Here is a 41,226-nt window from a genome sequence, read left to right as displayed (position 1 = left end):
AAATAAGCCGTAACACCATCGCGCAGGGAAAGCCGGAGTCGCTTCGGTTGAACCTGTGGTCCTACCCCCGTGCTTTTTGTTGCACGGGACCCACGGGTGCAACCAGCACCCGGCTTTCCCTGCGCCCTCTGTTATCGAGGAGGGTAACAATCATGCAAATCTCGGGCACTCCGTGCCGCGAGAATGCGGACTCACATCCCCTCCGCTGTTTGAAATTTGAATCCCAACCTTCCCCACGTCCCGGGCTTGCATCCGAAATGGTGGACCGGTGCTGTCCCCGGTGAAACGTTGAAGGGCCCGCGCCGATCGCCTATCTCTGCTAAAGTTACCGATTTCGAGGATCCAGCATGACCGCATCCCAACGCAACCTTTCCGCCGCAATCGATCCCGAAAAGCTCGACCGCCTCGCCGAAGTCGCCATCAAGGTCGGGCTCGGATTACAGCCGGGACAGGACCTGCTCCTGACCGCGCCGTCGTCGGCGCTGCCGCTGGTGCGGCGGCTGGCGGTCCATGCCTACAAGGCCGGCGCCGGCCTGGTCACGCCGATCCTGTCGGATGAAGAGGTCACGCTGGCGCGTTATCGCCATGGCCATCATGAAGGCTTCGATCGCGCGGCGAACTGGCTCTATGAGGGCATGGCAAAGGCATTCTCCGCCAATACCGCGCGGCTCGCGGTGGTCGGCGACAACCCGATGCTGCTGTCGGGCGAGGATCCGACCAAGGTCGCGCGCGCCAGCAAGGCCAATTCGGTCGCCTATCAGCCGGCGCTGGAGAAGATCGTCAATTTCGAGGTCAACTGGAACATCATCGCCTATCCCAGCGCCTCCTGGGCCAAGCAGGTTTTTCCGGACGATCCGCTGGAGACTGCGGTGGCAAAGCTCGCGGATGCGATCTTTGCGGCGTCCCGTGTCGACCAGGACGGCGCGGTCGCTGCCTGGGAGAAGCATAACGCGGTATTGCGCGAGCGGACCCAATGGCTGAACGGCCAGCGTTTCCACGCACTGCACTATACGGGTCCCGGCACCGATCTCACGATCGGGCTCGCCGACGGCCATGAATGGGAAGGCGGCGCCTCGGTTGCCAAGAACGGCATCACCTGCAACGCCAATATCCCGACGGAAGAGGTTTTCACCACCCCGCATTGCCGCCGCGTCAGCGGTCACGTCGTGAGCTCGAAGCCGCTGTCCTACCAGGGCACCTTGATCGACAATATCCAGGTCAAGTTCGAGGAAGGTCGGATCGTCGACGCCAAGGCCTCGCGCGGCGAGGAAGTCTTGAAGAAGGTGCTCGATACCGACGAGGGCGCGCGCCGCCTCGGCGAGGTCGCCCTCGTGCCGCACTCCTCACCGATCTCCAAGAGCGGATTGCTGTTCTTCAACACGCTGTTCGACGAGAACGCCGCCTCCCATATCGCGCTCGGCCAGTGCTATTCGAAATGCTTCATCGACGGCGACAAGCTGACGCCGCAGCAGATCGCAGCCCAGGGCGGCAACCAGAGCCTGATCCATATCGACTGGATGATCGGCTCCGGCCAGACCGATATCGACGGCGTCAGGACCGACGGCAGCCGCGTGCCAGTCTTCCGCAAGGGCGAGTGGGCGTAAGCAAGGATCCTCCCTCTCCCCGCCCTTTGCGGGGAGAGGGCCGGGGTGAGGGGCTCTCTCCGCAAATACAATGACAGCGATCTTCGCGGAGAGTCCCCCTCACCCGAAATTCAAGCGGAGCTTGAATTTCGACCTCTCCCCGCAAGCGGGGCGAGGTGAATTCCGACTACACCCCATCGAGGATGATCACCGTCGGCGTCGATGGCAGCGTGTCGCGCGAAATCCTCAGCGTCCGCTCGCTGCGCTGGTCGATCTCGAACTGCTGGCCGATCATGCGCATGAACTCGTCGAGCGGGGTGGCGAAGCGGTGCATCGGCAAGACCACGGCAGCGCGCAATCGCTTGGTGATTTCGGAGACGCCGGCAAGCGACATGGTGTAGGTGCCGTCGATCGGCACCATCACGATGTCGAGCCGGCCGATCGCGACGAAATGGCTCTCGTCGAGCTTGTGGTGCAAATGGCCGAGATGGCCGATGCAGAGGCCGGCGACCTCGAAGATGAAGATCGAGTTGCCGTCCTTGATCATGTCGCCACCGGAATCGTCGCCATAGGTGCGGCGGATGTCGGTGGTGACGTTGCGGATGAAGACGTCGCCGATCCGCATCGCGTAATGGGCAGGCTGTCCGTTCTCGCCCCAGCCTTGCAGCACATGCGGGATCTTCGGGTCGGGAAACAGCGTGTAATGCGTGCTGTGCGCCCGGTTCATGGTGACGACATCAGGCAGGCGGCCGGTGCGGTAGGCGCCATTGTAATCGGTCGCGATCCGGATGCCGCCGGGGGTATCGATGTAATAGGTGGAGTGCCCGGCATAGGTGATCGCGACCTCGTCGGCCTTGGCGACGCGGCGCAGGCTGACGGGCGTGGCGCGCGGCGGCGCATTGGCCATCGCCAGGCATTCGCTGCGCTGGGCATCCTGCCCATGGGCCGCGATGCTGAGGAAGCCGAGCAGGGCAAAGGCGGCGAGGATCGGTCGCAACATGGGCAGGGTCCGTCGGCGGTGACGTCGCGCCACTCTATCGCCGAATTCCGCAGCCGTCATCGGGCTTGCCGGCGCAGCCTATGTCCGTCATTGCGAGCGGAGCGAAGCAATCCATGCCTCCACGCGCGGGCGCGACGGATTGCTTCGCTTCGCTCGCAATGACGTTAGTAGATCACTCCTGCCGCGGGCTGATCTTCCAGGTCGTGGCGAGCACCATCAGTGTCATGGCGCCAGTGATGACGGCCGCGATCGGCATTGCCAGCGCGAGCGCCGATGTGGCCGCCCAGCCGATCGAGCAGAAGGCTTCCGCGAAGGTGGCGACGCGCGAGGAGGTCTGGCGGCGGCGGAACTGGCTGCGCTTGGCCTGCACGCGGAACCAGAGCTGGATCGCGGCCGCCGAGATCGTGGCGATGGTCACGCCGAGCACTGTGACGACAGCCTGGAGCGCCGAGGCGAACGCCAGCGCGATGACGAACGGCGCGACCACGAGCGCGATCGAAAGCAGCACCACTTCGATCTTGGCGCGGATCACCTGGGCCGGCGAAAGCGGCGCGGTCGCGACCAGGTCGGCAGCGTCTTCGCCCGATATCGTCAGCCAGGCGAGGCCGCCAGCGAGCTGGCCCGCCGCCATCACGATGACAGGCGTGATCAGCATCAGGCCGGCGGAGCCATCGGAAAAGCTCCGCCACAACATCAGCGCCGGCGGCACGAGGTAGAGCAGTTGCATCAGGCTTTGCGATAGCAGCCAGGGATCGCGCCGCAGCAGCACGAACTCTTTCCAGCGCAGCGCCTGCTGGCGCGAGCCGCGCTGGAATGTCCGCACCTTGGCCGTTCGGCTGGCCATCGCCGGGTTCGCCGAGATCCTGATGATGGTGTCGGCAAAGCGCGGCGAGAAGATTGCTACCACCACGCCGAGCAGAGCGAGGCTGAAGGCGAGCAGGAGCGAGAGCGCCTCGCCGTCGCCGAGCACGGCGCGGGCCGGCCACCACAGCATGCTGCCGGCGTCTGGCGCGAAGCCTGCCACGGTATCGGAGGTGAGCACGGCGAAACGGGACAGGGTGCCGTAAGAAAGGATCGCGGCGATCTGCAGCGCGATGACGAAGCCGGCGCCGATGATCGCGGCCAGCACTTGCGCCACCAGCCGGGTGCGGCGCGGGCCGATCAGGCGGAACAGCGCCACCGTGAGGGCGGTGGCGACCGCCGCGGCCGAAAGGCCGATCGCGATGACGACGCCAAAGGCGGCAAGCCAACGCGGTCCGCCGCCGATCACCAGCACGTCGACGAAGGGCGTCGAGAACAACAGCGCCATGCCGGTGACCTGCAGCGCTATCGCGGCGATGCGGACCGAGAAGATGTTTGTCAGTCTGACCGGCGACGACATGATCAAATCGAGGTCGGCGCGGGCGTAAAACACCCGCGTCACGGATTCGACCGCCTGCGAGAGCATGAGCGCCCAGGCGAGGAAGATCGTCGACGACATTACGATCAGCGCGGACTTGTCGAGCGGCAGCGTCAGGTTGGCAAAGCGGCCGACCACCGCATAGGCCGGCAAATGCAGGATGGCGGCGAAAATGACGAGGCCGATCACCGCGCGTTTGCGGCGGCGCTGTCCGCCCGTCGTCATCGCCAGCCATTCGCGCCAGGCGAGCCGGATCTCGTGCCGGGCGAACCAGGTGAGGTCGGTGGCCGAACTCATGCGGCAGCCGCCTCGGTCTCGACCAGGGCGATGAAGGCGTCTTCGAGGCTGATGTCGTTGCGGCCATTGCGCTGGCGCAGTTCCGCGAGCGTGCCTTCGGCCACGAGCCTGCCCTTCGCGATGACGCCGATGCGGTCGGCCATGCGTTCGGCGACTTCAAGGATGTGCGTGGTCATGATCACGGTCGAGCCGGCGCGCACGCGCTCCTGCAACAGGCCCTTGACGTGGCGGGCGGAGAGCGCGTCGAGGCCAGTCAACGGCTCGTCGAGGATGATCAGGCTGGGGTCGTGGACCAGTGCGCCCGCGAGCGCCACCTTCTGGCGCATGCCTTTGGAAAACCCCTCGCAGCGCTCGTGCAGATGCGGCTCGAGCCCGAGCGAGACCAGGAGGTCCTGGGCTGAGCGTTCGGAAAGGCGGGGATCGATGCCCCAGAGGCCGGCGACGAATTCGAGATATTCGAGGGGGGTGAGCTTGTCGTAGATCATCGGCTCATCCGAGACCCAGGCCATGATCTGCTTGGCGCCGATCGGATCGGACAGGGCGTCGATGCCGAAGATCGAGACCGAGCCGGCATCGGGCTTGAGCAGGCCGGCGACCATCCGCAGCGTCGTGGTCTTGCCGGCGCCGTTCGGCCCGAGCAGCGCGTAGAATTCGCCGGCCCGCACGGTCAGATCGAGCGCGTCGACCGCCGGCCGGTCGAAACGCTTGGTTAACCCTCGCACTCCGAGTGCTGGCGGATCGGATGGCATGATGTGGGGACGGTCCAGGTTGATGTCTGGTTGCGGACCATGGGCCGAAAAGCGTTTCGGCGCGGTGAATCGCAGGCCGCAAATCGCGGGCAATGCCGGAGAACTACGGGCTGCGGCATTTCTGCGCTATTATGCCAGGTGGCGGGCGCAGCGCTTTGTTGACAGCGCTTCCCGCTTTGCGCTCAAATCGCCGCCGGACACATGCAGCTTCCAGCACTCCCGAAAAGAGGAGGGCGGAAGCGGGATGCAACGAGCAATTATCAAGAATTGCCGTGCATCGGGGAGGGAAAACGATGCTGGACTTTGTTCAGCAGCTCGTGAGCGGCATTGCGCTTGGCTGCGTCTACGGCCTGATCGCGCTCGGCTTCGTGCTCGTCTACAAGGCAACCGAGGTCGTCAATTTCGCCCAGGGCGATTTGATGATGCTGGGCGGCTTTTTCGCCTTCACCTTCATCGGCATGCTCGGCCTCAATTACTGGATTGGCTTTGCCGGCGCGGTGGCGGCGATGGCGCTGTTCGGCATGCTGGCGGAGCGGCTGGTGGTGCGGCCGATCCTCGGATATCCGCAATTCTCCATCATCATGGCGACCATCGGCCTCGGCTACTTCCTGCGCTCGGTCGCCGGCATCATCTGGGGCACCGACGACTTCAAGATCGAGACGCCGTTCAGCCAGGGCGTCCTGCGCATCGGCAGCCTGGTGCTGGCCTACGACAAGCTGTCGGTGATCGCGGCGACCATCATCCTGTGCGCGCTGCTCTATCTGTTCTTCAACCGCACCACGCTCGGCACCGCGATGCGGGCGAGCTCGGAGAACATGTTGGCCGCCTATTACATGGGCATCCCGGTCAAGCGCGTGGTCTCGATCGTGTGGGCGATCTCGGCGGCGGTCGCCACCTGCGCCGGCGTGCTGCTGGCGCCGATCACCTTCATCCATTCCAATGTCGGCCTGGTGCTGGGATTGAAGGCGTTTCCGGCCGCCGTCCTCGGCGGCTTCGGATCGATCCCCGGCGCGGTCGTCGGCGGCGTGCTGATCGGGGTAATCGAGAGCATGGCGGGCTTCTACCTGCCGCAAGGATGGAAGGATGTCGCGCCCTACATCGTGCTGCTCGCGGTGCTGCTGCTGAAGCCCGAAGGCCTGTTCGGTCTTCACGTGCGCAAGAAGGTTTGAGCAGCATGCGGTTCCTGTTCAAGACCGACTACGAAGACGACATCAAGCTGTTCCCGCATTCGGGTTACATCTTCTCCTATGGCCTGTTGCTGGCGTTGCTCCTGATCGCGCCCTACGTGCTCTCGAGCTATCTGATGAGCCAGGTCGTCTTCGTCTGCATCTATGCGACCGTCGGCGTGGGACTTTTGATCCTCACCGGCTTCACGGGTCAGGCGTCACTGGGGCACGCGGCCTTTCTCGCGATCGGCGCCTACACCGCCGCCTATCTGCAGCAGTTCAATGTGCCCTTTCCGGTCTATTTCCTGGCCGCGGGGCTGTTGACCGGCGTGGTCGGCGCGCTCGTCGGATTCCCGGCACTCCGGCTGCAGGGCATTTATCTCGTCATCGCCACCATATCCTTTGCCTTCATCGTCGAGGAAATCCTGGCGCGCTGGGAGAGCGTGACCCATGGCAATGAGGGCATGCGGGTCAAGACGCTCTATTTCCTCGGCGCCGCGGTGCCCCGCGACGGGCCGACCTTCTACTATCTCTGCCTGGCCGTGCTGGTGCTGACCATCGTCGGCTCGCTCAACCTGCTGCGCTCGCCGACCGGCCGCGCCTTCGTCGCGATCCGCGAAAGCGAGACAGCGGCCCGCAGCATGGGCATCAACGTTTCGCTCTACAAGGTGAAGTCGTTTGCGATCAGCGCCGCCATCACCGGCTTTGCCGGCGTGCTGTTCGCGCACAAACTCTCCTTCATCAGCCCGGAGATGTTCACGCTCCAGCTCTCGATCGAGTTCATCATCGTGATCCTGATCGGCGGCACCTTCAGCCTGCACGGCGCGGTGCTGGGGGCGATCTTCCTGGTGATGATCGATCCGTTCCTGACCTATTTGAAAGACGATATGCCCGGCGTGATCGCAGGCCTCGCCGCGACGCTTGGCGCCGGCCAGGAGCGCGCCGCGCATATCCAGGACGCGGTCGCGGCCTTTGCCTCCGCCAACGGCCTGAAGGGCGCGATCTACGGCATCATCATCGTGCTGTTCGTGCTGTTCGAGCCGCTCGGCCTTTACGGCCGCTGGCTCAAGATAAAGCTCTTCTTCGAGCTGTTCCCGCTCTACAAGCACGCCACCTTCAAGCGGCAGAAGATCTATGTGAAGTCGGAGCGAAACCGATGAGCTATTTCCGCGCCGAGAATCTTTCGCTTCACTTCGGCGGCCTCAAGGCGGTCGATGCCGTCAGCTTCGCGGTCGAGAAGGGCGAGATCCTCTCGATCATCGGGCCGAACGGCGCAGGAAAAAGCTCGATCTTCAACCTGATCTCGCGCATCTACCCAACGACTTCGGGAAAGATCTTCTTCGAGGATCAGGACATCACCGAGCAGCCAGCCTATGACATCGCCAAGCTCGGCATTGCCCGCACCTTCCAGAACATCGAATTGTTCGAGAATGCGACGGTGCTTTCCAATCTGTTGGTCGGCCGTCATCGCCACTCCACTACGCAGCTCTGGCAAGAACTATTGTTCCTGCCGAGCGTTCGAGCGGCCGAGAAGGTGCATCGCCGCCGCGTCGAACAGGTGATCGAGTTCCTCGATCTCGAACCCTATCGCGACAAGCTGATCTCCGGACTTCCTTACGGCGTGCGCAAGGTGATCGAGCTGGCCCGCGCGCTGTGCTCGGAGCCGAAGCTGATCCTTCTGGATGAGCCATCGTCGGGACTGAACGTGGAAGAGACCGACGACATGTCGTTCTGGATCCGCGACATGAAATCCGAGCTCGGCATCACCGTTTTGATGGTCGAGCACGACATGACCTTGGTGAACCGCGTCTCCGATCGCGTCATCGCGCTGAATTACGGCCGGGTGCTGGCGATGGGTTCGCCTGCGGAAGTGCAGCAGCATCCCGACGTCGTCGCGGCCTATCTCGGAGCTTGAGGCCATGATCGCCCCCGTCGCGCCCGAGATCATCCTGAAGCTCAGCAATATCGAGAGCTACTACGGGCCGATCATGGCCATCAGAGGCATCAGCCTGGAAGTACCGCGCGGCAGGATCGTCACGCTGTTAGGGGCCAACGGCGCCGGCAAAACCACCGTGCTGAAGACGATTTCCGGCATCCTCGATCCGCAGAAGGGCTCGATCGAATTCCTCGGCAAACCGATCCAGCGCATGGAAGCCGACAAGATCGTGCGGCTGGGCTTGAGCCACGTGCCGGAAGGGCGGGAGGTGTTTCCGTTCCTGTCGGTGCGCGAGAACCTGATGATGGGCGCCTATCCGCGAAAGGACCGCGACAGCGTCGCCGAGGACTTGAACCGCGTCTACGGCTATTTCCCGCGGCTGAAGGAGCGGATCGACCAGCCGGCCGGCCAGCTCTCCGGCGGCGAGCAGCAGATGCTTGCGATCGGCCGCGCCCTGATGAACCGGCCGACGCTGCTGCTGCTCGACGAACCATCGCTCGGGCTGTCGCCGATCCTGGTGAAGGAGATTTTCACCATCGTCCGCCGGGTCAATGAAGAACAGGGCATGTCGATCCTCCTGGTCGAGCAGAACGCCAAGGTCGCGCTGGAGACGGCGCATTACGGCTATGTGCTGGAGATCGGCCGCATCGTGATGAACGACACCTGCGAGCGGTTGATGCATTCCAAGGATATCCAGGAGTTCTATCTCGGCGCCAAGGAGGCAGGTGCGCGGGGGGAGCGACGCTGGAAAAAGAAGAAAACATGGCGTTGAGAGGAACTTGACGGTAGATTGAAGCCCTGTCGCGAAAGATCGGCGCAAAAGCCGGCGGTCGCGACGGGCGAGGAGAGGAGGGAACGGGCATGGCCGGACCGGCGGTGCTGACGGTCGCCGACACGATCGCGAGGAGTTTTCTGCTGGCGGTGGAGACGCGTGGCGACAAGCCCGCGATCCGCGAGAAGAAATTCGGCATCTGGCAGCCGACGAGCTGGCGCGAGTGGCTGCAGATCTCCAAGGACATCGCCTACGGCCTGCATGCCATCGGCTTCCGCCCCGATGATGTCGCCTCCATCATCGCGAACGCGGTGCCGGAATGGGTCTATGCCGATATGGGCATCCTCTGCGCCGGCGGCGTCTCCTCGGGCATCTATCCGACAGACTCGCCGGTCCAGGTCGAGTATCTCATCAATGATTCCAGCACCCGCGTGGTCTTCGCGGAAGACGAGGAGCAGCTTGACAAGCTGCTCGCCTGCCGCTCGCGCTGCCCGACGCTGGAGCGGATCGTGGTCTTCGACATGGAGGGCCTGAGCGGCTTCTCCGATCCCATGGTGATGTCGCTTGCCGAGTTCACCGCGCTGGGCCGCAATCATGCGCAGGACAATGAGGCGCTGTGGGACGAGATGATCGGAAGCAGGACTAGCGGCGATCTCGCGATCCTCGTCTATACCTCGGGCACCACAGGTCCGCCGAAGGGTGCGATGCATGCCAACCGCAGCGTGACGCATCAGATGCGCCACGCCAACGACCTCTTCCCGTCGACCGACCACGAGGAGCGGCTGGTGTTCCTGCCGCTCTGCCATGTCGCCGAGCGCGTCGGCGGCTATTACATCTCGGTCGCGCTGGGATCGGTGATGAATTTCGCCGAGAGCCCCGAGACCGTGCCGGACAATCTGCGCGAAGTGCAGCCGACCGCCTTCCTCGCCGTGCCCAGGGTGTGGGAGAAATTCTACTCCGGCATCACGATCGCGCTGAAGGATGCGACCCCGTTCCAGAATTGGGTCTACCGCCGCGCGATGGCGATTGGCTATCGTATGACCGACTATCGGCTGCAGGGCGAGCAACCGCCGCTGTCGCTACGCTTTGCCAACCGACTGGCCTACTGGCTGGTGTTCCGCAACATCCGCCGCATGCTCGGGCTCGACCGTTGCCGGATCGCGCTCACCGGCGCCGCGCCGATCGCGCCCGATCTGATCCGCTGGTATCTCGCGCTCGGAATCGACATGCGCGAGGTCTATGGCCAGACCGAGAATTGCGGGGTCGCCACCATCATGCCGACCGAACGCATCAAGCTCGGCTCGGTCGGCAAGGCCGCGCCCTGGGGCGAGGTGATGATCTGCCCGAAGGGCGAGATCCTGATCCGCGGCGACTTCCTGTTCATGGGTTATCTCAACCAACCCGAGAAGACCGTCGAGACCATCGATGCCAGGGGCTGGCTGCATACCGGCGATGTCGGCACGATCGACAACGAGGGCTACGTCAAGATCACCGACCGGATGAAGGACATCATCATCACCTCCGGCGGCAAGAACATCACGCCCTCGGAAATCGAGAATCAGCTCAAATTCTCGCCCTATGTTTCGGACGCGGTGGTGATCGGCGACAAGCGGCCGTACCTCACCTGCCTTGTGATGATCGACCAGGAGAATGTCGAGAAATACGCCCAGGACCACGACATCCCCTTCACCAATTATGCGAGCCTGTGCCGTGCGCCGGAGATCCAGGGTCTGATCCACCGCGAGATCGAGGCCGTGAATGCCAATTTCGCGCGCGTCGAGACCATCAGGAAATTCTATCTGATCGAACGCCAGCTCACGCCCGAGGACGAGGAACTGACGCCGACCATGAAGCTGAAGCGCAGCTTCGTGAACAAGCGTTACGCCGCCGAGATCGAGGCGATGTACAGCGAGCGCGCGGTTGCTTAGGGACGACTTATTGCTCCCTCTCCCCGTTCTTACGGGGCCGAGACGAGCAGAGCTCGCTCTGAGAGGGTTGGGGTGAGGGGCTTTCTCCGCGAACACGGTGACAAACGGACTCGCGAAAGCTCCCCCTCACCCGAAATTCAAGCTGCGCTTGAATTTTGACCTCTCCCCGCAAGCGGGGCGAGGTCAAGAGAAAGGCGAGGGAGCCCAAACAGGCCCGGTCCTTCGCTCGATATGGGCCATGGAGAGGAGGATCATTATGTCGAAAGCGTTCAAGGCATTTTGCCTTGCGGTGGGCGCGCTGGCGCTGACCCACCTGCCGGCGTCAGCGCAAACCAAGGTCACCAATGAAGGCATCTCGGCGAACGAGATCGTCATCGGCACCCATCAGGACCTGTCCGGCCCGATCAAGGTCTGGGGCGTGCCGGTCTCCAACGGCATGAAGTTGGCGGTGGAGGAGATCAACGCGAGCGGCGGCATCAACGGCCGCAAGATCAAAATGATCCTTGAGGACAATGGCTACGATCCGAAGAAGGCGGTGCTGGCCTCGCAGAAGATGGTCGAGCGCGACAAGATCTTCGCGATGATCGGCCCGATGGGCTCGCCGACCGTCTTGGCCGCGCAGGACGTGCTGTTCGATGCCGGCGTGCTCCAGCTCTTCCCGCTGACGGCGGCCGAATTCACCTTCAAGTTCGATCCGAGCAAGCCGCAGGAGCGGCTGAAGTTCAACAACCTGCTGCCTTATGTCGAGAGCACGCGCGCCGCGCTCAAATACATGGTGGAGCAGAAGAACCCGAAGAAGCCCTGCATCATGCATCAGGATGACGAGTACGGCAAAAACGTGCTCGACGGCTTCACCCAGCAGCTCGCAGCGATGAAGCTGCAGCCGGCCTCGATCACCAGCTACAAGCGCGGCGCCTCCGACTTCAGCGCGCAGGTCGCCAAGATGAAGGCCGACGGCTGCGACCTTGTCGTGCTCGGCACCGTGATCCGCGAGACCATCGGCGCGATGAACGAGGCGAAGAAGCTCGGCTGGGACGTGACCTTCCTCGGCGCGACGCCGACCAACGTGCTCGAAGTGCCGGCGCTCGGCAAGGAAGCGGTGGAGGGTCTCTATGCGGCGTCCGGCTTCGAGATCCCCTATGAGGACACCGCCAAGGGCAGGGTGAAGGATTGGCTCGCCAACTACAAAAAGATGTTCGGCACCGACGCCAACACGCAGGCGATCATCGGCTACAACGCGGTGATGACGTTCGCCTTCTATGCGCAGAAGGCGGGTAAGGATCTGACCGGCCAGAAGATGCTGGATTCGCTTGAATCGGGCGAAAAGTTCCTCGACATCTTCAATTCGCCGCCGACCAAGTTCTCCAGGAACGACCACCTCGCCAACACCATCACGCAGGTGCAGCAGATCAAGAACGGCCGCTGGGTGCTGACGAAGGATAGTCTGTCGTTCTGAGTATCGCCGTCATTGCGAGCGAAGCGAAGCAATCCATGCTGCCACGTTCGGAGAGATGGATTGCTTCGTCGCTTCGCTCCTCGCAATGACGGAATCCCTTAGTCCGCCGGTTAGTGCAGCGCCGCTTCGGCCACCAGCGGCATGTCGGCATAGCGTCGGACGCCGAGCTCATCGACCACGAAAGTCGGCCGATAGTTCCTGACGTCGGTATCGGCCACCATCATCATGCGGCGGTTGTCCAGCGTCAGCCACTGTCCCTCGAGCCGGACTGCGGCCACCGCATGATCCTCGCCGCGGAGCGTGTCACGCATGATGACGATCCGCAGGTCTTCCGGCGCCATGCCGGCCAGCCGCAGTGCCACGAATTTGGCGATGGCGTAGTCCTCGCAATCGCCGGCGCCGCTCGCAAAGGTCATCAGCGGCGAAGCCCAGACGTCGGTCGCGCCATATTGCACGAGGTCATCCGCGGGCCTGATCGCGAGATTGACGGCGCGGTTGACTTCACCGAGCCGGGCGCGGCCGTCTCTGGCCTTCGCGTCGTCGACGACGGCGAGGAATTTCAGCGCGGCCGGCGAGACACAGCCCTCGCGGTCGCCCTCGCACAGCGCAAGCTGCACCAGATCATCGGCGAGCCGGTGCTGCAGCCCGAGCCATTTGTCGCGCAATCCGCCCTCCGAGAGGATGGCTGTCACGCGCCCGAACGGCTCGATCGATTTCTTGATCAGGACCGCGCCCCCCGGGGACAGCAGCGTCCCCGCGCTGACCTGTGCCACCGGTGCAAGCCAAAGCAGAGCAAAGGCCAACATGAGCGCACGCAGCGCGCCCGCATAACCGAACATTCCCATCTGACACCCCCTGTCCGGATATCGGCGGCGTTCGCCAGCGCGTGACCGGATCGTTTCGTGGGAAGAGGATCGTGCGAGAGCGCTTGCGATCTGTTTAAGGAGGTGCGGACGGGCGGGAGAAATGCGGAAGACGCTGAAGCCGGTCTCGCCAAACCGTCGAAAACTTTATCGATCTTGCCAACCCCCCGCGGTCGAACCTTTTCGGGGGTAACGATGTCTTATCCTTGATGTTGGCTTAATAGGCGCGCGTCCGCAGGCGGGCTGGCGCAACAGCATCGGAAGTCGTCGGACGCATCAGGCGGCCGGTCTTTCTGAACATATGACTAACGGGGCAGCTTTTCCATTGATCCGTAATCTACATCACATTGGGCGCCCCAACGCTGGTGTAGGTTGGTGCGGTTGGGCGGACGGCCAGCAGTCGGAAATATCCTTCCTTCGTAAGAAGTAATTGAATTCACTTCAATTTTCTGCAAATTAAATGGGGCTCCATGCGCTCTTCGGGCAACAACGCGCGCCGGATCAAATCTGCTTCGTGCCAGGCTGAAAGAAGACTTCCCGACCGCGCTGCCAATGGGCCTCGCACTCGGTGTGAGTGCTTTCGCGTGGTTTCTCCTAATGATATGTGTAGGTTTGGCTAAGGAAATTTACATTTTTATTAACTATTTCTGGTGGGGGCATTGAAGTACGCCGACAACGTTGCGTCGAGTGGGCTGGGGTCTGTTTCCAACGCGCATGTCGATCTTGATTCGTTTTCGTTCCGCGATGGCCACGCGGACAGCTTTACTGTTCCTGATGCGCATCTTCTGTTCTCCGGCAACTTCCACAAATCCGGCAACGATCTCGTCATCTCCGACGAGCTGCATCGCGTGGTGGTGCCGAACTACTTCCATGGCGACAAGCACCCGATACTGGTTTCCCCCGAGGGCGCGTCGCTCGATCCGAAGGTCGTTGATGCGCTGACCGGGCACACTGTTTACGCGCAGGCGGGAACGCCGCCGGCGGCAGATCTGGTCGGCCATATCGCCAAGATGACTGGCAGTGCCAGCGTGGTGCGCAGCGGCGTTACCGTCGAACTGCATAATGGCGAAGCGGTCTATCAGAGCGACGTGGTGCAGACCGGCAGCGATTCTACGCTCGGCCTCGTCCTGAACGACGGCACCACGTTCAACCTCAACGCCAATGCGCGGTTGATGCTGAACGAGCTCACCTATGACGCCAGCAGCAATTCGAACTCCTCGCTGATCACGCTGGTGCAGGGCGCCGCCAGCTTCGTCGCCGGCCAGGTCGCCAGGACCGGCGACATGAAAGTCGCCACCCCGATCGCGACCATGGGTATCCGCGGCACCGCTGTTATCCTCGACATCTCGTCGGTCGACGGCACGGTGAAGATCTCCGTCGTCGATCAGCAGGACAACCAGGTCCATGCTGTCCAGGTCTTCAACACGCGCGGCGTTCTGATCGGCACGGTGACCAGCAATGGCAGCATCCTGACGCTGACGCCGACTGCGGCTTTCGAACTGATCGCGCGGGAAAGCGCCAAGACGCTGGCGGAGATCGCGCAGGAATTCGCGACCTTCCAGGCGGTGCTCAATACCTACGAGATCCAGAAGGCGATCGACCCGAACCTGCCGCAGCACACCGAGAACAACGCCAACCCGCGGATGAAATTTGCGAACATCGGCAGTTCGACCTCGCCCAATTCGCCGGGAACCGAATTCCGCTCGGCGCTCAACACCACTATCAACAGCAGCAACACCGGCTCCGCCAAGACCTTTTCCGTCCTGATGGATACGGGCAACGGAACCGGCGCGGGCGGTATATCAAATAAGGCATTGCTTGATCGGGGCCTCCCCGGGCAGCAAAACAACCAGCCCACCGGGCCGCAGCCGTCGATCCCGTTCGTCGTCAATCCGCCAACGGTTACCAGGATCTCCACGACCAGCACTGGCGATCATTTCGGGCCGGTGATGAGCGCCGACGGGCAATTCGTCACTTATGACCCCGACGGCGTCATCTATCTGTTCGACCGCGCGACCGGTGTCACCATCGTGATCTCGCCTTCCGGGGGCATCTATGGTTCGCCGACCATCAGCTCGGATGGTCACTCCGTCGTCTATCAAAGCTCCAGCGGCGTCATCTTCCTCTACAACAACGATCCGTCTTCGGCGCAGTACCACACGACGACACAGATTGGCGTGGGCACGTCGCCTGCGGTCAGCGGCGACGGCAGCAGGATCGCGGTCGAGAACGGCGGCAATATCGTCGTCTACGATCGGCAGGGGCAGGTCCTCACCATGATCACGCCCGCCGATGCCGGTGCCGGCGGATCGTTGCTGAAGCCGACGATCAGCGCTGACGGCCATGTGGTTGCGTTCTGGGGTGCCGATCCCGGAGGCAATTCGGGCCATCTCTACGTCTATGACCGGTCAACCGGGGTCATCAGCACGATCGCGGACACCGCGCAGGGGGTCGGCGCGAGCGCCGCCTCGCTCAGTGCCGACGGCCGCTATGTCGTCTATCAAAGCGCCGACGCGAGCGGGCACTCGGAAATCTACCTCTACGACCTGCAGACCCACCAGATCGTCTTCCACACGTCGAACCCGAGCGGCGGGACCTACAACCCCGTCATCAGCCCCGACGGCCATTTCATCATCTTCGCGAGCGACGCCGCGCTGACGTCGAACGACCACAATTCGGTTGCCGATACCTATGTGGTGAATCTCACCGATCCCGCCCATCCGAAGATCATGCTGGTGTCGACCGCGGCCGATGGGGCGTCCGGTAACGCCGCCTCCAACCTCGGCGCAACCATCAGCGCCGGTGGCCTGTTCATCGCCTTCGGCAGTAACGCGTCGAATCTTTCCACCGCGGACGGACCTGGCGGCGACATCTTCGTGGTCGATCCGAGTTCCGGCCGCAACGCGATCGTTGAGCAGACCGCCAACTCGGGGTCGGTCCTGACGACCAACGGCAAAGTCGGCATCACCGGCGGAATCAACGACGTCTCGCTTTCTGTCACCGACGCGGCGGGCAATCCGACCGGTCTCCTGCACGCGAGCTTCAGCGCCGACGGCAATTTCGTGAACTGGACGTTCGCCGAGAACAAATCGGATTTTGCCTCGCTGGTCTATGGCGACACGGCGACCCAGCAATTCCTGATCAAGCTCACATATAACGGCGGCACGACGACCATCCCGATCACGATCGGCGTCCACAATGCCATTCCGCCGACTATCCCGGTGGCGGACACGCCTCCGGTTGTCCACGATGCCACGCTCGCGGTGTCCGAGGGCGGGGTGGTGCTGCTGACGCCGGCGAACATCAACGTCACCGACCTCGACGATTCCAGCTTCACCTTCACGGTCACCAATGTCACGCATGGCAAGTTCCAGGTGTTGGGTGGCGAAGGCTGGATTGATACCGCCAGCTTCACCTCGGCCGATCTCGCCGCAGGGCACGTCCGCTTCGTTCACGACGGCGGCGAGGCGGCGCCGACCTTCTCGATCCAGGCCAATGATGGAGAAATGCTCTCCAATGTGAAGGCGGGCAGCATTGCCTTCACGAATGTCAACGATGCGCCGACGTTGGCGGGCGGAACAGTGACGGATGGCGTGATCAACGTGCCCGTCTCAAATGGCCATGTCAGCCAGGAGGTTGCCGCAAAGCTTCTGGGGACGGGCCTGATCAAGGATCTTCCCGGAGCGGAGGGTTATGGCGAGCTCGCGCTCGACCATGGCGATGATAATTCCTCCGAAGCCATCGACATCACGTCAGCGTTCGGCGCGCAAGGCATCAATTTCTTCGGCCATCAATACAAGTCGCTCTACATCAACAACAACGGCAACATCACCTTCGGCTCGCCGACCGACGCCTATACGCCCAGCGTGATCGACGCGGGCCTGAACAATCCGATCATCGCGGTGTTCTGGGCCGACGTCGATACCCGCGGCCATGGCAACGTCTATTACGATCTCGACGCGGCCGATGGCGTCATGACCATCACCTGGGATGATGTCGGCTATTACAATGAGAGAGCGAACAAGCTGAATTCGTTCCAGCTCGTCCTGATCAGCGAAGGCAACGGCAATTTCGACGTCCAGTATCGCTACGGCGATATCAAATGGACGACCGGTGACGCCAGCGGCGGCTCCGATGGCCTCGGTGGCACCCCGGCGCGCGCCGGCTATTCGGCCGGCGACGGCACGCATTACTACGAGCTGCCGCAATCCGGAAACCAGGACGCGCTGCTCACGCTTCCGACCACCGACGGCAATACCGGCATCGACGGCGTCGATCAGTTCGAGGTGCACAACGGCGAGGTGGGCCTCACCGCGACAGGCGCGATCAATTTCGCCGATCCTGACCTCAACGACGTCCATACCGCCACCAGCAGCTATACCGGCAGCGGCACTGCGCTGGGAACGCTGACATTGGTCAAGCAGTCCGACATCGGCGGTGTCGGCGGGCAATTCGCCTGGACCTACACCGCCGATCCCGCAGCCGTGCGGCAGGCGCTCGACGGCTTGCCGGGTCACAGCAAGGTCGAGACCTTCAACGTCGTGATCAGCGACGGTCACGGCGGCACGCTCACCCAAACCGTATCCGTCACGCTGAACGAGATCGGCAACCACGCGCCGGTGGTTTCGGGCGCGGTTACGGGATCGGCGACGGAAGATGGCAGCCCCAGCACGCTGGACGCGCTCGCCAACGCATCCGATTCCGACCATGACGTGCTGACGGTCGTCAACGTCCCGACGCAACTGCCGGACGGGGTGTGCTACAACGCCGATACGCATTCCTTCACGCTCGATCCGAGCGTTGCCGCCTACCAGCACCTGGCTCAGGGCGAGCAGACCACGGTAACAGTCAACTATGGCGTCTCCGACGGTGACGCCATCACACAGGCCTCGGTGTCATGGACGATCGCCGGCACCAATGATGCGCCGGTCGCGGTGCCGGTGACGCTGACGCATGGCACCGAAGACGCGTCCTACATCATCCATGCCTCCGATCTGCTTCCGGGCGTGAGCGATATCGACAGCCAGTCGCTGTCGATCACCGGCCTCAGCATCGCGAGTGGTGGCGGCGATCTCGTTGACAATCACAACGGCAGCTGGATCTACACGCCGGCGTCGGGCTATGCCGGCCCTGTCAGCTTCACCTACGTGGCCTCCGACGGGGCGCTGCACGCAAGCTCGACGGCAAACTTGACGCTCGATCAGGCGGTCACGCCGGTTACCGTTACAGTTGCCGTGCATACGCCCGATGGTTACGACTTCAGCACGTTCTATGACGACTTCGCTGCGAGCCAGCCCGTCACGGGTGACGGCTCCAGCGACCATGCCTTTGTCCTCAACGCCGGCAAAGGCATTGTTTTCGAGATGGTCAGCAGCGACTACAGCTTCGATCCGCAGACCGGCTCTATCTCCTATGTCATCGACGAGATCGATATTTTCGGTACGACAGATCCGGCCCAGGCCACGGCGGCGCATCTGCTGGTCAGCACCCATGGCTGGAACATGAGTGTCCAGGCCGTCGTCAATACCACTGCTCCGTCCGATCCGGTGCAGTCCACAGGACCAAGCTTTGGCGACATCTTCGGCGCGGTTGCCTTCAACTATGTCGGCAGCGTCGGCCCCGACGTGTTCCTGGCCAGCAATCATCCAGATGTCTTCAACGGCCTCGGCGGTCCGCTCGGCCCGACCGATCCAGGCAGCGACACCGTGGATTACTCGCACGCGAGCGGTTCGATCAGCGTCAACCTGCTCACCGGCGCTACCGCGGGCACCGCGGCCGCAGGCGATATCTTCTCCTCGATTGAGAACCTGCGCGGCACCGCGTTCGCCGACACGCTGACCGGCGACGGCCACGACAACGTCCTCTTCGGTGGTGGCGGCAACGACACTTTCGTCTTCAAGCAGAATGCCGGCGGCATCGGCCACGACACGATCGGCGATTTCACGCCGGGCCAGGACAAGATCGAGCTGGACTATGTCGCCTTCGATCCGAGCGGGCCGAACGATTTCAATCACTGGCTCGAAAGCCACGCCACCAGCGTGAACAACGGCAATGACGTACAGATCGACCTTGACGGCAACGATCACAACACGATCCTGCTGAAGAACGTCGCGCTGGCCCATCTGCACGCCAACGACTTCATCGTTCCGCCGGGCAGCGTCTGACCGAGCCGGCCCGCACGCCTGGGTGCACCGCACTCTTGAAAACTCCCGGCGTGATCAATCGACGCGGGCGTGATATCGAAGCGTCATGAGACGGCTGAAGGCATTGCGAAGGTGGTTCAAGCGGCGCTTCGGCTATGCGCGGCTCGCCTGTCTTGCGATCCTGGTCGGTTTCGCCGCGCTCAGGGTGCTCGATCCGCCGGCGATCGAGGAGCTTCGGGTCAGGACGTTTGACGGTTTCCAGGTCATCGAGCCCCGGGTCAAGACGATCAGGCCGGTCACCATCGTCGATATCGACGAACAGAGCCTGTCGGAGCTCGGCCAGTTTCCCTGGCCGCGCACGCGGATCGCCGATCTCGTCACCAACCTGACCAAGCTTGGCGCGGTCGTGATCGCCTTCGACATCGTGTTTCCCGAGCCCGATCGGCTCAATCCGGATGCCGCCGCCGAGACCATTCGCAACCTGGATGAGGAGACCAAGGCCAAGCTGCGGGCGCTGCCGAGCAACGACCAGATCCTGGCGGAGGCGATGGGCAAGTCGCGCGTGGTGCTGGGCGCCTCCGGCCTGCCGTTCGTGGTCGCCGAATTCGACAAGTCGCTGCCGCTGACGCCGCTCGCCATGAAGGGGGAAGAGCCGCAGCCCTTCATGTTCGATTTCCCGGGCCTGCTGCGCAACGTCCCCGTGCTGGAAGGGGCCGCCGCCGGCCGCGGCCTGTTCACGATCAGGCCCGAGCGCGACGGCATCGTCCGCCGCGTGCCGATGATCATGCTGGCGCAAGGCGCCACCATGCCGTCGCTGAGTTTTGAGGTGCTGAGGGTCGCGACCGGCTCCGGCACCGTGCTGATCGATACCGACGAGGCCGGAATCAAGAGCCTCTCGCTCCGCGGCTTGCGGATTCCGACCGACCACAACGGCCAGCTCTGGGTGCACTTCGCCCAGGCTGACCCTTCGATCTACGTCTCGGCGGTCGACGTGCTGCACGGGCGGGTGCCGGCGGAGAGGATCCAGGGCAAGCTGGTCCTGATCGGCACCTCGTCGGTCGGGCTCAACGATATCAAGACCACGCCGGTCACGCCCGCGATGCCTGGCGTGGAGATCCACGCCCAGGTGCTGGAGAGCGCGCTGAGCGGAGCCAGCGTATCGCAGCCGAACTACGGCATCGCGTTCGAGTTCGCGACCGCGCTGGTGTTCGGCCTGCTCGTGATCGCAATCGCCCCGCTGTTCGGGCCGATCACGCTGGTCGGCTTAGGTGCGGTATTCGCGACCGCGCTGATCGGCACCTCCTGGTACTTCTACACGCAGCACCGCCTGCTGATCGATTTCACCTATCCGTTGATGTCGACCACGGCGATCTATCTCACGCTGATCTTCTCGAGCTTCGTCCGCGAGCAGCAGCAGCGGAAGCAGATTCGCGGCGCTTTCGCCCAGTACATGTCGCCCGCGCTGGTCGAACAGCTCGCGCAGTCGCCGGAGAAGCTCGTGCTCGGCGGCGAGGAGCGCGAAATGACCATCATGTTCTCCGACGTCCGCGGCTTCACCACGATCTCGGAATCCTACAAGCACGATCCGCAGGGACTGACCGCCCTGATGAACCGCTTCCTGACGCCGCTCACCAATGCGATCCTCGCCCGCAAGGGAACGATCGATAAATATATGGGCGATGCGATCATGGCGTTCTGGAACGCGCCGCTCGACGACAAGGCGCACGAGATCAACGCCTGCGAGGCGGCGATCGACATGCTCGAGCGCATCGACGAGCTCAACAAACTGCGCAAAGAAGAGGCGGACGCGGGCGGGCACGTCTATATCCCGCTCAATGTCGGCATCGGCCTCAACACCGGCGTCTGCGTGGTCGGCAATATGGGGTCCGACCTGCGCTTCGACTATTCGGTGCTCGGCGACAGCGTCAATCTCGCCTCGCGCCTCGAGGGGCAGTCCAAGGAATACGGTTTTCCCATCATCGTGGGGTCGAAGACTGCGCTCGCCGCAAAGGAGAAGTTCGCAATCCTCGAGCTCGACTTCATCATGGTCAAGGGCAAGAAGGAGCCGGAGGTGATCTACGCGATTGCCGGCCGCGAGGACATCGCGCAGTCCGGCCGCTTCCAGCGCCTGCGCAACCTCACGATCGAAATGCTGGCCTGCTACCGCGGCCGCGATTGGCAAGGTGCGCTAGCCGCCATCGAGCGGGGCCGCAAGACCGACGAGGGTCATGCGCTGGAACGGCTATACAATCTCTACGAAGCGCGCATCCGCCATTTCCTCGAGAACCCGCCCCCGGAAGATTGGAACGGCGCCTTCGCGCTGCTGACGAAGTGACCCGGTGATTTTGTAGGGTGGGCACGCTGCGCTTTGCCCACCCTACAATTCGTGTCGCTACTGCAGCCCGATCTGCGTCAGGTCCTGGAACCAGTGCTGCGCCTGCACGAAGGTCTTGACCTTGGGCGACAGCGCATGCGGGTTGGTGTCGTGCACTACCCACACCAGCACGGCATCGTCGACGATCAGTGCATGCGCCTGCGCCAGCAGTTCGTCCTGCTTGGTGGTGTCGAAGGTCTGCTTGGCCTCGTCGATCAGCGCATCGACCTTCGGGTTCTTGTAGCCGCCCCAGTTGACGCCGACAGGCGCGATCTGGCCGGAATGGAAGAAGCGGACGATCGCGTAGAGCGGGTCCGAGGTCACATAGGCGATGTTGTTGGCGGTGATGCCGGCGTTCATCTCGTCGGCCGCGCCCTTGCGCCAATGCGTATAGAGAGTTTCGAGCTCGACCACCTTGAAGTCGACGTCGATGCCGATCTCCTTGAAGCTCTGCTGCAGGAATTCGTTCATCGGCAGCGACAGCATCTGTCCGGTGCCGCCCTGGGCGATGATGAAGGTCGTCTTCAGCGGCTTCTCCTTGGAGTAGCCGGCCTCCTGCACCAGCTTCTTGGCGGCGGCGAGATCATATTTGATGTCGAAGGTCGGCTTGCCGAACCATGGGCTCGAGGGGTCCACCTGGCCCTTGGCAGGTTTTGCCAATCCATTCATCAGCCCGACTACGGCATCGCGATCGATCGCGAGGTTCAGCGCTTTGCGCAGGCGGATGTCGGTCCAGGGCGAGCCGGGCAGCACGTTCAGATGATAGTTCCAGACATGCGGGGTGACGTTGTCGACGATCTTCATGCCGGCGGCCTTGAGCTGCGGCACGGCGTCAGGCGCCGGCGTCTCGATCAGGTCGACCTGCCCTGCCAGCAGCGCGTTGGTGCGTGTCAATGCCTCCGGCATCGGGATCAGCACCATCTTGTCGACCTTGGGGAGGCGCTTCTTGTTCCAATAGTCCTCGTTCTTGGTGAGCTCGGCGAGTTCGCGCGGCACGAGCTTGGTCAGCTTGAACGGGCCGGTGCCGGAAGGCTGGCTTGCGAACTTGTCCCAGTCCTTGCCGAGCTTTTCATATTGCGCGGGGCTCGAGACCAGGAACCAGAGCATCTGGTAGGGGAAGAAGGAGTCGACCGTCTTGGTCGTGATCTCCACGGTGAAATCGTCGATCTTGGCGTAGCTCGCGACCGAGGGCAGGCGGGTCTTCACCTGCGCGCTCTGCCGCTTGTCGAATTGCGGTGCCTTGTCGTTCAGCACTTTGTCCAGATTCCAGATCACGGCATCGGCGTTGAAGTCGCTGCCGTCGTGGAACTTGACGCCCTTGCGCAGCGTGAAGCGCCACTTGGTCTTGTCCTTGTCGTCGACTTTCCATTCCGTGGCGAGGCCGGGCACCAGTTTGCCCGGCCGGTCGGCGACATCCATCTCCCAGGCGACGAGCGGATCGTAGATCGTATAGGCGGTGAATTGATAGGCACCTGCGCCGCGATCGGGCTGGCCGGTCGTGAGCGGGATATCCGCCATCGAGATTCCGTAGCGCACCACGGATTCGGCTTGCGCCGGCTTGCTGCTCCAGCCTGCGCCGATGGCAAGCGCCAAAGCAGCTACGAGAATCGAATATCGGGTGCGCATGTTACCAAAGCTCCGTTGACGTATTCCGAATACCGGATGCCAACCAAGCAAGCTTGATGCCAGAATAGGCACATCTTTCCGTCCCGCGGCACGGACTGAGAAGAATCGACGCATCCCGGGGCGATTTTCCGCAGAACTATTCCCCTTGGCACAGGCATTGCATACGATTGCCCAACAATTAATCACCCGAAGTTGAAGAAGGGACCTTTGCAATGCGTACTGAGAAAACCAAAGCGCTGGCGCTGGCGGCGGCGCTGGCGATTGCGCTGGCCGCCGTGCCGCGCGCAGCTGGCGCCGAAACGGTGCTGCGCATCGGCATGACTGCTGCCGATATTCCGCGCACGCTCGGGCAGCCCGATCAGGGCTTCGAAGGCAACCGCTTCACCGGGCTCACGATGTATGACGGGCTGACGATGTGGGACCTGTCGTCGGCCGACAAGGCGAGCGTCGTCATCCCCGGCCTTGCGACCGAGTGGAAGGTCGACGATGCCGACAAGAAGAAATGGATCTTCAAGCTGCGTCCCGGCGTCACCTTCCATGACGGCTCGCCGTTCAATGCCGACGCCGTTGTCTGGAATGTCGACAAGGTGCTCAAGCAGGATGCACCGCAGTTCGATCCGAGCCAGGTCGGCGTCACCGCCTCGCGCATGCCGACGCTGGCCTCGGCCCGCAAGATCGACGACATGACGGTTGAACTCACCACCAAGGAGCCGGACAGCTTCCTGCCGATCAACCTGACCAACCTGTTCATGGCGAGCCCGGCAAAGTGGCAGAAGTTCTATGACACTGCCGAAGGTGCCGATGCGAAGGCGAAATCGCAGGCCGCCTGGGCCGCCTTCGCCAGGGACGCCTCGGGCACCGGGCCGTGGAAGATGACGAAATTCACACCGCGCGAGCGGCTCGAGCTCGTCAAGAACGCTGCCTATTGGGACAAGGCGCGCGTTCCGAAGGTCGACAAGATGGTGCTGCTGCCGATGCCGGAAGCCAATGCGCGCACCGCGGCGCTGCTCTCCGGTCAGGTCGATTGGGTCGAGGCGCCGGCGCCAGACGCGCTGCCCGAGATCAAGCAGCGCGGCTTCGTGCTCTACAGCAATGAAGAGCCGCATGTCTGGCCCTGGCAGTTCTCCCGCATCGAGGGCTCGCCGTGGAACGACATTCGCGTCCGCAAGGCCGCCAATCTCTGCGTCGATCGCGAAGGTCTGCGCGACGGCCTGCTTGCCGGGTTGATGGTGCCGGCGACCGGCACGTTCGAACCGGGCCATCCCTGGCGCGGCAATCCGACCTTCCAGATCAAATACGACAAGCCTGCCGCGCAGAAGCTGATGCAGGAAGCGGGCTATGGTCCGAACAAGAAGTTGACGGTGAAGATCCAGACATCGGCGTCAGGTTCAGGCCAGATGCTGCCATTGCCGATGAATGAATATCTGCAGCAGGCGCTCGCCGAATGCTATTTCGACGTGCAGCTCGACGTGATCGAATGGAACACGCTGTTCACCAACTGGCGGCGCGGTGCCAAGGATCCGACCGCCAATGGCTCGAACGCGACCAACGTCACCTATGCGGCGATGGATCCGTTCTTCGCGCTGGTGCGCTTCCTGCAGTCGTCGATGGCGCCGCCGGTGTCGAACAATTGGGGCTATATCAACAACCCCAAATTCGATGAACTCGTGACCAAGGCCCGCCAGAGCTTCGATCCCGCCGCGCGCGACGCGGCGCTCGCCGAGCTGCATGCGGCCTCTGTCGATGACGCGGCGTTCCTTTACGTCGCCCACGACGTCGCGCCGCGCGCGATGAGCCCGAAGGTCAAGGGCTTCGTGCAGCCGAAGAGCTGGTTCGTGGACTTCTCGCCGGTCTCGATGACGCAATAGACGTAAGTTGCGCTGTTCACCCTCTCCCCTTGTGGGAGAGGGTGGCTTCGCGGAACGCGAAGCCGGGTGAGGGGTCTGCCTCCGCGGATAGAGGCCTCTCCTTAGCAGCATTAGCATCCGCGGATAGAACCCCTCATCCGGCGCGCATTTCATGCGCGCCACCTTCTCCCAAGGGGAGAAGGGAAGTAGAGAGTCGCTCGTGTTTGCCTATATCGCCAGACGCATCGTCTATGTGATCCCGATCGTCATCAGCGTCGCGCTGGTGTGTTTCCTGCTCGTGCATATCACGCCCGGCGATCCCCTGGTCGCGGTGCTGCCGGCCGACGCCTCGCAGGAGCTGGCGCAGCAATTGCGCACCGCCTATGGCTTCGACCGTCCGCTACCGGTGCAGTTCGGGCTGTGGCTGTGGCGCGCTGTGCACGGTGATCTCGGTAATTCCATCGCGACCGGCCGGCCCGTGCTGTCGGAGGTGATGCGCGCCGTAAGCAACACTGTGATGCTCGCGATCTTTGCCGCGATGATCGGCTTCACGCTCGGGCTATTGTTCGGGCTGATCGCCGGCTATTTCCGCGATAGCTGGATCGACAAGCTCGCGACTTCCTTTGCGATCGCCGGCGTCTCGGTGCCGCATTACTGGCTCGGCATGGTGCTGGTGATCATCTTCTCGGTGCAGCTCAACTGGCTGCCCGCGGTCGGCGCCGGTCCCGGCGGCTCCGGCGCCTGGGCATGGGATTGGGACCACTTGCGCTATCTGATCCTGCCTGCGGTCACGAGCTCGGTGATCCCGATGGGGATCGTCACCCGCACGGTGCGCGCGCTGACCGGCGATATCCTGTCGCAGGATTTCGTCGAGGCCTTGCGCGCCAAGGGCCTGCGCGAGACCAACGTGTTCCGCCACGTCATCAAGAACGCGGCCCCCACCGCGCTCGCGGTGATGGGATTGCAGCTCGGCTACATGCTCGGCGGCTCGATCCTGATCGAGACCGTGTTCTCCTGGCCGGGCTCGGGATTGCTGTTGAACTCCGCGATCTTCCAGCGCGACCTGCCGCTGTTGCAGGGCACGATCCTGGTGCTGGCGCTGTTCTTCGTGCTGCTCAACCTCCTGGTCGATATCACGCAGGCCGCGATCGACCCGCGGATCAAGCGAGGCTAGCGCGATGAGCACGATCACCGATCTCGCACTGCAAGCAGCCCCCGCGACGAAGGCGCGAGGCTATTGGGCTACCGTCGGCCGCCGCATCATGCGCGACAAAGTCAGCATGGCCTGCGCGCTCATCTTGATCCTGATCTTTGCGGCGGCACTGTTCGCGCCATGGCTCGGGCTCGCCGATCCCTACCAGGGCTCGATGATCCGCCGCCTGCGCCACATCGGTACATCAGGCTATCTGCTCGGCACCGACGAGCTCGGCCGCGATATGCTGTCGCGTCTCGTCTACGGCGGGCGGCTGTCGCTGATCATCGGCATCCTGCCGGTGATCTTGGCCTTCGTGATCGGCACCGGCCTCGGGCTGGTCGCGGGTTATGTCGGCGGCAAGCTCAACACCGCGATCATGCGCACCATCGACGTGTTCTACGCCTTCCCGTCGGTGCTCCTGGCGATCGCGATCTCCGGCGCGCTGGGCGCCGGCATCGTCAACTCCATCGTGTCGCTCACCGTCGTGTTCGTGCCGCAGATCACCCGCGTTGCCGAGAGCGTCACGACCGGCGTGCGCAACATGGATTTCGTCGAGGCCGCGCGCGCCTCCGGTGCGGGTCCGCTCACCATCATGCGCGTGCACATGCTCGGCAACGTGCTGGGCCCGATCTTCGTCTACGCCACCGGCCTGATCTCGGTGTCGATGATCCTCGCCGCGGGCCTGTCGTTCCTCGGCCTCGGCACCAAGCCGCCGGAGCCGGAATGGGGCCTGATGCTGAACACGCTGCGCACCGCGATCTACGTCAACCCCTGGGTCGCGGCGCTGCCGGGTGTGATGATCTTCGCAGTCTCGATCTGCTTCAACCTGTTGAGCGACGGCATGCGCAGCGCCATGGATATCCGGAACTGAGGCATGAGCGAGATGCATTCACACATCGACATGCTTGCCCCCGTGGAGGACGTCGGCGGCGCCGCGCAGCCGCTGCTTCAGGTGAACGGCCTGACCAAGCACTTCCCGGTGCGCGGCGAATTGTTCGGCGCGCGCAAGACCGTGCGGGCGGTCGACAATGTCTCCTTCACGATCGCCAAGGGCGAGACCGTCGGCATCGTCGGCGAGTCCGGCTGCGGCAAGTCGACCACCGCGCGGCTCCTGATGCACCTGATGAAGCGCGATTCCGGCGAAATCATCTATGACGGCATGCAGGTCGGCCGCGCATTGTCGCTACGCGAATTGCGCAGGGGCATGCAGATGGTGTTCCAGGACAGCTACGCCTCGCTCAATCCGCGCCTCACCATCGAGGAATCCATCGCCTTCGGCCCGAAGGTGCATGGCATGGCAGATAGCGCGGCGCGCGCGCTTGCGCGCGAACTGCTCGGCAAGGTGGGCCTGCGGCCGGAAAACTTCGCCAACCGCTATCCGCACGAAATCTCCGGCGGCCAGCGCCAGCGCGTCAACATCGCGCGTGCGTTGGCGCTGTCGCCTCGGCTGGTGATCCTGGATGAAGCCGTCTCCGCGCTCGACAAATCGGTCGAGGCGCAGGTGCTCAACCTGCTCGCGGACCTCAAGCGCGAGTTCGGGCTGACCTATCTCTTCATCAGCCACGACCTCAATGTCGTCCGCTACATCTCCGACCGCGTGCTCGTGATGTATCTCGGCGAAGTCGTCGAGTTCGGCCCGGTCGATAAAGTGTGGGATCAACCTGCGCATCCCTACACGCGCGCGCTGCTGGCGGCGATGCCGTCCTCCGATCCGGACAAGCGCACCGAGGTGCCGCCGATCTCGGGCGATCCGCCGAACCCGATCGATCCGCCGCCGGGCTGCCGGTTTCACACCCGCTGCCCGTTTGCGGAGCCGCTCTGCGCAAAAGCCACTCCACAACTGACCACGCTCGATAGTACGGGTCATCAGGCGGCGTGCTACATGGCTATTCCGGGCTCGGGGCATAGCCGCGCACCGGCAAGGGAGGAAGAGGCGGCATGACGAAACCCAGTCCGAAGGAAGCCATGGCGATGGCCGATGTCGCGGGCGTTCCCGTCGACGGCGAAGTCGCGGCGCGGATCTCCAATTCGATCAGCCCGGCCTTCGCCGGCTTCGCGCCGGTTGCCGGCACCTTGCCGTTCGATCTCGAGCCCGCAAGCTTCCTGCTCGCGCAGACCGCGAAGGTGTCGAAATGAGCAGCGAACTTGCCTTGATGTCGCTGACCGCAGTCACGAAAGCGATCGCCGAGAAGAAAGTCTCATCGCGCGAGGTGACGCGAGCCTTGCTGCACCGCATCGCGGAGTGGCAGCCCAAGCTCAACGCCTTCATGGCCATCGAGTCCGAACAGGCGCTCGCCGCCGCCGATGAAGCGGATGCGGAACTCGCGAAGGGCAGGAGCCGCGGCGTCCTCCACGGCGTGCCGCTCGCGCACAAGGATATGTATTACGAGGCCGGCAAGGTCGTGACCTGCGGCTCGCTGATCCGCCGCGACTTTGTCGCCAAGACCACGGCGACCGCGCTGCAGCGATTGAAGGATGCCGGAACCATCCGGCTCGGCTCGCTGCAGATGGTCGAGTTCGCCTATGGCCCGACCGGCCACAATGTGCATTACGGCCCGGTCCATAATCCCTGGAATGTCGACCACATCACCGGCGGCTCCTCCTCCGGCTCCGGCTCGGCGGTTGCCGCGCGATTGACCTTTGCGGCGCTGGGATCGGACACGGGCGGCTCGGTCCGCATGCCCGCGCATTTCTGCGGCGTCACCGGACTGAAGACGACCGTCGGCCGCGTCAGCCGCGCCGGCGCAATGCCGCTGTCGCAATCGCTCGACACCGTCGGCCCCCTGGCGCAGACCGCCGAGGATTGCGCGCTGCTGCTCGGCCTGATGGCAGGTAGCGACCCCGAGGATCCGACCGCCTCCACGCTGCCGGTGCCGGATTATCTCGAAGCCGCCAAGGGCTCGCTGAAAGGCCTCAAGATCGGCCTGCCGACTGCCTTCTATGTCGACGATCTTGATTCCGAGGTGGCGCGCATCCTCGACGAGACCATCGCCGTCCTCAAGCGCGAGGGCGCCGAGATCGTCAAGGTCGAGTTGCCCGACCAGCGCCAGCTCAGTTCGGCATCCCAGATCGTGCTTGCCGCCGAGGCGGCCGCCTTCCACAAGCGCTGGATGATCGAGCGTCCGCAGGATTACGGCCCGCAGGTGTTGATGCGGCTGCAGAACGGGCTCGCGGTTCCCGCCGTCAGCTATCTCGAGGCGATGCGCTGGCGCGGCCCGGCGCTTGCGGCCTACGATGCCGCGGTTGCCGGCTTGGATGCGGTGATTGCCCCGGCAGCGCCGGTGCCTGCGCCGACGATCGCCGAGAGCGATGTCGGCAATGGCCCTGGCGCCGAGGCGGTGATCCAGCGGCTGACGCGCTTCACCCGCCCGGTCAACTATCTCGGCCTGCCGTCGCTGGCGATCCCCTCGGGCTTCACCCGCACGGGGCTCCCGGTCGGCATGCAACTGATCGGCCGCTCCTTCGAGGAAGCCACGCTGCTCCGCATCGGCGCGGCGTTCCAGCGGGCCACCGATTTCCACGCCAAGGTGCCGAAGCTCGCATGACCAATCTTGTCGAAGTCCGGGATCTCAACATCCGCTTCACCGGCGAACGCACGGTGCACGCCGTCAATGATCTGAGCCTCTCGCTCGGTGAGGGCGAGGTGCTCGGCCTGCTCGGCGAATCCGGCTCCGGCAAGAGCGTCACGCTGCGCGCGTTGATGCGGCTGTTGCCGAAGAAGCGGACGCAGATCTCGGGCAGCGTCAAGGTGCTGGGACAGGACGTGCTGGCGATGGACGACGAGGCGCTGTCGAATTTTCGCGGCCAGACCGTCTCGATGATCTTCCAGGAGCCGGCGCTCGCGCTTGATCCGGTCTACACCATCGGCCGCCAGATCGCGGAAACCGTGATGCGGCATGAGGGCAAGAGCGAGCGCGAGGCGACGGCGCGTGCGCTCGAGATGCTGGAGGTGGTGCGCATTCCCTCCGCCAAGCGCCGGCTCGAATCCTATCCGCACGAGATGTCAGGCGGCATGCGCCAGCGCGCGATGATTGCGCTTGCGCTCGCCTGCAAGCCGAAGATCCTGCTCGCGGACGAGCCGACCACCGCGCTCGATGCCACCGTGCAGATCCAGATCCTGCTCCTGCTGCGCGAGTTACAGCGCGAATTCGGCATGTCCGTGATCTTCGTGACCCACGACATCGGGGTCGCGATCGAGATCTGCGACCGCGTCGCCGTCATGTATGCCGGGCAGATCGTCGAGCAGGGCAGTCTCCGTGGCATCGTGCGTTCTCCGGTCCATCCCTACGCCAAGGGCCTGCTGGCCTCGACCATCCATGGCGCCAAGCGCGGGGAGCGGCTGGAGACGATCCCGGGCACGCCCCCCTCGCTCGACCGTGCGCCGACCAGTTGCTCCTTCGCGCCGCGCTGCAGCCAGGCGCAGCCGCGCTGCTCCGAGCAGTTGCCGCCCGCCGTGCAGGTCACGCCGGACCGCATCGCGCGGTGCGTGCTGGCCGAAGTGTCTCTCCGTAGCCCGGGTGAAGCGCTAGCGTAACCCGGGGACCACTCGCCAACGCCGACGCAGTTGTCCCGGTTTCGCGTTCCGCTCCACCCGGGCTACGAAGTCGGCGGCCGTCATTAACCTTCCTGGACCTGAGGTTGCGCAGTGCGGAACTGCGCCGAAATTAACGCAACCAGAATGCGGCTGCCGCGACATAAATAGACGCTGGCCACAAACATCGGTAAAACGTGGTCAATACTTGACCTTTTTTGCAGAGATAAGCATTCATGGCAGCCGCTCCCGGCGTCCGGCGTTCCGAACTCGGCGATGCGCTGCGCGCCTGCCGCGCCGCCTTCATCGGCGTCGGCCTGATGAGCTGCGTGATCAACGTCCTGTATCTGACCGGCTCGATCTTCATGCTGGAGGTCTACGACCGCGTGCTGCCGAGCCGCAGCGTGCCGACCCTGGTCGGCCTGGTCGTGCTCGCCGCCGGCCTCTACATCGCCCAGGGCGTGCTTGATCTCCTGCGCGGACGGATCCTCGGGCGGATCGGCACCTCGCTGGACGAGGCGATCAATGCCCGTGTGTTCGACACCATCGTGCGCCTGCCGCTGCTGATGGGCAATCGCACCGAAGGCCTGCAGCCATTGCGCGATCTCGACAACGTCAGGTCGTTCCTCGGCAGCCAGGGGCCGGGCGCGTTCTTCGACCTGCCATGGCTGCCGCTCTATATGGCGATCTGCTTCGCCTTCCACTGGCTGCTCGGCGTCACCGCGCTGGTCGGCGCGATCATCCTGATCACGCTGACGCTGATCACCGAATTCATGTCGCGCAGCCCCGCCAAGGAGGCCATGACGCTCGCCGCCCGTCGCAACGATCTCGCGGCGGCGAGCCGCCGCAACGCCGAAGTGCTGGTTGCGATGGGCATGTCCGGCCGGCTGCAGCGGCGCTGGAGCGAGGCCAATGAGAATTATCTCGCGGGCAACCAGCGCGCGAGCGACGTTGCCGGCGGGCTCGGCGCGGTCGCCAAGGTGCTGCGGATGATGCTGCAGTCCGCGGTGCTCGCGGTCGGCGCCTATCTCGTCATCTTCCAGGAGGCGACCGGCGGCATCATCATCGCGGGTTCCATCCTCAGCGCCCGCGCACTGGCGCCGATCGATCTCGCGATCGCGCATTGGAAGGGGTTTGTCGCTGCGCGGCAGAGCTGGCATCGGCTCAGCCGGCTGCTGCAGCAGATGCCGCCGGCCGGCACTCAGACCGTGCTGCAGGCGCCGACCAAGCGGCTGTCGGTCGAGGCCGTCTCGCTTGCGGCACCGGGCGACCAGCGGGTGATCGTGGCCGACGTGGCGTTCGTGCTCGAAGCCGGCAGCGGCGTCGGCATCATCGGTCCCAGCGGCTCAGGCAAGTCATCGCTGGTGCGCGCGCTGGTCGGCGTCTGGATGCCGTTCCGCGGCAAGGTGCGGCTCGACGGCGCCGCGCTCGACCAATGGTCGCCGGACGTGCTCGGCCGCTATGTCGGCTATCTGCCGCAGGACGTCGAACTGTTCGCGGGCACGGTGGCGCAGAATATCTCTCGCTTCGACGCGGGCGCGAAGTCGGACGATATCATCGCCGCCGCCAAGGAAGCCGGCGTGCACGAGATGATCATCAAGATGCGCGAGGGCTACGACACGCAGGTCGGCGAGCAGGGCACGGCGCTGTCGGCCGGCCAGGCGCAGCGGATAGCGCTGGCGCGCGCGCTCTATGGCGATCCGTTCCTGATCGTGCTGGACGAGCCGAATTCCAATCTCGATAGCGAAGGCGACGAGGCGCTGACGCGGGCGGTGCGCTCGGCGCGCGAGCGCGGCGCCATTGTGGTGGTGGTGGCGCATCGGCCGATCGGGATCGAGGGCGTCGACCAGATCCTGGTGCTGAAGGAAGGCCGCATACAGGCCTTCGGCCCAAAGGAAACCGTGCTGGCGCAGGTGCTGCAGCCGCGCGTCGCCCCGGCGCCGCCGATCAAGATCGTCTCCGATGCGGGAGCCAAATCATGAGCGAAGAATCGCGCAGGGCGCAGCGCTCGATCCGGCTGCATCTGGTCGTTGGCCTCGTCGTCGTGCTGGTGGTGGCCGGCGGCTTCGGCGGCTGGGCTTCCACCGTGCCGATCTCGGGCGCCTTGATCGCGCCGGGCTCGGTGGTGGTCGATTCCAACGTCAAGAAGGTGCAGCACCCGACCGGCGGCGTGGTCGGCGAGGTGCGCGTGCGCGACGGCGACCTCGTCAAGACCGGCGACATCGTGGTGCGGCTGGACGAGACGGTGGTGAAGGCGAGCCTTGCGATCGTGGTCAAGACGCTCAACGGGCTCTATGCGCGCGCGGCGCGCCTTGAGGCCGAGCAGCAGGGACGCGACAGGATCGTCTTTCCGAAGGTCTTGGCCGACCGCGCCGAGGATCCCGACGTCCGCGACGTCCTGGCGAGCGAAACCAAGCTGTTCGAGGTCCGCGTCAACGGCCGCATCGGCCAGAGGGCGCAACTGCGCGAGCGCGTTACCCAGCTCAAGGAGGAGATCGAGGGCCTGAGGGCGCAGGAGGTCGCCAAGGACAAGGAGATCGAGCTGGTGCAGCAGGAGCTCGTCGGCGTCCGCCAGCTCTATGACCAGCGTCTGGTACAGCTCACGCGCCTGAACACGCTCGAGCGCGACGCTGCGCGGCTCGCCGGCGAACGGGCGCAATACATCGCTGCCCGCGCGCAGGCCAAGGGCAAGATCACCGAGACCGAGCTGCAGATCATCCAGGTCGACAAGGACATGCTGGCCGAGGTTTCCAAGGATCTGCGCGAGACCAACGACAAGATCGGCGAATTCGTCGAGCGCAAGGTGACTGCCGAAGACCAGCTTCGCCGCATCGACATCCGGGCGCCGCAGGACGGCATGGTGCTGCAGTCGACGGTGCACACCGTCGGCGGCGTGATCACCGCGGGCGATGCCATCATGATGATCGTGCCGCAGGCCGACGCTCTTTCGGTGGAGGCCAAGGTCAATCCGCAGGATATCGACAAGCTGCAGATCGGCCAGAAGACGCTCTTGCGCCTGTCGGCCTTCAACCAGCGCACCACGCCGGAGATCAGCGGCGTCGTCACCCGTGTCTCGGCCGACGTCACCACCGACCAGCGCACCGGGCAGAGCTTCTACACCATCCGCGTCTCGATGCCGCCGGACGAGATCAAGCGCCTCGGCGACGTCAAGGTTATCCCGGGCATGCCGGTCGAAGCCTTCGTCCAGACCGGCGACCGCACCATGCTGTCCTATCTGATGAAGCCCCTGAGCGACCAGTTCATGCGCTCGTTCCGGGAGAAGTGAGTCTTGTCGTCCCGGGCTTAAGACGACGACGAGGAACTGCCGTGCCTCCTCTCCGTCATTGCGAGCGGAGCGAAGCAATCCATGCCTCCGCAAGCGGTGACATGGATTGCTTCGTCGCTATCGCTCCTCGCAATGACGGGAACACTTCACGTCGTCGCGCCCGCGTTCGGGCGACAGCTAGCGTAAATTCTCCAGCAGCAAATTCAGCGCTGTCTTCGCGAACGCCTGCATGTTTGCTTGCCGGTCGCTGCTGCCGGTCTCGAGCGTGATCACGGCTTCCAGAGGTCCCGCCAGCGCCATGCAGCTATGGCCCGCCGCGTCGCCGTAGCGGTTGCCGGTGGGGCCCGCCGCGCCGGTTTCGGACAGACCCCAGTCGGTCGCAAGGCGCGCGCGGATCTGGCTCGCGAGCAGCTTTGCGTAAGGTTCCGACGCGGAGCGGATGCCCTTCATCGTCTCGTTGGGAATGTCCATCAGCACGCGCCGTGCATCGCGGGTGTAGATCACGCCGCCGCCGATGAAATAGGCGGATGCGCCGGGCACGGCGAGCAGCGCCGCCGAGATCAGGCCACCGGTCGAGGATTCCGCCACTGCAATCGTCTGCTTCCGCTCGATTAGCCTCGCTGCAATCTTTTCCGCAATGGACACCAGTTCGTTCATCGGCCGCCTCTCTTGTTGTTTGCCATGAAAATTCTCCGGGGCGTCCTGCCTTCCTAGCACATCACTTCGGCTCCTGCCGAGTTGCGGGCTAGTGGCAGGCCTGCTTGAATGCAGAGCAATCAACGGGCGCGGCGCACGCGCTTAAACGAGGAAACGTCATGACGTCGCCGATCGGGGGTGGCGTGGATTGCGATCTGCATCCCGCCGTGCCCCATCTGACCAGCCTGTTGCCGTACATGAACGACTACTGGCGCGACCAGGTGACGACGCGTGGCATGACGGATCTGCTGTCGCAATCCTATCCGGTCAATTCACCGATCTCGGCGCGGCCGGATTGGCGGCCGGCGCAGGGCAAGCCCGGCTCCAATCTTGCCGACATGCAGCGCCAGGCGCTCGACAAGTTCGGTGTCGCCTATGGCATCTGCAATCCTCTCTATGGTGTGCAGATGGTGTTCAGTGAGGACATGGCTGATACGTTCTGCCGCGCGCTGAACGACTGGCTCGCCAGGGAATGGCTCGACAAGGACGATCGGCTGCGCGGCTCGATCGTGATCCCCGTGCAGAGCATCGAGAAATCCGTGAGGGAGATCGAACGCTGCGGGCAAGATCCGCGCTTCGTCCAGGTGCTGATGCTTGTTATGGGCGACATGCCCTTGGGCAAGCGGCACTATTGGCCGATCTATGCCGCGGCGGAGCGCCTGGGCTTGCCGATCGGCGTGCACGCCGGCAGCGCCTATCACAACCCGCCGACCTCGGTGGGCTGGGGTTCCTATCACATCGAGGATTATGTCGCGCAGGCGCAGGCGTTCCAGACGCAATTGACCAGCCTGATCGTCGAGGGTGTGTTCGCCCGCCATCCGAACCTGAAAATGGTGATGCTGGAAAGCGGCTTCACCTGGCTGCCGCCCTATCTCTGGCGCCTGCACAAGTTCTGGCGCGGCGTCCGCATGGAGACGCCGTGGGTCGATCGCGCGCCGCTGGAGATTGTGCGCAGCAACATCCGCTTCTCGCTGCAGCCGGTCGATGCGCCGCCGGAAGGCGAGACGCTGAACCGATTGTTCGACCATATGCAGTCGGACGAATTGCTCCTATTCTCGACCGACTATCCGCACTGGCAATTCGACGGCGACGAGGTGCTGCCGAAGGGGATTTCGCCCGACCTGGTCCGCAAGATCATGATCGACAATCCGCTCGCGACTTATAGCCGGTTGAAGCTACCTGTGAAGGAGACGACGCCATGAACGTCCAGATTCGTGAACGTCCCGATGCGGCATCGTCCACCAGCATCAAGACCGCGATCGCCGATTGCGACATCCATCCGGCGCGCGCTACCCAAACTGAGCTCTATCCATTCCTCGCCGAACGCTGGCACGCACATCTCGAAACCTTCGGTGTGCATCCCTATCAGGGCATAATGGGTGGCCCGCCCTATCCCAAGGCGCAGCCGAATGCGTCGCGCCGCGACGCCTATCCGCCGGAAGGCGGGCCGCAGGGCTCCTCGCTCTCCTTCATGCAGCAGCAGCATCTCGATCCGAACAATGTCGCGCTCGGCGTGCTCAACCCGCTCAACACCGGGCAGGGCATCCGCAATCAGGATCTGGCGGCGGCGATCTGTTCCGCGATCAACGACTGGCAGATCGAGAAATGGACCAGCAAGGACGCGCGCCTCAAGGGTTCTGTCGTCGTCGCCAATGAGGACGGGCAGGCCGCGGCCGCGGAAATCCGCAGGCGCGCCGGCGATGCGAACTTCGTGCAGGTGCTGCTGCTGAGCCGCAATGTCGAGCCGCTCGGCCAGCGCCGCTATTGGCCGATCTATGAGGCCGCGGAGGAAGCCGGGCTTCCGGTCGGCGTCCATGCCTTCGGCTTCGGCGGCAATCCCATCACCGCCTCCGGCTGGCCGAGCTTCTACATCGAGGAGATGGTCGGCCACTCGCAATGCCAGCAGACCGCGCTGGCGAGCCTCGTGCTCGAAGGCGTGTTCGAGCGTTTTTCGAAACTGAAGATGGTGATGGTCGAGGCCGGCTTCGGCTGGGCGCCGTCGCTGGCCTGGCGGCTCGACAAGGTGTTCGAGCGGCTCCATGCCGAGGTGCCGCATCTGAGGCGCAAGCCGTCGGACTATATCCGCGACCATATCTGGTGGACCACGCAGCCGATGGAGGATCCTGATAGCCGCGAGCATCTGTTCCATATCATCGAGTGGATCGGCTGGGACAGGCTGTTGTTCGCGACCGACTACCCGCATTGGGACTATGACGAGCCCTCGCGCGTGCTGCCGGCCGGCGTCAGCGACGCCAACAAGCAGGCGTTCTATCTCGACAATGCGCGCAAGCTGTACGGGCTCGCATGATCCGGAAAAGTGGGAACCGGTTTTCCGAAAAGATCATGCGCGAGAATCGCTGATGGTCAGGCATGTGGTTGCCCCGGTGAATGAACTGCCGCCGGGCACACGGAAGTTCATGGAGATCGACGGCCGGCCCATCGCGGTCTTCAACGTCAAGGGCGAGTTCTTCGGCCTCTTGAACCGCTGCCCGCATCAGGGCGCTTCGCTGTGCGAGGGACCGTTGATCGGGCTCGCGCAATCGTCCGATCCGGGCGAGATCGAGTACACGAAACTCGGCGAGATCATCCGTTGTCCCTGGCACGGATGGGAATTCGACATCCGCACCGGCCAGTCCTACTGCGACCCCAAGCGCTTCCGCGCGCGGGCCTATCCGGTCAATGTCGAGCCGGGCACGAACGTGGTGAAGGGTCCGTATGTCGCGGAGACTATCGCGGTGTCCGTGGAAAGCGACTACGTCGTGGTGGATTTGTAGTGGAGTTGTAGGGTGGGCAAAGCGAAGCGTGCCCACCATTTCATGCTGTGCTCGCGATGGTGGGCACGCTGCGCTTTGCCCACCCTACGGCTTCGCGCTCCCCGGTAATTGCTCCGTCAGGCGGCAACCGCTTCGCGCGCCTCGACTCGCTCGCCGCCACGATAGACCGTCAAGGTCGCGATGATGCCGAGCGTTGCCGCGAGCATCAGCCAGAAGCCCGGCGATGCCTTGTCGCCGGTGTGGTCGATCAGCCAGGTCGACGCAAATGGCGTGAACGTGCCGAACAGCGCCGCCGCCAGTGCAAAGGCGAGCGAGAAGCAGGTGGTGCGCACATGCGCCGGCACGATCTCGACCAGGCAGCCGAGCATGGTGCCGCTGTAGACGCCGAAATAGAACGAGAACATCATCTCGACCGCCAGCATCTTGCCGAAGGTCGGCGCGGCAACCAGCCAGTGCAGTGCAGGATAGGCCGTGATCAAGGAAAGCCCGGCGATCGTCAGCAGCACCGGCTTGCGGCCGAGCCGATCGGAGACCGCGCCGCCGACCGGGTTCCAGATGAAATTGGTCACTGCCACCAGCAGCGTCACCAGCAGTGCGTCATGCGTCGACAGTTTCAGCACGTTCTTGCCGAAGGTCGGCGTGTAGACGGTGACGAAGTAGAAGGTCGTGGTGGTCAGGATCGCGATCATCATGCCGAGGATCACGATGCGCCAGTTCGCGAGCGCGGACGCGAACACTTCGGACGCGGACGGATGCCGCTTCATGGCGAGGAACGCCGGCGTCTCCTCCAGCGTCCGCCGCAGCACGAAGATGAAGGGGATGATCAGGCAGCCGATGAAGAACGGGATGCGCCAGCCCCAGGCCGACACCGTCGCCGGCGAGATCATCTCGCTCAGGACATAGCCGACGATCGCGGCGACGAAGATCGCGACCTGCTGGCTCGCCGACTGGAACGAGGTGTAGAAGCCGCGGTTGCCGGGCGTTGCGATCTCCGACAGATAGACCGAGACGCCGCCAAGCTCGACGCCGGCGGAAAAGCCCTGCAGCAGCCGGCCGATCAGCACGATGACGGGCGCGGCAATGCCGATCGTCGAATAGCTCGGGCAGATCGCGATGACCACCGTGCCCACAGCCATGATCGCGAGCGTGACGATCAAGCCCTTGCGGCGTCCGATGCGGTCGATATAGGCCCCCAGCACGATCGCGCCGACCGGGCGCATCAGCGCGCCCAGCCAGAACACGCCGAACGTGTTGAGCAGCGAGGCGGTCTCGTTGTCGGAGGGGAAGAACGCCTTGCCGATCGCGCTCGCATAGAAGCCGAACAGGAAGAAATCGAACTGCTCGAGGAAATTGCCGCTGGTCGCGCGCAGGATGGCGCCGATGCGCGATTTGATCTGCGGTATCTCTGCCGTGCTCGTTGGCGCCATGCGCGTCTTCTCCCCGTGCTGCGACGAAAAGCCTCGTCTGCGCGGCAATTTGGCACAGCTATGCGGTGCGACCAACCCGCAAACGCGCCGGTCACCGGGAAATCTGCAGGTTTTTCAGGTCTTCAGGGCTTGCTTTGGGCCGATGCCACCATCCACTGCCGGAATGCGGCAAGCTTCGGCGAATCAGCCCGCGCCTGCGGCGAGACCAGATAGAAGCCGGCATCGGCGGGGAGCGTGATCTTGAAGGGGACCACCAGCCGCCCCTTGGCGATGTCGTCCTGCACATAGGATGTCCGGCCCATGGCGACGCCGATGCCGTCGATCGCGGCCTGGATGGTCATGAAGATCAGGTCGAAGGTGATGCCCGGCTGCTTTGAGAGGTCGGCCGGCAGCCCGGCCGCCGTCAGCCACAGCCGCCAGTCGTCACTGTTGGCGTTGCTGGTGTGCAGGAGCACGTGGCCGCGGAGGTCTTCAGGGCATTTCAGCGGCTTCTCACCGTTGAGCAAGGACGGGCTGCAGACTGGAAACAGCTCGTCCGCCATCAGCCAGTCGGCGCGCAATCCCTGCCATTGACCGCGGCCGTAGCGGATCGCGGCGTCGACATTGTCGCGCTGGAAGTCGACCAGGCTGGTCGAGGTGGTGATGCGGACGTCAACGCCGGGATGCGCCTCCTGGAATGTGGAAAGCCGCGGCAGCAGCCATTTCGCGGCGAGCGAGGCCAGCGTCGACACTGTCAGCACGTGGTCGTCCTCGCGCCGCAGCAGCCGGTCGGTGGCAAGCTTCAGGTCGTTGAAGGCGGCGCGGACGCCCGGGAGATATTCGGCCGCCTTCGGCGTCAGCGTCAGCGCCCGGTTCTGCCGCACGAACAGCCGGACGCCCAGCTCCTGCTCGAGCCGCTTGATCTGATGGCTGATCGCGGTCTGCGTCACGTTCAGCTCGGCGGCCGCCTGGGTGAAGCTCAGGTGCCGCGCCGCGGCCTCGAAGGCCCGCAAACCGTTCAGCGAAGGCAGCCTCGCGGTCATCTCCTGCATCCGTCCTGATATATGACTTTATCTCATGTGAAGCGGGACAAAGTGTCGTTTGTGCAAGGCAGAAATAGCGCCGATATTTCGTGTGAGAGATTAGCCATAGGAGCTGAGCATGTCCACTTGCACCCATGAATCGATGATAAATCATCATGGACAGGGCCTGTTCGCAAAGGCCTTCACCCAATTAAGCGAGACCCTCCACGTCTGGCATCAGCGCTACGAGACGCGCCGCGAGTTGGCCCAGTGGTCCGAGCGCGATCTCCACGACATCGGCAAGTCCTGGAGCGACGTCGCCCACGAAGCCGAAAAACCCTTCTGGCGGGCATGAGATGACGCCAATGCTGGCGTCGCCGCCGAAGCGGGGCGCCAGCCAATTTCTTTCGGAGAGCGTGTCATGACCACCCTGCGTCTCGACGATCTCAAGCAGTATTCCGACGTGCTGCGTTCGCGCAGCGGCGACAAGATCACCGTGCGTTTCGTCGAGCCGCGCGATGCGGAGGAGTTGCAGAATTACTTCCGCTCGCTCTCGACCCGCTCCCGTTACAACCGTTTCTTTGGCGCCATGCGCGAACTGCCGAAGAACGTGCTGGAAAATTTCGTGCATGTCGGCGAGCGCGAGCAGTTCAGCGTGGTCGCCACCGGGATGGTTGACGGCTTCGAAGTCATCGTCGGCGAAGCGCGCTATGCCTTCCATGCGGAGGATGCGAGCATCGAGTTCGGCGTCTCGATCGACGACCGCTGGCAGGGCCAGGGCATCGGCCGGGCGCTCCTGAAGAATCTCGAATGCCGCGCCGCTGCGCTCGGTGCGGTGCGCCTGTTCGGCGACACCTTGCGTTCCAACGACGCCATGATCGGGCTGGCGAAAAAGGCAGGTTACGCCTTCACCAACAGCCCCGGCGACTGGAAGCTGGTGCGCTTTGCGAAACACATCGCTATCGAACCGCGGGATATCCCATGTGCCAGTTGGCGGCTCGCTGCCGCCGACAAGGCCGCTTTCTCCTCGCTTGCGGTTTGATCACTGGCCCGGTTCTGGCCGCCCCAGAACCGGGCTTTTTTCTTTTTGTTGCTTACGAGGCTGCCCGCCATCACTCTAGTGTCGTCCCGGGCTTGCGCGCCGCGGCGAAGCCTTTGGCGTAGCCGGGACCCGGGA

Annotated in this window: 31 protein-coding genes; 23 read left to right on the top strand and 8 right to left on the bottom strand. The window is 63.8% G+C overall.

Annotated elements, in window-relative coordinates:
• The first annotated feature begins 347 nt into the window (after positions 1–347).
• On the top strand, positions 348–1,604 hold the full coding sequence (locus CWO89_RS09125) for an aminopeptidase (protein WP_130578296.1): 1,257 nt from the start codon (positions 348–350) through the stop codon (positions 1,602–1,604).
• A 166-nt stretch (positions 1,605–1,770) separates the two neighbouring features.
• Here the strand turns inward: CWO89_RS09125 and CWO89_RS09120 are convergent, their stop codons facing one another.
• The 3 genes from CWO89_RS09120 to CWO89_RS09110 all read right to left on the bottom strand — a co-directional run bounded on the left by CWO89_RS09120 (position 1,771) and on the right by CWO89_RS09110 (position 5,028).
• Positions 1,771–2,583, bottom strand: coding sequence for an MBL fold metallo-hydrolase (locus CWO89_RS09120; RefSeq protein WP_130578295.1), 813 nt, complete (start codon positions 2,581–2,583; stop codon positions 1,771–1,773).
• Positions 2,584–2,755: 172 nt separating this feature from the next.
• Complete coding sequence (locus tag CWO89_RS09115; RefSeq protein WP_130578294.1) at positions 2,756–4,279, bottom strand: permease; 1,524 nt, start codon at positions 4,277–4,279, stop codon at positions 2,756–2,758.
• The gene (locus tag CWO89_RS09110; protein ID WP_130578293.1) at positions 4,276–5,028 is read right to left on the bottom strand and encodes an ABC transporter ATP-binding protein; all 753 of its coding nucleotides are present in this window, start codon (positions 5,026–5,028) and stop codon (positions 4,276–4,278) included. Before CWO89_RS09110 ends, CWO89_RS09115 begins: the two co-directional genes overlap by 4 nt.
• A 293-nt stretch (positions 5,029–5,321) precedes the next feature.
• Between CWO89_RS09110 and CWO89_RS09105 the strand changes: the two genes are divergently transcribed.
• The 6 genes from CWO89_RS09105 to CWO89_RS09080 all read left to right on the top strand — a co-directional run bounded on the left by CWO89_RS09105 (position 5,322) and on the right by CWO89_RS09080 (position 12,286).
• On the top strand, positions 5,322–6,197 hold the full coding sequence (locus tag CWO89_RS09105) for a branched-chain amino acid ABC transporter permease (RefSeq protein WP_027580076.1): 876 nt from the start codon (positions 5,322–5,324) through the stop codon (positions 6,195–6,197).
• A gap of 5 nt (positions 6,198–6,202) precedes the next feature.
• Positions 6,203–7,354 carry a branched-chain amino acid ABC transporter permease gene (locus CWO89_RS09100; RefSeq protein ID WP_130578292.1) on the top strand — a complete coding sequence of 384 codons (1,152 nt, stop codon included), beginning with the start codon at positions 6,203–6,205 and terminating at the stop codon, positions 7,352–7,354.
• Positions 7,351–8,109 carry an ABC transporter ATP-binding protein gene (locus CWO89_RS09095; protein ID WP_130578291.1) on the top strand — a complete coding sequence of 253 codons (759 nt, stop codon included), beginning with the start codon at positions 7,351–7,353 and terminating at the stop codon, positions 8,107–8,109. The genes CWO89_RS09100 and CWO89_RS09095 overlap by 4 nt, the downstream gene beginning before the upstream one ends.
• Positions 8,110–8,113: 4 nt before the next feature.
• The gene (locus tag CWO89_RS09090; RefSeq protein WP_130578290.1) at positions 8,114–8,902 is read left to right on the top strand and encodes an ABC transporter ATP-binding protein; all 789 of its coding nucleotides are present in this window, start codon (positions 8,114–8,116) and stop codon (positions 8,900–8,902) included.
• Positions 8,903–8,991: 89 nt separating this feature from the next.
• Positions 8,992–10,830: an AMP-dependent synthetase/ligase gene (locus tag CWO89_RS09085; protein WP_130578289.1), complete on the top strand. Its 1,839-nt coding sequence runs from the start codon at positions 8,992–8,994 to the stop codon at positions 10,828–10,830.
• A gap of 256 nt (positions 10,831–11,086) precedes the next feature.
• The gene (locus CWO89_RS09080; RefSeq protein ID WP_130578288.1) at positions 11,087–12,286 is read left to right on the top strand and encodes an ABC transporter substrate-binding protein; all 1,200 of its coding nucleotides are present in this window, start codon (positions 11,087–11,089) and stop codon (positions 12,284–12,286) included.
• Positions 12,287–12,396: 110 nt separating this feature from the next.
• On the opposite strand, the gene CWO89_RS09075 is transcribed toward CWO89_RS09080, so the two are convergent.
• Positions 12,397–13,131: a transglutaminase-like cysteine peptidase gene (locus tag CWO89_RS09075; RefSeq protein WP_165421065.1), complete on the bottom strand. Its 735-nt coding sequence runs from the start codon at positions 13,129–13,131 to the stop codon at positions 12,397–12,399.
• Positions 13,132–13,808: 677 nt separating this feature from the next.
• Here CWO89_RS09075 and CWO89_RS09070 point away from each other — a divergent pair.
• Entirely contained in the window at positions 13,809–19,313 is a 5,505-nt protein-coding gene (locus tag CWO89_RS09070; RefSeq protein WP_130578287.1) for a nidogen-like domain-containing protein, read from the top strand.
• A gap of 85 nt (positions 19,314–19,398) precedes the next feature.
• Entirely contained in the window at positions 19,399–21,627 is a 2,229-nt protein-coding gene (locus tag CWO89_RS09065; protein WP_130578286.1) for a CHASE2 domain-containing protein, read from the top strand.
• A 57-nt stretch (positions 21,628–21,684) separates the two neighbouring features.
• Here the strand turns inward: CWO89_RS09065 and CWO89_RS09060 are convergent, their stop codons facing one another.
• Positions 21,685–23,292 (bottom strand): ABC transporter substrate-binding protein, encoded by a 1,608-nt coding sequence (locus CWO89_RS09060; protein ID WP_130578285.1) that lies wholly within the window; start codon positions 23,290–23,292, stop codon positions 21,685–21,687.
• Between the two features lie 212 nt (positions 23,293–23,504).
• Between CWO89_RS09060 and CWO89_RS09055 the strand changes: the two genes are divergently transcribed.
• The 9 genes from CWO89_RS09055 to CWO89_RS09015 all read left to right on the top strand — a co-directional run bounded on the left by CWO89_RS09055 (position 23,505) and on the right by CWO89_RS09015 (position 34,151).
• The gene (locus CWO89_RS09055; RefSeq protein ID WP_130578284.1) at positions 23,505–25,160 is read left to right on the top strand and encodes an ABC transporter substrate-binding protein; all 1,656 of its coding nucleotides are present in this window, start codon (positions 23,505–23,507) and stop codon (positions 25,158–25,160) included.
• Positions 25,161–25,359: 199 nt separating this feature from the next.
• A complete protein-coding gene (locus tag CWO89_RS09050) occupies positions 25,360–26,313 on the top strand; it encodes an ABC transporter permease (RefSeq protein ID WP_130578283.1) in 954 nt (317 codons plus the stop codon).
• Between the two features lie 4 nt (positions 26,314–26,317).
• Complete coding sequence (locus CWO89_RS09045; protein ID WP_130578282.1) at positions 26,318–27,205, top strand: ABC transporter permease; 888 nt, start codon at positions 26,318–26,320, stop codon at positions 27,203–27,205.
• A 3-nt stretch (positions 27,206–27,208) separates the two neighbouring features.
• Entirely contained in the window at positions 27,209–28,276 is a 1,068-nt protein-coding gene (locus CWO89_RS09040) for an ABC transporter ATP-binding protein (protein WP_165421064.1), read from the top strand.
• On the top strand, positions 28,273–28,470 hold the full coding sequence (locus CWO89_RS09035) for a hypothetical protein (RefSeq protein WP_130578281.1): 198 nt from the start codon (positions 28,273–28,275) through the stop codon (positions 28,468–28,470). The genes CWO89_RS09040 and CWO89_RS09035 overlap by 4 nt, the downstream gene beginning before the upstream one ends.
• Positions 28,467–29,879: an amidase gene (locus tag CWO89_RS09030; RefSeq protein ID WP_130578280.1), complete on the top strand. Its 1,413-nt coding sequence runs from the start codon at positions 28,467–28,469 to the stop codon at positions 29,877–29,879. The genes CWO89_RS09035 and CWO89_RS09030 overlap by 4 nt, the downstream gene beginning before the upstream one ends.
• Positions 29,876–30,868 carry an ABC transporter ATP-binding protein gene (locus tag CWO89_RS09025; protein WP_130578279.1) on the top strand — a complete coding sequence of 331 codons (993 nt, stop codon included), beginning with the start codon at positions 29,876–29,878 and terminating at the stop codon, positions 30,866–30,868. The genes CWO89_RS09030 and CWO89_RS09025 overlap by 4 nt, the downstream gene beginning before the upstream one ends.
• A 233-nt stretch (positions 30,869–31,101) precedes the next feature.
• Positions 31,102–32,847, top strand: a complete 1,746-nt coding sequence (locus CWO89_RS09020) for a type I secretion system permease/ATPase (RefSeq protein ID WP_130578278.1) — start codon at positions 31,102–31,104, stop codon at positions 32,845–32,847.
• Complete coding sequence (locus CWO89_RS09015; RefSeq protein ID WP_130578277.1) at positions 32,844–34,151, top strand: HlyD family type I secretion periplasmic adaptor subunit; 1,308 nt, start codon at positions 32,844–32,846, stop codon at positions 34,149–34,151. Before CWO89_RS09020 ends, CWO89_RS09015 begins: the two co-directional genes overlap by 4 nt.
• 177 nt (positions 34,152–34,328) lie before the next feature.
• Here CWO89_RS09015 and CWO89_RS09010 read toward each other — a convergent pair whose 3' ends face one another.
• A complete protein-coding gene (locus tag CWO89_RS09010) occupies positions 34,329–34,808 on the bottom strand; it encodes a CinA family protein (protein ID WP_130578276.1) in 480 nt (159 codons plus the stop codon).
• A gap of 158 nt (positions 34,809–34,966) precedes the next feature.
• Between CWO89_RS09010 and CWO89_RS09005 the strand changes: the two genes are divergently transcribed.
• From CWO89_RS09005 to CWO89_RS08995, 3 genes are read left to right on the top strand one after another with little or no spacing between them, the layout of a single operon-like run.
• The gene (locus CWO89_RS09005; protein WP_130578275.1) at positions 34,967–36,049 is read left to right on the top strand and encodes an amidohydrolase family protein; all 1,083 of its coding nucleotides are present in this window, start codon (positions 34,967–34,969) and stop codon (positions 36,047–36,049) included.
• The gene (locus tag CWO89_RS09000) at positions 36,046–37,155 is read left to right on the top strand and encodes an amidohydrolase family protein (RefSeq protein WP_130578274.1); all 1,110 of its coding nucleotides are present in this window, start codon (positions 36,046–36,048) and stop codon (positions 37,153–37,155) included. Before CWO89_RS09005 ends, CWO89_RS09000 begins: the two co-directional genes overlap by 4 nt.
• Positions 37,156–37,207: 52 nt before the next feature.
• Positions 37,208–37,621 carry a Rieske (2Fe-2S) protein gene (locus tag CWO89_RS08995; RefSeq protein ID WP_130578273.1) on the top strand — a complete coding sequence of 138 codons (414 nt, stop codon included), beginning with the start codon at positions 37,208–37,210 and terminating at the stop codon, positions 37,619–37,621.
• Between the two features lie 116 nt (positions 37,622–37,737).
• On the opposite strand, the gene CWO89_RS08990 is transcribed toward CWO89_RS08995, so the two are convergent.
• The gene (locus CWO89_RS08990; RefSeq protein WP_130578272.1) at positions 37,738–39,048 is read right to left on the bottom strand and encodes an MFS transporter; all 1,311 of its coding nucleotides are present in this window, start codon (positions 39,046–39,048) and stop codon (positions 37,738–37,740) included.
• Positions 39,049–39,170: 122 nt separating this feature from the next.
• Complete coding sequence (locus CWO89_RS08985) at positions 39,171–40,070, bottom strand: transcriptional regulator GcvA (RefSeq protein WP_130578271.1); 900 nt, start codon at positions 40,068–40,070, stop codon at positions 39,171–39,173.
• Positions 40,071–40,188: 118 nt separating this feature from the next.
• Here CWO89_RS08985 and CWO89_RS08980 point away from each other — a divergent pair, with 118 nt between their 5' ends.
• Both CWO89_RS08980 and CWO89_RS08975 read left to right on the top strand, forming a co-directional pair.
• Positions 40,189–40,404 (top strand): DUF1127 domain-containing protein, encoded by a 216-nt coding sequence (locus tag CWO89_RS08980; protein ID WP_130578270.1) that lies wholly within the window; start codon positions 40,189–40,191, stop codon positions 40,402–40,404.
• Positions 40,405–40,470: 66 nt separating this feature from the next.
• The gene (locus CWO89_RS08975; RefSeq protein WP_130578269.1) at positions 40,471–41,091 is read left to right on the top strand and encodes a GNAT family N-acetyltransferase; all 621 of its coding nucleotides are present in this window, start codon (positions 40,471–40,473) and stop codon (positions 41,089–41,091) included.
• Positions 41,092–41,226: the final 135 nt, after the last annotated feature.

Origin of the sequence: Bradyrhizobium sp. Leo170, assembly GCF_004296405.1 — a bacterium.
GTDB lineage: Bacteria > Pseudomonadota > Alphaproteobacteria > Rhizobiales > Xanthobacteraceae > Bradyrhizobium.
The sequence above is the reverse complement of the archived record's forward strand: the minus strand, read 5'-3'. Positions and strand labels throughout refer to the sequence as shown.

Excerpts from the sequence above, each read along its gene's own strand:
- CWO89_RS09125 (WP_130578296.1), top strand. The coding sequence starts at position 348 with ATGACCGCATCCCAACGCAACCTTTCCGCCGCAATCGATCCCGAAAAG.
- CWO89_RS09120 (WP_130578295.1), bottom strand. The coding sequence starts at position 2,583 with ATGTTGCGACCGATCCTCGCCGCCTTTGCCCTGCTCGGCTTCCTCAGC.
- CWO89_RS09115 (WP_130578294.1), bottom strand. The coding sequence starts at position 4,279 with ATGAGTTCGGCCACCGACCTCACCTGGTTCGCCCGGCACGAGATCCGG.
- CWO89_RS09110 (WP_130578293.1), bottom strand. The coding sequence starts at position 5,028 with ATGCCATCCGATCCGCCAGCACTCGGAGTGCGAGGGTTAACCAAGCGT.
- CWO89_RS09105 (WP_027580076.1), top strand. The coding sequence starts at position 5,322 with ATGCTGGACTTTGTTCAGCAGCTCGTGAGCGGCATTGCGCTTGGCTGC.
- CWO89_RS09100 (WP_130578292.1), top strand. The coding sequence starts at position 6,203 with ATGCGGTTCCTGTTCAAGACCGACTACGAAGACGACATCAAGCTGTTC.
- CWO89_RS09095 (WP_130578291.1), top strand. The coding sequence starts at position 7,351 with ATGAGCTATTTCCGCGCCGAGAATCTTTCGCTTCACTTCGGCGGCCTC.
- CWO89_RS09090 (WP_130578290.1), top strand. The coding sequence starts at position 8,114 with ATGATCGCCCCCGTCGCGCCCGAGATCATCCTGAAGCTCAGCAATATC.
- CWO89_RS09085 (WP_130578289.1), top strand. The coding sequence starts at position 8,992 with ATGGCCGGACCGGCGGTGCTGACGGTCGCCGACACGATCGCGAGGAGT.
- CWO89_RS09080 (WP_130578288.1), top strand. The coding sequence starts at position 11,087 with ATGTCGAAAGCGTTCAAGGCATTTTGCCTTGCGGTGGGCGCGCTGGCG.
- CWO89_RS09075 (WP_165421065.1), bottom strand. The coding sequence starts at position 13,131 with ATGGGAATGTTCGGTTATGCGGGCGCGCTGCGTGCGCTCATGTTGGCC.
- CWO89_RS09065 (WP_130578286.1), top strand. The coding sequence starts at position 19,399 with ATGAGACGGCTGAAGGCATTGCGAAGGTGGTTCAAGCGGCGCTTCGGC.
- CWO89_RS09060 (WP_130578285.1), bottom strand. The coding sequence starts at position 23,292 with ATGCGCACCCGATATTCGATTCTCGTAGCTGCTTTGGCGCTTGCCATC.
- CWO89_RS09055 (WP_130578284.1), top strand. The coding sequence starts at position 23,505 with ATGCGTACTGAGAAAACCAAAGCGCTGGCGCTGGCGGCGGCGCTGGCG.
- CWO89_RS09045 (WP_130578282.1), top strand. The coding sequence starts at position 26,318 with ATGAGCACGATCACCGATCTCGCACTGCAAGCAGCCCCCGCGACGAAG.
- CWO89_RS09040 (WP_165421064.1), top strand. The coding sequence starts at position 27,209 with ATGAGCGAGATGCATTCACACATCGACATGCTTGCCCCCGTGGAGGAC.
- CWO89_RS09035 (WP_130578281.1), top strand. The coding sequence starts at position 28,273 with ATGACGAAACCCAGTCCGAAGGAAGCCATGGCGATGGCCGATGTCGCG.
- CWO89_RS09030 (WP_130578280.1), top strand. The coding sequence starts at position 28,467 with ATGAGCAGCGAACTTGCCTTGATGTCGCTGACCGCAGTCACGAAAGCG.
- CWO89_RS09025 (WP_130578279.1), top strand. The coding sequence starts at position 29,876 with ATGACCAATCTTGTCGAAGTCCGGGATCTCAACATCCGCTTCACCGGC.
- CWO89_RS09020 (WP_130578278.1), top strand. The coding sequence starts at position 31,102 with ATGGCAGCCGCTCCCGGCGTCCGGCGTTCCGAACTCGGCGATGCGCTG.
- CWO89_RS09015 (WP_130578277.1), top strand. The coding sequence starts at position 32,844 with ATGAGCGAAGAATCGCGCAGGGCGCAGCGCTCGATCCGGCTGCATCTG.
- CWO89_RS09010 (WP_130578276.1), bottom strand. The coding sequence starts at position 34,808 with ATGAACGAACTGGTGTCCATTGCGGAAAAGATTGCAGCGAGGCTAATC.
- CWO89_RS09005 (WP_130578275.1), top strand. The coding sequence starts at position 34,967 with ATGACGTCGCCGATCGGGGGTGGCGTGGATTGCGATCTGCATCCCGCC.
- CWO89_RS09000 (WP_130578274.1), top strand. The coding sequence starts at position 36,046 with ATGAACGTCCAGATTCGTGAACGTCCCGATGCGGCATCGTCCACCAGC.
- CWO89_RS08995 (WP_130578273.1), top strand. The coding sequence starts at position 37,208 with ATGGTCAGGCATGTGGTTGCCCCGGTGAATGAACTGCCGCCGGGCACA.
- CWO89_RS08990 (WP_130578272.1), bottom strand. The coding sequence starts at position 39,048 with ATGGCGCCAACGAGCACGGCAGAGATACCGCAGATCAAATCGCGCATC.
- CWO89_RS08985 (WP_130578271.1), bottom strand. The coding sequence starts at position 40,070 with ATGACCGCGAGGCTGCCTTCGCTGAACGGTTTGCGGGCCTTCGAGGCC.
- CWO89_RS08980 (WP_130578270.1), top strand. The coding sequence starts at position 40,189 with ATGTCCACTTGCACCCATGAATCGATGATAAATCATCATGGACAGGGC.
- CWO89_RS08975 (WP_130578269.1), top strand. The coding sequence starts at position 40,471 with ATGACCACCCTGCGTCTCGACGATCTCAAGCAGTATTCCGACGTGCTG.